55 protein-coding genes (1 of these 55 running past the window's edge) are annotated in these 55928 nt (G+C 67.4%); 23 read left to right on the top strand and 32 right to left on the bottom strand.

What is annotated here, in order from left to right; all coding sequences use genetic code 11:
* From KBC94_RS08330 to KBC94_RS08300, 7 genes are all read left to right on the top strand, one after another.
* Positions 1-772 carry the 3' portion of a substrate-binding domain-containing protein gene (locus tag KBC94_RS08330; protein ID WP_234192487.1) on the top strand. It extends 413 nt beyond the left edge of the window, so the window shows 772 of its 1185 coding nt (coding positions 414-1185); the start codon falls outside the window, past its left edge; it ends in the stop codon at positions 770-772.
* Positions 773-971: 199 nt separating this feature from the next.
* Positions 972-2366 carry a PHB depolymerase family esterase gene (locus KBC94_RS08325; RefSeq protein ID WP_294369196.1) on the top strand — a complete coding sequence of 465 codons (1395 nt, stop codon included), beginning with the start codon at positions 972-974 and terminating at the stop codon, positions 2364-2366.
* Positions 2367-2386: 20 nt separating this feature from the next.
* A complete protein-coding gene (locus KBC94_RS08320; protein WP_294368565.1) occupies positions 2387-3151 on the top strand; it encodes an ABC transporter ATP-binding protein in 765 nt (254 codons plus the stop codon).
* A gap of 154 nt (positions 3152-3305) precedes the next feature.
* Positions 3306-4031, top strand: a complete 726-nt coding sequence (locus tag KBC94_RS08315) for an ABC transporter ATP-binding protein (RefSeq protein WP_294368562.1) — start codon at positions 3306-3308, stop codon at positions 4029-4031.
* The gene (locus KBC94_RS08310; RefSeq protein ID WP_294368559.1) at positions 4028-5020 is read left to right on the top strand and encodes a branched-chain amino acid ABC transporter permease; all 993 of its coding nucleotides are present in this window, start codon (positions 4028-4030) and stop codon (positions 5018-5020) included. The genes KBC94_RS08315 and KBC94_RS08310 overlap by 4 nt, the downstream gene beginning before the upstream one ends.
* An 18-nt stretch (positions 5021-5038) precedes the next feature.
* Positions 5039-6103, top strand: a complete 1065-nt coding sequence (locus KBC94_RS08305) for a branched-chain amino acid ABC transporter permease (RefSeq protein WP_294368556.1) — start codon at positions 5039-5041, stop codon at positions 6101-6103.
* Entirely contained in the window at positions 6100-6975 is an 876-nt protein-coding gene (locus tag KBC94_RS08300; protein ID WP_294368554.1) for an alpha/beta fold hydrolase, read from the top strand. The genes KBC94_RS08305 and KBC94_RS08300 overlap by 4 nt, the downstream gene beginning before the upstream one ends.
* Before the next feature lie 229 nt (positions 6976-7204).
* On the opposite strand, the gene KBC94_RS08295 is transcribed toward KBC94_RS08300, so the two are convergent.
* Complete coding sequence (locus KBC94_RS08295; protein WP_294369194.1) at positions 7205-7960, bottom strand: IS30 family transposase; 756 nt, start codon at positions 7958-7960, stop codon at positions 7205-7207.
* A gap of 9 nt (positions 7961-7969) precedes the next feature.
* Here KBC94_RS08295 and KBC94_RS08290 point away from each other — a divergent pair, with 9 nt between their 5' ends.
* Positions 7970-8245, top strand: a complete 276-nt coding sequence (locus tag KBC94_RS08290) for a hypothetical protein (RefSeq protein ID WP_294368550.1) — start codon at positions 7970-7972, stop codon at positions 8243-8245.
* Between the two features lie 845 nt (positions 8246-9090).
* On the opposite strand, the gene KBC94_RS08285 is transcribed toward KBC94_RS08290, so the two are convergent.
* From KBC94_RS08285 to KBC94_RS08245, 9 genes are all read right to left on the bottom strand, one after another.
* Positions 9091-9945 (bottom strand): restriction endonuclease, encoded by an 855-nt coding sequence (locus tag KBC94_RS08285; protein WP_294368546.1) that lies wholly within the window; start codon positions 9943-9945, stop codon positions 9091-9093.
* A 5-nt stretch (positions 9946-9950) separates the two neighbouring features.
* Positions 9951-11090, bottom strand: a complete 1140-nt coding sequence (locus KBC94_RS08280) for a ParB/Srx family N-terminal domain-containing protein (protein ID WP_294368543.1) — start codon at positions 11088-11090, stop codon at positions 9951-9953.
* Positions 11091-11985: 895 nt separating this feature from the next.
* Positions 11986-12444: a PA2169 family four-helix-bundle protein gene (locus KBC94_RS08275; RefSeq protein WP_244917779.1), complete on the bottom strand. Its 459-nt coding sequence runs from the start codon at positions 12442-12444 to the stop codon at positions 11986-11988.
* A 277-nt stretch (positions 12445-12721) separates the two neighbouring features.
* Positions 12722-12961 (bottom strand): hypothetical protein, encoded by a 240-nt coding sequence (locus KBC94_RS08270; protein ID WP_294368539.1) that lies wholly within the window; start codon positions 12959-12961, stop codon positions 12722-12724.
* Between the two features lie 56 nt (positions 12962-13017).
* Positions 13018-13329 carry a GNAT family N-acetyltransferase gene (locus KBC94_RS08265; RefSeq protein ID WP_294368536.1) on the bottom strand — a complete coding sequence of 104 codons (312 nt, stop codon included), beginning with the start codon at positions 13327-13329 and terminating at the stop codon, positions 13018-13020.
* A 67-nt stretch (positions 13330-13396) separates the two neighbouring features.
* Positions 13397-16105: a response regulator gene (locus KBC94_RS08260; protein WP_294368534.1), complete on the bottom strand. Its 2709-nt coding sequence runs from the start codon at positions 16103-16105 to the stop codon at positions 13397-13399.
* Between the two features lie 287 nt (positions 16106-16392).
* On the bottom strand, positions 16393-16584 hold the full coding sequence (locus tag KBC94_RS08255; RefSeq protein ID WP_294368532.1) for a hypothetical protein: 192 nt from the start codon (positions 16582-16584) through the stop codon (positions 16393-16395).
* 365 nt (positions 16585-16949) lie between these two features.
* Complete coding sequence (locus KBC94_RS08250; RefSeq protein WP_294368529.1) at positions 16950-17636, bottom strand: substrate-binding domain-containing protein; 687 nt, start codon at positions 17634-17636, stop codon at positions 16950-16952.
* Between the two features lie 43 nt (positions 17637-17679).
* Positions 17680-18585 carry a LysR family transcriptional regulator gene (locus tag KBC94_RS08245; protein WP_294368526.1) on the bottom strand — a complete coding sequence of 302 codons (906 nt, stop codon included), beginning with the start codon at positions 18583-18585 and terminating at the stop codon, positions 17680-17682.
* 108 nt (positions 18586-18693) lie between these two features.
* On the opposite strand from KBC94_RS08245, the gene KBC94_RS08240 reads away from it, so the two are divergent.
* From KBC94_RS08240 to KBC94_RS08225, 4 genes are read left to right on the top strand one after another with little or no spacing between them, the layout of a single operon-like run.
* Entirely contained in the window at positions 18694-20142 is a 1449-nt protein-coding gene (locus KBC94_RS08240) for an aromatic ring-hydroxylating dioxygenase subunit alpha (RefSeq protein WP_294368524.1), read from the top strand.
* Entirely contained in the window at positions 20139-20621 is a 483-nt protein-coding gene (locus KBC94_RS08235; protein WP_294368520.1) for an aromatic-ring-hydroxylating dioxygenase subunit beta, read from the top strand. The genes KBC94_RS08240 and KBC94_RS08235 overlap by 4 nt, the downstream gene beginning before the upstream one ends.
* A gap of 10 nt (positions 20622-20631) precedes the next feature.
* Complete coding sequence (locus KBC94_RS08230; protein WP_294368518.1) at positions 20632-21021, top strand: chorismate mutase; 390 nt, start codon at positions 20632-20634, stop codon at positions 21019-21021.
* On the top strand, positions 21018-22016 hold the full coding sequence (locus KBC94_RS08225; RefSeq protein WP_294368515.1) for a tripartite tricarboxylate transporter substrate binding protein: 999 nt from the start codon (positions 21018-21020) through the stop codon (positions 22014-22016). Before KBC94_RS08230 ends, KBC94_RS08225 begins: the two co-directional genes overlap by 4 nt.
* 38 nt (positions 22017-22054) lie before the next feature.
* Here the strand turns inward: KBC94_RS08225 and KBC94_RS08220 are convergent, their stop codons facing one another.
* The 13 genes from KBC94_RS08220 to KBC94_RS08160 all read right to left on the bottom strand — a co-directional run bounded on the left by KBC94_RS08220 (position 22055) and on the right by KBC94_RS08160 (position 33010).
* Positions 22055-22354: a hypothetical protein gene (locus tag KBC94_RS08220; protein WP_294368513.1), complete on the bottom strand. Its 300-nt coding sequence runs from the start codon at positions 22352-22354 to the stop codon at positions 22055-22057.
* A gap of 54 nt (positions 22355-22408) precedes the next feature.
* Positions 22409-23458, bottom strand: a complete 1050-nt coding sequence (locus KBC94_RS08215; protein ID WP_294368509.1) for a glycerophosphodiester phosphodiesterase — start codon at positions 23456-23458, stop codon at positions 22409-22411.
* A gap of 155 nt (positions 23459-23613) precedes the next feature.
* Positions 23614-24195 (bottom strand): DUF1439 domain-containing protein, encoded by a 582-nt coding sequence (locus KBC94_RS08210; RefSeq protein ID WP_294368508.1) that lies wholly within the window; start codon positions 24193-24195, stop codon positions 23614-23616.
* 132 nt (positions 24196-24327) lie between these two features.
* Positions 24328-25317, bottom strand: a complete 990-nt coding sequence (locus KBC94_RS08205) for a tripartite tricarboxylate transporter substrate binding protein (protein ID WP_294368506.1) — start codon at positions 25315-25317, stop codon at positions 24328-24330.
* A gap of 65 nt (positions 25318-25382) precedes the next feature.
* Entirely contained in the window at positions 25383-26159 is a 777-nt protein-coding gene (locus tag KBC94_RS08200; protein ID WP_294368504.1) for an amino acid ABC transporter ATP-binding protein, read from the bottom strand.
* Positions 26143-26796, bottom strand: coding sequence for an amino acid ABC transporter permease (locus KBC94_RS08195; protein WP_294368503.1), 654 nt, complete (start codon positions 26794-26796; stop codon positions 26143-26145). Before KBC94_RS08195 ends, KBC94_RS08200 begins: the two co-directional genes overlap by 17 nt.
* Before the next feature lie 12 nt (positions 26797-26808).
* The gene (locus KBC94_RS08190) at positions 26809-27462 is read right to left on the bottom strand and encodes an amino acid ABC transporter permease (protein WP_294368501.1); all 654 of its coding nucleotides are present in this window, start codon (positions 27460-27462) and stop codon (positions 26809-26811) included.
* Between the two features lie 53 nt (positions 27463-27515).
* A complete protein-coding gene (locus tag KBC94_RS08185) occupies positions 27516-28304 on the bottom strand; it encodes a transporter substrate-binding domain-containing protein (RefSeq protein WP_294368498.1) in 789 nt (262 codons plus the stop codon).
* Positions 28301-29116, bottom strand: a complete 816-nt coding sequence (locus tag KBC94_RS08180; RefSeq protein WP_294368496.1) for a GntR family transcriptional regulator — start codon at positions 29114-29116, stop codon at positions 28301-28303. Before KBC94_RS08180 ends, KBC94_RS08185 begins: the two co-directional genes overlap by 4 nt.
* 136 nt (positions 29117-29252) lie before the next feature.
* Positions 29253-30203: a dihydroorotate dehydrogenase gene (locus KBC94_RS08175; RefSeq protein ID WP_294368494.1), complete on the bottom strand. Its 951-nt coding sequence runs from the start codon at positions 30201-30203 to the stop codon at positions 29253-29255.
* On the bottom strand, positions 30196-31059 hold the full coding sequence (locus KBC94_RS08170; RefSeq protein ID WP_294368492.1) for a dihydroorotate dehydrogenase electron transfer subunit: 864 nt from the start codon (positions 31057-31059) through the stop codon (positions 30196-30198). The genes KBC94_RS08175 and KBC94_RS08170 overlap by 8 nt, the downstream gene beginning before the upstream one ends.
* Positions 31056-32342 (bottom strand): hydantoinase/carbamoylase family amidase, encoded by a 1287-nt coding sequence (locus KBC94_RS08165; protein ID WP_294368490.1) that lies wholly within the window; start codon positions 32340-32342, stop codon positions 31056-31058. Before KBC94_RS08165 ends, KBC94_RS08170 begins: the two co-directional genes overlap by 4 nt.
* Positions 32339-33010, bottom strand: a complete 672-nt coding sequence (locus tag KBC94_RS08160) for a phosphoribosyltransferase (RefSeq protein WP_294368488.1) — start codon at positions 33008-33010, stop codon at positions 32339-32341. The genes KBC94_RS08165 and KBC94_RS08160 overlap by 4 nt, the downstream gene beginning before the upstream one ends.
* Before the next feature lie 135 nt (positions 33011-33145).
* On the opposite strand from KBC94_RS08160, the gene KBC94_RS08155 reads away from it, so the two are divergent.
* From KBC94_RS08155 to KBC94_RS08145, 3 genes are all read left to right on the top strand, one after another.
* A complete protein-coding gene (locus KBC94_RS08155) occupies positions 33146-34063 on the top strand; it encodes a LysR family transcriptional regulator (RefSeq protein WP_294368485.1) in 918 nt (305 codons plus the stop codon).
* Between the two features lie 239 nt (positions 34064-34302).
* The gene (locus KBC94_RS08150) at positions 34303-36081 is read left to right on the top strand and encodes a PAS-domain containing protein (protein WP_294368483.1); all 1779 of its coding nucleotides are present in this window, start codon (positions 34303-34305) and stop codon (positions 36079-36081) included.
* Positions 36082-36166: 85 nt separating this feature from the next.
* Positions 36167-37867, top strand: a complete 1701-nt coding sequence (locus tag KBC94_RS08145) for a long-chain fatty acid--CoA ligase (RefSeq protein ID WP_294368480.1) — start codon at positions 36167-36169, stop codon at positions 37865-37867.
* Positions 37868-38002: 135 nt separating this feature from the next.
* On the opposite strand, the gene KBC94_RS08140 is transcribed toward KBC94_RS08145, so the two are convergent.
* The 3 genes from KBC94_RS08140 to KBC94_RS08130 all read right to left on the bottom strand — a co-directional run bounded on the left by KBC94_RS08140 (position 38003) and on the right by KBC94_RS08130 (position 38933).
* Entirely contained in the window at positions 38003-38344 is a 342-nt protein-coding gene (locus tag KBC94_RS08140; protein WP_294368477.1) for an RNA-binding protein, read from the bottom strand.
* Positions 38345-38407: 63 nt separating this feature from the next.
* Positions 38408-38680, bottom strand: a complete 273-nt coding sequence (gene infA, locus KBC94_RS08135) for a translation initiation factor IF-1 (protein ID WP_017760753.1) — start codon at positions 38678-38680, stop codon at positions 38408-38410.
* A gap of 37 nt (positions 38681-38717) precedes the next feature.
* Complete coding sequence (locus KBC94_RS08130; protein ID WP_294368473.1) at positions 38718-38933, bottom strand: hypothetical protein; 216 nt, start codon at positions 38931-38933, stop codon at positions 38718-38720.
* Positions 38934-39279: 346 nt separating this feature from the next.
* Here KBC94_RS08130 and KBC94_RS08125 point away from each other — a divergent pair, with 346 nt between their 5' ends.
* Positions 39280-39498 (top strand): hypothetical protein, encoded by a 219-nt coding sequence (locus KBC94_RS08125; protein ID WP_052383800.1) that lies wholly within the window; start codon positions 39280-39282, stop codon positions 39496-39498.
* 273 nt (positions 39499-39771) lie between these two features.
* Here the strand turns inward: KBC94_RS08125 and KBC94_RS08120 are convergent, their stop codons facing one another.
* Positions 39772-41106 carry an NAD(P)/FAD-dependent oxidoreductase gene (locus KBC94_RS08120; RefSeq protein ID WP_294368468.1) on the bottom strand — a complete coding sequence of 445 codons (1335 nt, stop codon included), beginning with the start codon at positions 41104-41106 and terminating at the stop codon, positions 39772-39774.
* Between the two features lie 151 nt (positions 41107-41257).
* On the opposite strand from KBC94_RS08120, the gene egtB reads away from it, so the two are divergent.
* The 5 genes from egtB (at position 41258) to KBC94_RS08095 (ending at position 45253) form a co-directional block, all read left to right on the top strand.
* Complete coding sequence (gene egtB, locus KBC94_RS08115) at positions 41258-42517, top strand: ergothioneine biosynthesis protein EgtB (RefSeq protein WP_294368465.1); 1260 nt, start codon at positions 41258-41260, stop codon at positions 42515-42517.
* Positions 42517-43491: an L-histidine N(alpha)-methyltransferase gene (gene egtD / locus KBC94_RS08110; RefSeq protein ID WP_294368463.1), complete on the top strand. Its 975-nt coding sequence runs from the start codon at positions 42517-42519 to the stop codon at positions 43489-43491. Before egtB ends, egtD begins: the two co-directional genes overlap by 1 nt.
* Before the next feature lie 156 nt (positions 43492-43647).
* Entirely contained in the window at positions 43648-43929 is a 282-nt protein-coding gene (locus KBC94_RS08105; RefSeq protein ID WP_076503862.1) for a DUF427 domain-containing protein, read from the top strand.
* On the top strand, positions 43926-44666 hold the full coding sequence (locus tag KBC94_RS08100) for a 2OG-Fe dioxygenase family protein (RefSeq protein ID WP_114803592.1): 741 nt from the start codon (positions 43926-43928) through the stop codon (positions 44664-44666). Before KBC94_RS08105 ends, KBC94_RS08100 begins: the two co-directional genes overlap by 4 nt.
* A gap of 140 nt (positions 44667-44806) precedes the next feature.
* Entirely contained in the window at positions 44807-45253 is a 447-nt protein-coding gene (locus KBC94_RS08095; protein ID WP_017759115.1) for a universal stress protein, read from the top strand.
* Here KBC94_RS08095 and KBC94_RS08090 read toward each other — a convergent pair.
* Positions 45234-45929, bottom strand: coding sequence for an RluA family pseudouridine synthase (locus KBC94_RS08090; protein WP_294368441.1), 696 nt, complete (start codon positions 45927-45929; stop codon positions 45234-45236). The genes KBC94_RS08095 and KBC94_RS08090 overlap by 20 nt on opposite strands.
* Before the next feature lie 240 nt (positions 45930-46169).
* On the opposite strand from KBC94_RS08090, the gene KBC94_RS08085 reads away from it, so the two are divergent.
* The gene (locus KBC94_RS08085) at positions 46170-47357 is read left to right on the top strand and encodes an MFS transporter (protein WP_294369192.1); all 1188 of its coding nucleotides are present in this window, start codon (positions 46170-46172) and stop codon (positions 47355-47357) included.
* Positions 47358-47385: 28 nt separating this feature from the next.
* Positions 47386-48117 (top strand): RNA methyltransferase, encoded by a 732-nt coding sequence (locus KBC94_RS08080; protein ID WP_294368438.1) that lies wholly within the window; start codon positions 47386-47388, stop codon positions 48115-48117.
* A gap of 845 nt (positions 48118-48962) precedes the next feature.
* Here the strand turns inward: KBC94_RS08080 and KBC94_RS08075 are convergent.
* The 4 genes from KBC94_RS08075 to tssI form a co-directional block, all read right to left on the bottom strand.
* Entirely contained in the window at positions 48963-50144 is a 1182-nt protein-coding gene (locus tag KBC94_RS08075; RefSeq protein ID WP_294368435.1) for a hypothetical protein, read from the bottom strand.
* Between the two features lie 80 nt (positions 50145-50224).
* Positions 50225-51910, bottom strand: coding sequence for a hypothetical protein (locus KBC94_RS08070; RefSeq protein WP_294368432.1), 1686 nt, complete (start codon positions 51908-51910; stop codon positions 50225-50227).
* Positions 51911-53005: 1095 nt separating this feature from the next.
* Positions 53006-54100, bottom strand: coding sequence for a DUF4123 domain-containing protein (locus KBC94_RS08065; RefSeq protein WP_294368430.1), 1095 nt, complete (start codon positions 54098-54100; stop codon positions 53006-53008).
* A 14-nt stretch (positions 54101-54114) separates the two neighbouring features.
* A partial coding sequence (gene tssI / locus KBC94_RS08060; RefSeq protein WP_294368428.1) for a type VI secretion system Vgr family protein occupies positions 54115-55928 on the bottom strand: 1814 nt, incomplete at its 5' end.

Genomic DNA, 55928 nt, shown 5'->3' with positions numbered 1-55928 from the left:
CAAGTACATCTTCCGCACCGGCCGCAATTCGAGCCAGGACGCCATCTCCAATGCCGTGGCCCTCGACAAGCCGGGCACCACCATCGCCACGCTGGCCCAGGACTACGCCTTCGGCCGCGACGGCGTGAAGGCCTTCAAGGACGCGGTGAAGAAGGCCAAGATCGTCCACGAGGAATACCTGCCGCAGAACACCACCGACTTCACCGCCGGTGCGCAGCGCCTGATCGACAAGCTCAAGGACCAGCCTGGCCGCAAGGTGATCTGGATCGTCTGGGCCGGCGCCGGCAACCCCTTCAAGATCGCCGACCTGGACCTGAAGCGCTACGGCATCGAGATCGCCACCGGCGGCAACATCCTGCCGGCGATGGCCAGTTACAAGAACTTCCCCGGCATGGAAGGCGCCACCTACTACTACTTCGGCATTCCGAAGAACCCGGTGAACGAGGCGCTGGTGTCCATGCACTACAAGGAATTCAAGAGCCCGCCGGACTTCTTCACCGCCGGCGGCTTCTCGGCCGCCATGGCCGTCGTCACCGCGCTCAAGAAGACCGGCGGCGACACCGGCACCAACAAGCTCATCAGCACCATGGAAGGCATGAGCTTCGACACGCCCAAGGGCACCATGACCTTCCGCAAGGAAGACCACCAGGCGCTGCAGAGCATGTACCACTTCAAGATCAAGGTGGACCCGGCCTTCGCCTGGGGTGTGCCGGAGCTGGTGCACGAGATCAAGCCGTCCGAGATGGACATCCCGATCCGCAACAAGAGATAAGGGACTGACATCCCCCATGCCGCTTCGCGGCTCCCCCTTCTGATCCTCGAAGGCGGCACACCCGACGGCCCGGCAGAGCCAGTTCCGTGGGTGTCCCCGCCTGGCTTCATCACCGCTCACCTGTTTCAGGAGACGCACCATGCAGAAGTTCACCGTGCCTATCAGGCGCGCCGCCGGTGTGCTCGTGTCGGCTTGGCTGATGGCTGGCGCGGCGGCGGCGGCCGTGCCGCTGCCGGAGCTGAACATCGACCCGGCGCAGGTCAGCGTGTCGGGCGTGTCCTCGGGCGGCTACATGGCCGTGCAGCTGCACGTGGCCTATTCGGCCACCTTCAAGAAGGGGGCGGGGGTTGTGGCGGGCGGGCCGTACTACTGTGCGGAAGGCTCGGTGGTCTATGCCACCGGCCGCTGCATGGCGCACGACACCAGCATCCCGGTGAGCAGCCTGGTGGCCACCACCAACAACTGGGCCGCTAGCGGCGTCATCGACCCGGTGTCCAACCTCGCGGCCAGCCGGCTCTACCTGTTCTCGGGCACGCTCGACAGCGTGGTCAAGACGGCCGTGATGGACGACCTGCGCAGCTACTACGGCGCCTTCGTGCCCGCGGCCAACATCGCCTACAAGAAGGACCTGGCGGCCGAGCATTCCTTCGTCACCGACGACTACGGCAGCGCGTGCTCGGTCAAGGGCGACCCCTACATCGACGACTGCAACTTCGACCTGGCCGGCGCGCTGCTGCAGCAGATCTACGGCACGCTCAACCCACGCAACGTGGGCACGCTGGGTGGCAGCTTCGTCGAGTTCGACCAGCGCGGCTTCGTCGGCGGCCATGCGCTGGCGCAGACCGGCTGGGCCTATGTGCCCGCGGCCTGCGCCAGCGGCAGCGCCACGTGCCGACTGCACGTGGCGCTGCATGGCTGCAAGCAGAACACGTCGCAGATCGGCCAGCAGTACGTGCGCAACACCGGCTACAACCGCTGGGCCGACACCAACAACATCGTGGTGCTCTATCCGCAGACCGGCGTGACGGCCACCAACGGTTGCTGGGACTGGTGGGGCTATGACAGCCCCGACTATGCGAAGAAGGCCGGCCCGCAGATGGCCGCCATCCAGGCCATGGTCACGCACCTGTCGGGCGGCACGGCGGCGCCCGCGCTCGCGGCGCCCAGCGGGCTGACGGCCTCGGCGGCCACCGCCAGCAGCATGAAGCTCAGCTGGTCCGCCGTGCCCGGCGCCTCGGGTTATGTGGTCTATCGCAATGGTGGCCGGCGCAACCCAACGCCCATCACCGGCACGAGCTATACCGACACCGGCCTCGTCGCGGGCAGCAGCTACGACTGGACGGTGCGTGCGGTGAATGCCGCCGGCGCCCGCGGCGCCGCCTCGGCCACGGCCACCGCCAGCACCACCGGCATGACGCCCGTGTGCACCACCACCGACAACTACAGCCACACGATGGCCGCGCGGGCCTATGCGCTCTACGGCTTCACCTATGCCTATGGCTCCAACCAGGGCATGGGGCTGTGGAACATCTACATCGAGACGACCCTGAAGAAGACCGCCGCCGGCTACTACGAGGTCGGCACCTGCTACTGAACGCGCCAGGACTTCCGCAATTGCTTGAAACCCAGAACCTCACCATCCGCTTCGGCGGGCATGTGGCGGTGAATGCCGTCAGCTGCCGCTTCGCGCCGGGCACGCTGACGGCCATCGTCGGCCCCAACGGGGCGGGCAAGACCACCTACTTCAACCTGGTCTCGGGCCAGCTCAAGGCCACCGAGGGCAAGGTGCTGCTGAACGGCCGCGACCTGTCGGGGCTGCCGGCCTCGGCGCGCACGCGCGCCGGCCTCGGCCGCGCCTTCCAGCTGACCAACCTGTTCCCCAACCTCACGGTGCTGGAGAACGTGCGCCTGGCCGTGCAGGCCGCGCACGAAGGCGGGCACCGGCGCGGCCTCAACCTCTGGAGCATCTGGAGCGACCACCGTGCGCTGACCGAGCGCGCCGACGCGCTGCTGGCCGAGACCAACCTCAAGGCCCGGGAGCACGACGTGGTCGCCAGCCTGCCGCATGGCGACCAGCGCAAGCTGGAGGTGGCGCTGCTGATGGCGCTGGAGCCGCAGGTCTTCATGTTCGACGAGCCCACGGCCGGCATGAACGCGGCCGAGGCGCCGGTCATCCTCGACCTGATCCGCCGGCTCAAGCAGGACAAGACCAAGACCATCCTGCTGGTCGAGCACAAGATGGACGTGGTGCGCGAGCTGGCCGACCGCATCATCGTGCTGCACAACGGCACGCTGGTGGCCGATGGCGAACCGGCCGAGGTGATCGCCTCGCCCGTGGTGCAGGAAGCCTACCTGGGCGTGGCGAAGGAGGCGGCATGAGGCGCTCCCAGATTGGCTCCCTCCCCCTCTGGGGGAGGGCGGGGGTGGGGGCCAGCACGGCCACGCACGCCCACCTCGTCGCGAACGCCGCACGCCTTGCAAACGCTGCAGCCCCCATCCCCCCCTTCCCCCAGCGGGGGAAGGAGCAACAGCCATGAATCAAGCACTTCTCACGCTGGAAGGCGTGCACACCCACATCGGCGCGTACCACATCCTCCACGGCGTGGACCTGGTGGTGCCCAAGGGGCAGCTCACCATGCTGCTGGGCCGCAACGGTGCCGGCAAGACGACCACGCTGCGCACGATCATGGGCCTGTGGAAGGTGGCGCAGGGCCGCGTGCAGTTCGGCGGCAAGAGCATCGCCAACCTGCCCACGCCGCAGATCGCCGACCTGGGCATCGCCTACGTGCCCGAGACCATGGGCATCTTCGCGGACCTGACGGTGAAGGAAAACATGCTCCTGGCCGCGCGCAGCGCCCGCCGCGCGCAGGACATGGACGAGGCGCGGCTGAAGTGGATCTTCCGGCTCTTCCCCGCGGTGGAGAAGTTCTGGAACCACCCCGCCGGCAAACTCTCCGGCGGGCAGAAGCAGATGCTGGCCGTGTCGCGCGCCATCGTCGAGCCGCGCGAGCTGCTCATCATCGACGAGCCCAGCAAGGGCCTGGCGCCGGCCATCATCAACAACATGATCGACGCCTTCGCCGAGCTCAAGGCCAGCGGCGTGACCATCCTGCTGGTGGAGCAGAACATCCACTTCGCCCAACGCCTGGGCGACACCGTGGCCGTGATGGACAACGGCCGCGTGGTGCACGCCGGCGCCATGGCCGAGTTCTCGGCCGACACGCAACTGCAGCAGCGCCTGCTGGGACTGGCCCTATGACGACCCTCGCCAAAGACATCGACTGGAAGCCCCTGCTGCTGGTGCCCGCGCTCGCGCTGGTGGCCCTGCCGCTGGTGGGCTCGCCCTCCACCTGGCTCACGCTGACCATCGCGGGCCTGGCCATGGGCATGATCGTGTTCATCATTGCCTCGGGCCTGACGCTGGTCTTCGGTCTGATGGATGTGCTGAACTTCGGCCACGGCGTGTTCATCGCGCTGGGTGCCTTCGTGGCCACCAGTGTGCTGGGCGCCATGGGCGACTGGACGCAGTCCTCGTCCATCCTCACCAATCTGGTGGCGGTGCTGCCGGCCATGGTGGTCGCCATGCTGGTGGCGGGCGCGGTGGGCCTGGCCTTCGAGCGCTTCATCGTGCGGCCGGTGTACGGCCAGCACCTGAAGCAGATCCTCATCACCATGGGCGGCATGATCATCGGCGAGGAGCTGATCAAGGTGATCTGGGGCCCGGCGCAGATTCCGCTGCCGCTGCCCGAGGGCCTGCGCGGCTCCTGGCTGTGGGGCGATGCCGCGGTGGAGAAGTACCGCGTGCTGGCCGTGATCGTCGGCGCGCTGGTCTTCGGCCTGCTGGCCTGGACGCTGGCCCGCACCAAGATCGGCCTGCTGATCCGCGCCGGCGTGCAGGACCGCGAGATGGTCGAGTCCCTCGGCTACCGCATCCGCGTGCTCTTCGTCGGCATCTTCGTGGCCGGCAGTGCGCTGGCCGGCCTGGGCGGCGTGATGTGGGGCCTGTATCAGCAGAACGTGATCCCGCAGATGGGGGCGCAGGTCAACGTGCTGATCTTCATCGTCATCATCATCGGCGGCCTGGGCTCGACCACCGGCGCGCTGATCGGCGCACTGCTGGTGGGGCTGATGGCCAACTACACCGGCTTCGTCGCGCCCAAGGTGGCGCTGTTCTCCAACATCGCGCTGATGGTGGCGATCCTGCTGTGGCGGCCACAGGGCGTGTACCCCGTGGCGGGCAGCCGCTGAAAGGGAAGGGGACCGATCATGCTTCGACGCCTTCTTTCCAACGACCTGCCGCGCAGCAAGGTGCTGGCCGTGCTGCTGCTGGCGGTACTGCTGGGCCTGGCCTTCGCGCCCTTCCTGTTCCCGGGCGTCAAGGCGCTCAATGTGGCGGCCAAGATCCTGGTCTTCATCGTGCTGGTGGCCAGCTTCGACCTGCTGCTGGGCTACACCGGCATCGTGAGCTTCGCGCACACCATGTTCTTCGGCATCGGCGCCTATGGCGTGGCCATCGCCGCCACGCGCATGGGCGCGGGCTGGGACGCCGTGCTCGTCGGCGTGCTGTGCGCGCTGGCCGTCTCGCTGGTGCTGGCGCTGGCGGTGGGCCTGTTCTCGCTGCGGGTGCGGGCCATCTTCTTCGCCATGATCACGCTGGCGGTGGCCTCGGCCTTCCAGACGCTGGCCTCGCAGCTGTCGGATTTCACCGGCGGCGAGGACGGGCTGACCTTCAAGCTGCCGGAACTCATCTCGCCCAGCTTCGAGTTCAGCGAGGAGCCCTTCCTCGGCGTCTCGCTCGACGGCCGGCTGCTGTGTTACTACCTGCTCTTCGTTCTGGCCGTGGTGCTGGTGCTGGCGCTGCTGCGCATCGTCAACTCGCCCTTCGGCCGCGTGCTGCAGGCGATCCGCGAGAACGAGTTCCGTGCCGAGGCCATCGGCTATCGGGTGGTGGTGTTCCGCACGCTGTCGGCCGTGCTGTCGGCCCTGTTCGCCACGCTGGCCGGTGCCATGCTGGCCATCTGGCTGCGCTACAACGGGCCGGACACCTCGCTCAGCTTCGAGATCATGGTCGACGTGCTGCTGATCGTGGTGATCGGCGGCATGGGCACCATCTACGGCGCAGCCATCGGCGCGGTGCTCTTCGTGGTGGCGCAGAGCTACCTGCAGGATCTGCTGCGCCTGGGCAGCGAAGCAGCGAGCGGCCTGCCCTGGCTCTCGGCGGTGCTGTCGCCCGACCGCTGGCTGCTGTGGCTGGGCGTGCTCTTCGTGCTCTCGGTCTATTACTTTCCCACCGGCATCGTCGGCAAGCTGCGCAGTAGGAGCGCGAAATGAGCGTCACCCCCACTTCCCATTACGCGCAGCTGGTCGGCCGCGAGATCCACTGGATGGACTGGGGCGCCCCGGCCGCGCCCGCGGTGATCGCGTGGCACGGCCTGGCCCGTACGGGCCGCGACATGGACGAGCTGGCAGCACACCTGGTGGCCGAAGGCTGGCGGGTGATCTGTCCCGACACCCTGGGCCGCGGCCTCAGCCAGTGGAGCCCGGCCCCTGACGAGGAATACCAGCTCGCCTTCTATGCGCGCCTGGCCGACGCACTGTGCGAGCACCTGGGGCTCGCCCGCGTCCACTGGGTAGGCACCTCCATGGGCGGCGCCATCGGCACGGTCTGCGCATCCGGCCTCGTGGTGCCAGCGATGAAGAAACGCATCGCCGCGCTGGTGCTCAACGACAACGCGCCGCAATTGGCCGCCGCGGCCATCGAGCGCATCAAGGCCTATGCGGGCAATCCGCCGGCTTTCGACACCGTGAGCGAGCTGGAAGTCTTTCTGCGCACCGTCTACAAGCCGTACGGCTGGCTCAGCGATGCGCAATGGCGGCGCATGACGGAGACCTCGACCCGCCGCCTGCCGGACGGACGCGTCACGCCGCACTACGACCCGGCCATGGTGCGCCAGTTCACCGTGCACGACGACGACTACCTCATCTGGTCGCACTACGACGCCATTGAGGTGCCGGTGATGATCCTGCGCGGCGGCGAGTCGGACCTGGTGCTGCCGGAGACTGTCGATGCGATGCGCCATCGAGGTCCGGGCGCGGCGGGGCGGCTGACGGTGCTGGAGGTGCCGGGTTGTGGGCATGCGCCGGCGTTGAACGTGCCTGGGCAGTTGGAGCCCATCGCGGCCTTCCTGCGTGCGGTGCCTTAGTTCGACGCGACGGTTATGAAGAAGGCACGCTGTCGCGGGGCTGCTGCATGGCAAGGGACAGGGTGCGGGTGCGGCCGTAAGCGCGGCCTCACCAGCCTTGCGGCGCAACGTTTGACGTACGGGACCGCCATGGCGGCGAAGTCGTGAAGGGGAACCTGCGAGCGCAATCTTGCAGGCAATGCCTCTTGAGGGATGGCGGATTCAAACCAGAAGTGCAACACCCAGGCCTTCAGTGAATGGTGTTGGATTGTGGCGCGGAGTGGGTGATGAGGAGTTGACGGTAGACGGCCAACGATATTCTCACCCCCAGACCCTTGCGGGGGCCCGTTGTTGATTCCGTGGCAATGGCGTCGAGCCGTTCCTGGCTGTAGCCGCTCAAGTCCATGCCCTTGGGCAGGTACTGACGCACCAGCTCAATGATGTTTTCGTTGGAGCCACGCTGCCAGGGGCTGCGCGGATCGCAGAAGCACATCGCCACGCCCGTGTGGGCCGTCAGCTCCTTGTAGCGTGCCAACTCGCGACCCTGGTCGTAGGTCGGCGTGTTGCGCTTCGGCTGCGTGATGCTGCGCAGCTTGTCCGTGAAGGCCTGCATCACGCTGGCCGCACTGGCAGGTTTGGGATGGGGCAGCTTCACCAGCATCAGCAGCCGGCTGGTGCGCTCGACTAGTGAGCCCACCACGCTGGCGTTGCCTCGCCCTTGATCAGGTCGCCCTCCCAATGCCCGGGGAACTTCCGGTCTTTGACCTCGGGCGGGCGCACGTGGATGCTGAAGCATTTCCGGGATCTGCCCGCGGCGGTCCTGCCCCTTGCTGCGGGGCGTGCGCTTGTTGTGCGCCTGGCGAAGGCAGGCCACCGGTTCGCGCTTGAGCTCGTCCACAGTCTGGGCGTAGATGCAGTTGTGAATCGTCTCGTGTGACCCGCGGTGGTGGCCCTTGGGCCAGAGGCTCGCCAGTGTCAGGTCAATTTGCTCGGACGACCAGCACAGGCCCAGGCGATGACGTACGAAGCCGAACGGGACGCCTTCGGGATCCAGCTTGCGGGCAAGGCGCGCCGCAAGCCTGCGTTGTCAGCAGCAAATGGGAGCCGTGACGCTGGCGTAGCCGGTCGAATCGGCGTTGCGTTCCATTTTGCGGCTGACGGTGGACGCCGAGCCCCCAGCCCACGGACCATGGCGCACGCCCAGGCCCTGCTGGCGCAGGCTTGCCAGCGTCACGCGATCATCAGGTGGATTTGGTGGTATTTCTTCGTCGAAGTGCTGGGCATCTGCTGACCTTATCGGACGGCGGGTGATGCACTTCAGGTGTGAATCCTCCCACTCCGAACTTGGTGATTGTGTGCCTCATATCCAAAGGGGCGATACAACTCCTAGCTCTCTATGTCAGCATTAGGCCGACAACTCAGTTTCTTGCGCTGCTTGAGTCACCGCTGTTACATATCAAGTCACTTCTTAACGCTGCGCGCCAGTCAAGAAAACTACTCGAAAGGAATTTCAGTGGATGCAATTGCGATCCCTAGAGGCGTTTTAACGCTCAAGTCAAGGGTTAGAAAACTCTATCTGAGTTGGTGGGCGACACACTACGCTATTGGACTTATTGGCGTCTTAGGTGGAACACTGCTTACGGCGCTCACGTCAGCAAATGGGGAATCATCTGCCACATCTGATACCCTGATAACGTTTGGACATTTAAAAAACTATTCCTGGCTTATTGGCATTATCGCCGCGGTATGCACTAGCTTGGTAACGTTCTTGGGTCCAATAGGTAAGGCGGAGCGTTATTGGTCTGCCTATCATGTACTTGACCAAGCATGCCTTGAATACGAACAAGGTCTGCTGTCTGTCAAGAAATTTGTGACTCGTGTTCGTTATGCTAGAACAATTTTGCAAGCAGGCGGAAACGGCGATGATCAGTTAAATGATGTCATTGCAGACGCTGAACGCGACATCCGAATTCGAAGTGCGCAGAGCTCCGAGAAGAGAGAGCAATAGAGCAATTACTGAACAGCTCACCATTTGCGGAAAGCGTGGGCGCTGTATTTCAGATTTGAACTGCCCTCCTAAATCTGAGTTAAGCTGCCTGCCGTAGCTCTTCAATTCGCGCGAGGCGTGGGCGTCGCTTAGAGCCAGTTTCTGCACTCGTCCACTAACTTTGTTGCCCGATCTGCCGGCGGTAGTGCTGCATGAAAGCCAGTAGAGAGGCAGATCAGTTCTGCAAGATCAAGAGTGTCGGAAAGGATGATACCGTGGTTCTTCGCTTCGTCGGCCGCTCCAGTTTGAAATCCTGAGTGAGCCATGACCCAGCCGATAATTGGTCCCCTCGACTGTTCAAACCATGCTGGAATGTGGCGACGTACTCGATCACTTCGATGTCTGACGTTCTGCATTGTCGTTATGAATTGCTCTAATTTGTCTACGGCTACTGGTGAGCCATACTTCTTGCACTGACCGACAATCCGGACTTCCGCACCGACTGCAGAGAAGACATGTGTCTTCGTATGCATTGATAGAGTTGCAAAGAAGTCAATTCCTCCTTCGTTGCCGGGCGGAGTGAGCAACGTTTGAGTGCTACCAATCGCCGTGCATGAGACGCAGGCCAATGCCTCATACTCTCTATCTGTCAGCGCATCAATTTGACGAAGAACTTGTGGACGAGACATCGCTAAGGTCCCGCGCGATCTATCCTGAGCATTACCAGATGCGGCCAGCGTGTGACACGCGGAGGAAATCGCAAAGACACCGCCTGTAGCCTGAAGGAAGAATGGCGTTAAACCCCTTGCAATGTGCTCATCTATCTCGCGTGCCAACCAGTTCCAATATTTGCGCAAGTTGACGTCGGCGAACGCATCTGCGTCTGACCGAGCCTTTCGGAGTGTCGTTTGCGCTAGTTGGCTGAGCAACGCGCGAAAGTCCGTATTTCCCGGCGCAAGTTGCGTTCGATGCAAGGCGGCCAGTAGTTCTTTCTTCTCGCTCACAAAAATTAGGGCTTGATATCAGAGATCACGTTCTCCAGTTTTATAAGTGCTTCGATAATCTTTGCTTTTGTCTCGGGGTCCTTCATCGCCTTGTAAGGGACATTGCCTACGACCTTCGTGCAGATTTCGACTGCCGCGAACAGTTCGGAGACCGGATCTGACTTTCTTTTCGCTTCCTCTTCAAAGCGGCGGGTCAGCAGCAGTGAATAACAAGCCTCAAGGTCGGTTCCCCCTCTAAACTGTTCAAACAGATCCTTCTCATTAATCATCAGAACGGCAAGCTGGCGAATGTCATCACGCCTGGCAATACGCCTCCGCCCGAAGTCGCCCTTTTTCGACGTCCCGTCCTCTACTCCCGTATCGGGTCTTGGATAAAGCCAAGATATGAATTCGTCGAGATTCAATTTGCTTGTGAACTCATACTTATCATCATTCCACTCCAGCCACTCGCGCACTGGTGCTGAGCTTCGTCCGAAGAGTTCCTGAAAATACGGGTAGGAGCGTTCGTCAACTTCATTTATGTAGTCGGAAGCTTCGCGAGCTTGCTTGAAAGCATAATATCCGCGAACCCACTGACCTGCTCCATGAGGAGTCAGCCCGAATCGCTTTCCGACTTGTGTAAGCGATAGTGAGTCCTTCTCCATTTGTTCGACAAGCAACTTTGCCTTGTTAAATGCAGACCATTCGGCAACGCCGGAAATGTGCCGCAATCCCTGAAAGACCCAAGCTGCGTCCCCATCCGTTCCGGTGTACAGAAGGCAGGGGATGCTGGCGAGTGACTCAATAACGGTTGGAGAAACAGCGGAGCCGTCAAGCGCGTACTGGCCTATCAGTTTCGCTGCGCCGATACGACGATTGCCCTCAAGCACGACATATTTGTCGTGTGCAAACTGCTTGACGATTACCCGATCAATTGGAAGAAATCCGTTGACTTCCATGCTCATGCGAAGCTTCTCCACATCGAAGTCGGCTATCAGCCTCCGATGGGCAGCTTCCTGTACATCAGGTTTATCCCAGTGCTCAGTCGCGATGTATGCCCAGTCTGAGTCGGTGAATCGAGGATTGTTTGGATCGAGATAGATCTGAGCCAGTGGCAAGTCGACTGGCTGGAGATGTTGGTGCAGCGGCGCCATTGCTTGCGTCATGTTTGATCCGTTGTTGTGCAACAGAAGTGATTGTCGCTTGAAGTGCTGTGGAGGTTGTTGCGACGCCCTGATGCCAGTTGTGCAGGCCGTTGTGGCTCTCTGACATACCTGTCCCCCGCTGCCCAATCTGGATGTGCCCCACTGCGCGCCAAGAGGGTTCCGCAGAGGTTGCGCGAAGGCCTGCGATTAATTGTGCCTGCGTAGTAAGGACATTGCGTTTGTCGGGTGAAGACATTCATCCGCTTCCATCCGCTGCGGCACCGTGCCGAGAGGGGTACGCTGGAAGTGTGTGGCCGCCCCCGCAGCACCGTCGGCGCCTACCCGGCTGTTCTCAGCGTTGAAGTTGCACGGGTTGTGTCTTCCGGCCGCAACCACAGCATTGTGCTAGCCAAGCGGCTACACGGCACGGAAATTCGGATCAGCGAGACATCGAACTGCTGCTCACGCATCTGGACTTGGCGCAGCTGCCGTGGGTGATGCGTAAGAAGGAGATAGCAAAGCGTTACAGCTTGACATTGCCGCGGTCGCTCCTGCCTGACCGCTCACCAGCCTCAGTAACATTCGACTGGCTTGGGCGGCCAATGTCGAATAGCGAAGCCAGACCCCGGGCGGTCCGCCGATGCTTGGGCGGCCGGTTGTTCGTCTGGGCGATCAAGAAGCAGGGTTGCCACGCTCATGGCTGCAACTATTGCGAGCCATCGCGCGCTGGGGGCCTAAACTTTGGGTGCGCCTGCTGCGGGCACGGGCCGGCTTCGGTCTGCACTGACGTGCTTTAGTTGTGCGTGATGATTACTCTCGCGGGTGCGCAGGATCAGCCAACCCTGGCCCTCAATCCGCTGCCACGCAAGACGCCCGTCAGGCCAACGCTCACACGGGGCACGAGCCCCGCGGGCAATCAGCTGGCAGCGCGCGCCTCGTCGCGCAGGCGCTTGATCTGATCGTGGTTCTTCTGCGCGCCCTGCGCCTGACGCTCGATCAGCGCGCGCACATCGGCCGGCAGATCCTGCTGCAGTGCCTTGCGGTAGCGCGCCACGGCGGCATCTTCGCCGCGCTCGCATTCTTCGAGCATGGACTCTTCGCTGTTGGCACCGACGGCGCCCTTCACATGCACCCAGCCGCGGTGCAGCGCGCCGGACGCGGTGCCGCCGTCTGCGGGCTTGCCGCCCAGGCGGATCACGACTTCCTCCAATTCGCGAGCGGCTTGGGCGCATTCCGCAGCGCGGGTGCTGAAGGTGGTGCGCAGGCTGCTGTTCTCGACCTCTTCGGCGCAGAGTCGGAAGCCGTACTCGCCGTCGCGCGAGTTCTCCAGCAGGTCGTTGAGGGTGTCGATGACGTCGTTGGTGGTCTGGGCCATGGTGGGCTCCTTCTTCAATGGGTGGTTCGGTGACCGAGGGGAGGGGAGAGAAGCCTTCCCTCTCGGCTGCGGAACCGCCATGGTTGAAGGGACCGATCTTTCGGCCCGTCGTCGGGCCACGCGCCCCGCTGTAGGTGCAGGGGCCTTCGCGCTGCCCGTCAGGCGCAGAGCGGTTGTCGGATGCACCGGCTCAGAGCCGAAGGGTGTGCGGTCCGGCTCCAGCGGTGGCGCTGGGCGTGACGAGTTGACGGGGACAAGAGACTTTCCGGCGCTCGGATCAGGAGAGCTGCAGCAGCTCGGTCGGGCTGATCATGTGTAGCCGCATGAGCTCGTCGGCCACCCGCGCGCCGCTCAGCGGGGTCACGCCCTCCCGCTGCGCATAGGCCAGCAGCCCGTTGCGCAAGGTGATGCGTGAAACGAAGAAGCTGCGTTCCCGCAAGTGCGCCAGGATCTCATCCACCACCACCTCGAATAGAGCGGCTTCATCAGGCGGTGTGGGCGGGGTGGTGTCGGTCATGGCGCGGCCGGGAGGAGTGGTGCACGGCGCGAAGCAAGCTTCGTGCGAGCCCAGGCTCAGATGCCGAAGGCGCGGCGGCTTTCCGGTGCGATGAGGTCGTGGAACTCGGGATGCTTGCGCAGGAAGGCCGCCACGAAGGGGCAGACCGGAATCACGCGCGTGCCCATCGCCCGCACATCCTTCAGCGCGTGGCGCACCAGCGTGGAACTCAGACCGCGGCCCTCGAATTCGGGAAGGATCTCGGTGTGGGTGAACACCAGCCCGTTGGCGAGCACGTTGTATTCGCTGAAGCCGGCCAGTGCGTCGCCCAGCAGGATCTCGTAGCGGTGGGCGGCTTCGTTCTTTCGAAGGGTGGGGGTCTGCGTCATGCGGCTCCTTGCGGTCAAAAGGTGGCCGGCCATCATCGCCGAGCGCCGTGGCCGGCGCCCAGGCTCGTCAGTGGCGTCCGTCTGTCGCAGCGGCCGTCGAGGCGGCCTGCATCGGTGCCGCGGGTTCGAGCGCCGCCTTCACGGCCGAGACCAGCGCCGCGGAGGTGTAGGGCTTGGCCAGGATCAGGCTGCCGCTGAGTTCGCCGCGCAGCAGGGGCGAGGCATCGCCGCTGGCGAAGATCGTGACCAGTTCGGGCACCTGCGTGCGCAGGGCCGCGGCCAGTTCGGTGCCCGAGGCACCGGGCAGGTTGATGTCGGTCACCATGACCTGCGGACGATGGCGCTGCGCCAGGGCCTCGGCTTCCTCGGCGCTGCCGGCCTCGACCACGGTGAAGCCCGTGTCGGTCAGCATCGCGGCTGAGGTCACGCGGATCAGTGGATCGTCTTCGACCAGCAGCACGACGCCGGCGCTGGGGCGGGCCGGGGCGGCTGTGGCGCTCGCCGCGGCCGGCCGGTCTGGCGTCGATGCGGAGGCCGGAGCGGCACTGGAGGGCGCAGGGGCCGCGGGCGCGGCGGCCTGCCGCTGCGCCCGGTTGCCCAGCAGGTGGCGCACCTTGCGCGCCAGGGCCTCGCGCGAATAGGGCTTGGACAGCAGCTCCACGCCGGCATCCAGCCGGCCGCCGTGGACGATGGAGTTCTCGGTGTAGCCCGAGGTGAAGAGCACCGCCAGGTCCGGAATGCGCTGGCGGGCCTGACGCGCCATCTCGGGGCTCTTGAGCGGGCCGGGCATCACCACGTCGGTGAAGAGCAGATCGACCGGAATGCCGCTTTCGATCACGGCCAGGCCCTTGGATGCATCCGAGGCCTGCAGAACCCGGTAGCCGAGGTCGGCCAGCATGGCCACGACCACCTCGCGCACTTCGGCATCGTCCTCTACCACCAGCACGACCTCGGTGCCGCCCTCGACGGCGCCGGCGTCCAGTCGCACCGCGACATCCTCCGCCTGCATGGCGCGCGGCAGAAACACCTTCACGGTGGTGCCATGCCCGACTTCCGAATAGATCTTGATGTGGCCGTTGGACTGTTTGACGAAGCCGTACACCATCGACAGGCCCAGGCCCGATCCCTTGCCTTCCGGCTTGGTGGAGAAGAAGGGCTCGAAGGCCCGGGCGATCACCTCCGGCGGCATGCCGGCGCCTGTGTCCGATACAGCCAGCATCACGTACTGGCCCGGCGCGACCTCGTCGTGCTGCCGCGCGTAGGACTCATCCAGGTGCACGTTGGCCAGCTCGATCGTCAGCCGGCCCGAGCCGTTCATGGCGTCGCGCGCGTTGATGGCGAGGTTGAGCACCGCGTTCTCGATCTGGTTCGGATCGACGAAGGTGTTCCACAGGCCGCCCCCGAGCACCGTCTCGATCTCGATCGCGCCACCCAGGGCGCGGCGCAGCATCTCGTCCATGCCCTGCACCATGCGGGTGGCGTTGACCACGCGCGGCTCCAGCGGCTGGCGCCGGCCGAAGGCCAGCAGCTGGGCCGCCAGCTTGGCCCCGCGCGAGACGCCGGCCATGGCATTGGCCACCAGCCGCTGTGCGCGCTCGTTGCCGGCGATGTCCTTGGACAGCAGGTGCAGGCTGCCCGAGATGACCTGCAGCAGGTTGTTGAAGTCGTGGGCCACGCCGCCGGTGAGCTTGCCGATGGACTCCAGCTTCTGCGCCTGCGCGAGCTTGGCCTCGGCCTGCCGGCGCTCGTCGATCTCGGCGATGACGCGCGCTTCGAGGTTCTCGTTGAGCAGCCGCAGTTGCTCCTCGGCCCGTTCACGGTGGCGCACCTGGGCGGCCAGCGCCGTGGCCTGGGCCACCAGGCTGCGTTCCGCGGCGCGCTGTTCGGTGATGTCGGTGTGCACGCCCACCCATTCGTCGATGCTGCCATCCGCGCGCAGGATGGGCAGGCCGCGCACGGCGAAGTTGCGCCAGACGCCGTCGCTGCGGCGCACCCGGTGCTCGTGGATGAACATGGTGCGGCCTTCGACGGCCGCATTCCAGGTGGCGATGGCGCCCTGCGCATCGTCCGGATGCAGGGCGTCGGCCCAGCCGTAGCCTTCGTATTCCTGCTGGGTTTGCCCGGTGAGCGCGGCCCAGCCCGGCTGTTCGCCGGTCATCCGGCCGTCGGCGCTGTTGGTCCAGAGCACGCCATGGACGGCGTCCATGGCGGTGCGAAAGCGCCGGTTGCCAACGCGCAGCCCGGCTTCCTGCCGCGCCCGGTCGGTCACGTCGAGGACGGTGCACATGACGCCGGCCGCCGCGCCCGCGGCTTCGTACACCGGCGTGTAGAAAAGGTCGAAGACATGCTGCCGCGGCCCGTCCTCGCGCATCAGCGTCATCGCGTGTTCGCGGAAGCAGACGATCTCGCCGCCAAGGCAGCGTTGCAGCACCTCCCGGTTCCATTCGGCGATCTCCGGCCACACCTCCATCGTCGTCCGGCCCAGTGCATCGGGATGCTGCGTGCCCAGCACGGCCCGGTAGGCGTCGTTGTAGAGCATCACATGGTCGGTGCCCCACATCAGCACCTTGGGCACGGGCGAGTTGACGATGTTGGAGACCGTGGTCCGCAGCGCTGGTGACCAAGTTTCCACCACGCCCAGCGGGGTGGTCGACCAGTCCCGCTGGCGGATCAGTGCCCCGCATTCGCCGCCTGCGGGCGGCCAGCCCGTGCCGTCGGACGGCGTTGGGCCCGAGTCTTCTGAAAGGGACGGCTGGACGGTGGAGACGTTCGGCATATCGGCTGTCGGTGGGGGAAAGCGCAGGAAAGACAGCCGGCGTGGGTCCTCACCCGTCCGTCAGCGTCGTGGCGCGCAGAGCGCCGCGGGATTCTCGTCAGCCGAAAGCGGTCGTCTTGACGGACAAGGCCGCGACACGCGGGGTGTTCGGGCCCATGGCCGCTGCGTGTGGCGGGGCCTCGGGCGCCAGGGCCTCGCGCCGTTGCGGGCAGCCGCGGCAGGGGAGGTGGGCCGGATGCACAGCGGCCTGTCGCGTGTGTCGTGCGTGCGCGGCGAGGCGCGCATCTTCAAGGCCGGTGCAGCGACGTCCAGCAATAGATCACCAGCGAAAAGCACAGGCTGATCAATAACGCGACCACCTTCTGCGCCGTATTTCTTTCTTCGGCACTGATGAAGAAAAGAACGACCGCCAAGACAAAACTGATGGTCAGGATCATGAATTGTTCGGCCGGCATTTTCTGGAAGCCCAGCAGGGTCATCGATGGCGGTTCAAGGGAAGCAGGCGTCTGCGGCCATCGATTTGCGCCGGGCCGCCCCCCAGTATGAAGCGCGGCCCACGTGCATTCAGTCAATCAATGAAATCTTTTGTCAATGTAATGAAAAGGCTGGTGAATTAATTCCTCTTCTGCGCGTTTGGCTGGATTGCCGCCAGACACCGCCCCCAGGTCGTGGCTGGCCTCGCCGCGAACGGCGGCGACCCATATCGGAAAAAGGAATTGGAAAAGTGGGGAGGGCCGTCGGCTCAATTCGGCCGGCGGCCTCGTCGGTCAAGGCCTGGCGGAAACGGGGATCGACGGTCCCGAAATACCGCCCGGCGTGGGCGTGCCACCGATGCGGCTGGCCCTCAGGCCGGCGCCATCCCTTGGCGACGAATGGCGCCGGCGGCCTCGGGGCCGGCCATGAAGTCGAGCACCGCCTGGGCCTCAGCCGCCCGCGTGCTGGTGGCCGCCACGGCACCCGAGAAGGTGGTGACGATCTGGATCGCGTCGGGCAGCGGGCCCAGGATGTCGATGCCTTCCAGATTCAGCATCTCGCTGAGCTGCTGGAAGCCCAGCGCCACCTCGCCCTTGGCCACCAGGCTGCCCACCGGCACGCCGGGCGGCGCGGTGACGATGCGCGGCTGGATCTCGGCGGCGATGCCCCAGCGCTCGAAGAGCTTGGCCAGTTGCACGCCGCTGGGGCCGGTGGAATAGGCCAGGCTCTGCGCGCCCAGCACGGCCTGCTTGACGGCCTCTTCGCTGTCGATGGCGGGCCGCGCCGCGCCGGCCTTCACGGCCACGGCCACGCCCGAGGTCACCAGGTCCTTGCGCGGGCCGGCCGTCTTGCCGGCGGTGGCCAGCTGGTCGATGGCGTTGGCCGCCAGCACCACCAGGTCGAAGGCCTCGCCGGCCTGCACGCGCTTGGCGGCATCGACGCCGCCCACCGATTCCACCCTCACCGCCTGGCCGGTGCGGCGTTCGTAATCGGCCGCCAGGTCGTTCAGGATCTGCCGGGTGGCCATGGAAGAGATGAGCGTCAGGGGGGCGGTCATGCTGCGGGTCGATGAGGGGTTGTCGAATGAACGGCGGATTGTGTCAGCCGTCGCCGAAGCGCGTCGCGATCAGCTGGCGCAGCCACTGGTTGGCCGGCTCCCGGTGCAGGCGCGCGTGCCACAGCAGGTGGATGCCGATCTCCGGCAGCGGGGCGGGGTGCGCCAGCCAGCGCAGGCCGAAGGGCCCGGCCATGCGCTGGGCCAGCCGCTCGGGCACGGTGGCGATCATGTCGGTGCCAGCCAGGATGTGGCCCAGGGCCACGAAGTGCGGCACCGTCAGCCGTACCCGGCGTTCGATGCCCTGGCGGGCCAGCTCGTCCTCGACCACGCCGTGGCCGGTGCCCGCGGAGACCACGGCCAGGTGCTCGGCCGCGCTGAACTCGCGCAGGCCGATGCGGCGCTTGTCCAGCGGATGGCCCTGGCGCATCAGGCACACATAGCGCTGGGTGAACAGGCGCCGCTGGAAGAAGCCGGTGCGCAGCTGCGGCAGCAGGCCCAGGGCCAGGTCCACATGGCCGGACTCCATCTCGTCCTTGAGCTGCACCGCGGTGTTGCGTACCGTGCTCACGGTCACGCTGGGGGCGGCCTCGGCCAGGGCTTCCATGAGGCCGGGCAGGAAGTAGATCTCGCCGATGTCGGTCATGCCGATGGTGAAGGCGCGGCTGCTGGTGGCGGGGTCGAAGCCCTGGTCCTGCCGCAGCGCGCGCTGCAGCAGCTGCAGCGCGGCGGCCACCGGCTCGGCCAGTTGCACGGCGCGGGGCGTGGGCTCCATGCCGCGCGAGGTGCGCAGGAAGAGTTCGTCGCCCACCGCCTTGCGCAGCCGCGCCAGCGCGTTGCTCACGGCCGGCTGGCTCAGCCCCAGCGCCCGCGCCGCGCCCGAGACGCTGCGCTCGGCCAGCAACTGGTTGAACACCAGCAGCAGGTTCAGGTCGAGCTGCTTGAGGTCCATGACGTGTTATTGACAATGGTGATGGGGCCTATTCACCGGATTCTATTGGTGGATAGTGGGCCCGGCTGGATGATGCGGCCCATTACGACAACGACGGAGACACACACGATGAACAGCGCGCCCCACGAGGCCCCGCTGCGCTGGGAAGCCGGCGGCACCAGCCGCATTCCCTTTGCCGCCTACACCCGCGACGACCTGCACCGCCAGGAACTGGAGCGCTTCTTCTACCGCGGCCACTGGTGCTACGTCGGCCTGGAGGCGGAGATTCCCAACCCCGGCGACTTCAAGCGCACGGCCGTCGGCGAGCGCTCGGTGATCCTGGTGCGCGCACAGGACGGCAGCATCCATGTGGTGGAGAACGTCTGCGCCCATCGAGGCATGGCCTTCTGCCGCGAGCGCCACGGCAACCGCAAGAGCTTCACCTGCCCCTACCACCAATGGAACTACAACCTCACCGGCAAGCTGATGGGCGTGCCCTTCCGCCGCGGTGTGCGCGACGAGTCCGGGGAGATGCACGGCGGCATGCCCGAGGACTTCAAGCCCGAGGACCATGGCCTGACCAAGCTCAAGGTGGCCACGCGCGGCGGCGTGGTGTTCGCCAGCTTCGACCATGAGGTCGAGTCGCTGGAGGACTTCATGGGCCCGGTCATCCTGCGCTGGTTCGACCGGCTCTTCAACGGCCGCAAGCTCAAGATCCTGGGCTACAACCGCCAGCGCATTCCCGGCAACTGGAAGCTGATGCAGGAGAACATCAAGGACCCGTACCACCCCGGCCTGCTGCACACCTGGTTCGTCACCTTCGGCCTCTGGCGGGCCGACAACAAGTCGCAGCTGGTGATGGACGAGCGCCACCGCCACGCGGCCATGATCTCCACCCGCGGCCAGCAGGGCGCCGCCGCGCAGGTGACGCAGGTGTCGAGCTTCAAGGAGAAGATGTCGCTGGAGGACGCGCGCTTCCTGGACATCGTGCCGGAGCCGTGGTGGGGCGCTCCGCCGCTGCCGGGCCGCCCCAAAGCGGCGGACGCCCCCTCGGGGGGCAGCGACGCACACGTAGTGGCGAGCGTGGGGGCACCTGTTCCGACCGCCGTCATGACGACCTTATTTCCGAGTGTCATCCTGCAGCAGCAGGTCAACAGCGTCTCGACGCGCCACATCCAGCCCGACGGCCACGGCGCCTTCTTCTTCGAATGGACACACTTCGGCTTCGAGGACGACACCGAGGAGATGCAGCAGCGCCGCCTGCGCCAGGCCAACCTGTTCGGTCCGGCCGGCTTCGTGTCGGCCGACGACGGCGAGGTGATCGAGCTGTCGCAGATGGCCTTCGAGAGCAAGCCCGGCCACCGCGCCCTGGCCGAACTGGGCGGCCGCGACGTGGGCGATGCCGACCACATGGTCACCGAGACGCTGATCCGCGGCATGTACGACTACTGGCGCGGCGTGATGGAGGCACCCGGGGCCGATGGACCACCGGCCGCAGCGGCGGCGGCCCGACCGTCGCCGTGTGCGTCCGAAGGCGACTCGCCCCAAGTCCATGGGGAAGGGAGCGCCGCCCGATGAGCCCGCTCAACTTCGAGGACTGGTTCGCGCTGAGCCAGCTGTACGCCCGCTACGCCAGCGCGCTCGACGCCGCCGACTGGGACGCCTGGCCGGAGTTCTTCACCGAGGACTGCCGCTACCGGCTGCAGCCACGCGAGAACCATGAACGGGGCTTTCCGCTGGCCACGCTGGCGTTCGAGAGCAAGGCCATGCTGCGCGACCGCGTCTACGGCATCCGCGAGACGCTCTACCACGACCCCTACTACCAGCGCCACGTGGTCGGCACGCCGCTGGTGCGCGAGCTGGTGGACGGCCGCATCCACTGCGAGGCCAACTACGCCGTCTTCCGCACCAAGCTGTCGCAGCTGACCACCGTGTTCAACGTGGGCCGCACCATCGACGAGGTGGTGCGGATGCCCGACGGCTCGCTCAAGTTTGCGTCGCGGCTGGTGGTGTACGACAGCGAGATGATCCCGAACTCGATCATCTACCCCATTTGAGGCCGGCTTCATGAACATTCCCACTGCCCACCTCTCAGGCACGGAGCCCGATCCGCACGGCCCGCCGCTGCGGCGGTTCCTCGATCCCGGCTACACGCCGCTTTGCAACTCGCTGGCCGAGATCCGCGCCGGCATCGATGCGCTGGACGAGCAGATCGTCGCGCTGTTGGCCGAACGGGGGCGCTATGTGCGCGATGCCGCGCGCTTCAAGCGTGACGCCTTCCAGGTCTCGGCGCCTGCCCGGCAGGAGCAGGTGTTCGCCAAGGTGCGAGCGCTGGCCGAGGCCAAGGGCGCCTATCCCGAAGTGGTGGACGCCTGCTATCGCGCGATGGTGGCCGGTTTCATCGCGCGCGAGCAGCAGGACCATGCGGCCATGGCCCCGGTGGAGGATGGCCAATGACCCTGTTGCGTCGACATACCCTCCAATGGGCCGCGCTGGCGGCCATCGTGTCGGCAGCCTTGCCCGCTCAAGCCCAGAACGCTGCCGTGTCGCAGGACTGGCCCAGGCGCCCGATTCGCATCGTCGTGCCCTTTGGCGCCGGCTCGTCGCCGGACATCCTCGCGCGCATCGTCAATGACCGCCTGGCGCCGAGGCTGGGCCAGCCGGTGATCGTCGAGAACCGCGCCGGGGCTGGCGGCAACGCCGGCACCGACGTGGTGGCCAAGGCCAGTCCGGATGGCTACACCTTCCTTCTGTCGGTCAATGCCCCGCTGGTCTACAACACGGTGCTCTACCGCAACCTGCCCTACGACCCCTTCCGTGACCTGGCTCCGGTATCGCTGGCAGCCACCACACCCAACGTCTGTGCCGTCAATGCGCAGACGGGCATCGATTCGGTCAAGGGATGGCTGGATGCGCTGCGGCGCAACCCCGGCAAGTACAACTTCGCCTCCACGGGCAATGGGTCCATCGCGCACCTCGGCGTGGAGCTCGTCAAGGCGAAGACCCAGTCATTCGCCGTGCACATTCCCTACGCCTCGTCGGCGCAGGCGGTGACGGCGCTGGTGCAGGGGGATGTGCAGTTTGCCTGCCTGCCACCTGTGACGGTGATGCCGCAGGTCAAGGCGGGCAAGCTCAAGGCCTTGGCCGTGACGTCCGCGCAGCGCTCCGCGCTGTTGCCCGATCTGCCGACGCTGCGCGAGTCCGGTCTGCCGGACATCCAGGCCGTGCCCTGGTTCGCCTACATGGCGCCACGCGACACACCGCGGCCGGTGGTCGAGCGCATGAGCCGGGAAATCGCCGCTGTGCTCGCCGAGCCTGAAGTCCGACAGCGTCTGCTCGGCGCCTACTTCGATCCGGTCGGCGGGACCCCGGAGCAACTCGCGGCCTTCATGCGTGACGAACTGCAGCGATGGAAGCCGGTGATCGAGCGCGCCGGCCTCAAGCCGGACTGAGTCCCCCATCGCCGTGCATAGAGGTGCACGAGGAAGACTCAGCCGCCCAGCAGCACACCCCGCGCCTTGTCCGTCCACAGCTGCAGGCTGTCCAGCAGGTCCTTCTGGCTGAAGGAGCAGCTTTCCTCGCTGAACAAGGCGCTGGATTCCAGGCGGTCCACCACGTCGAGCAGGACGGGCGCGTAGCGCGGTGGGAGCGCGGCCTGCAGCGCAGAGGCCTGGCGGGCGTGGTCGCACAGGCGGCCAAGTTGCAGCGGATCGCGGCGGGTGGCGGCGAGCAGGTCGGCGAGTCGGGCGAGCTGGTCCTGGGCGGTGGCGGCGTCGGTGGTCGTGTTCATGGCGCGAGCGGGGTGTTCGAGGTCGGTACGGTGCAGGGGCGCGGCCTGCAAAGGTCAGGCTGAGGCGGACCGTGCCGGCAGCGCAGGCGGCAGCGGCAGGTCGCGTTCCTGCATCAGCGCGCGCAGCCGGTCGGGATAGTCGGTGATCAGGCCGTCCACGCCCATGTCGATCAGGCGGGCCATGTCGGCGGGGTTGTTGACCGTCCAGGGCAGCACCTTCAGGTCCACGTCGTGGGCCTCCTTCACCTGCTGGGGCTGCAGGTCGCCGAAGGCCGGCGACCAGATGGACAGGCCCTTGCCGCGCCGCGATGCGGCATCGATCAGCCGCGGCACGCTGCCGCCATGGTCGGCCAGGCGCAGGCCCGCGGTCCAGCGGCTGTCCTGCACGGTGCGCGGACTGGTGAGCCAGGCGCGCCAGAGACGGGGTTCGCGCGTCTCGGCATACACCAGGCTACGCCAGTCGAAGCTCTGCAGCGTCACGTGAGAGATTCGTCCGGCGCGCCGCGCCTCGGCCAGGATGGCGTCGGTGATGGCTTCGGGCGACGCGGTCTCCGCGGGCTTGGTGGGGTCGACCTTGGTCTCGATGTTGAAGCTGATCTGGCCCGCGCCGCGCCGGTCGGCCAGCGCGAACAGCTCTGCCAGGGTGGGAATGCGTTCGCCGTCGCGCGGCACCTGCGTGGCGAACTGCTGGCCGTATTGGGTGTTCGGGTTCAGCCGGCCGACGTCGTAGGTCTTGAGCTGGGCCAGGGTCAGTTGATGGATGGCGGGGCCGGTGGCACTCAGCCAGCGGCCCTGGGCGTCGCGCGTGTGGTCGGGGTTGAGGGCGGTGTCGTGGGAGATCACGGCCACGCCGTCGGCCGTGAGACCGATGTCGAGCTCCAGCGTGGTGACGCCGAGGCTGATTGCGTGGTCGAAGGCGGCGAGCGTGTTCTCGGGTGCGAGGCCGCGGCCACCGCGATGCGCCTGCAGGTCGAGCAAGCGCTGCGTTGGCGCCTCGGGCACGGCCCGGCAGGCGGCCAGGCTGGCGAAGGCGGGAAGCAGGACGAGGGTGCCGCGGCCGAGCAGGGCGCGGCGGGACAGGGGCTGGGGAGGCGACGTGGACATGCCCTGATTCTGGACGCCGCCGATGACGGTGGCGTCAGCGCCAGCGCCGGGGTTTGCCCGGGGACACGGGACGTGTGGCAAGCAGCCGGGACGCGCCCTGCAGTGCCCGTGCGACGCGGCCACGGCGAAGCGTGCGTGGCCGCGTCCTTCGCACGCTATCGGAGCTGCACCTTGATGCCGTCCGCCAGCATGGTGATGTCGCCGATCTCGTAGGTCTTGCGGCCGACGGTCAGGTCTTCCTTGCGGAAGGTGTGCAGGGCCTGGCCCTGCAGCAGCTCCTGCGCGACGGCGGCGCCCGCGCGCTGCAGGCGCACGGCGTCCTGGCCAGCCACGCCGTCGAACACCACGCGCTCCGCGCGCGGCTGGTCCAGGCGCAGGCTCAGCGTCTCGGGGTCGTAGCGCAGCATGCTGCTCACAGCCACCTGGCCGCCCACTTGCGAGGGGTTGAGGAAGGGGCTGGCGATGGTGACGGCGGTGGTCAGCATCGCGCGATTGGCGCCCGGGTCCAGGTCCAGCCGCGGGTCGCGCAGCGTGACGTCCAGTAGGCCGCCGGCGCTCTGGCGCAAGGGGAATTTCTTCGCCACCTGGGCCTGCAGTTCCTCGCGCGAGGCGGTGTACTCGCTGGTGAAGAAGTTGAAACCGGCCCATGCGCTGCGCAGTGGGACGGCACCCAGCAGGAGAAGGGCGCCGCCGCTGGCGAGAAGGCGGCGGCGGGCGGCGAGGTCGGGGTGCGTCATGCGAGCTTTGAAGGTGGGGTGGGGGATGGGTTCCTCGACCATCGAAGAGGTGGTGTCCGCATGTTTCGTCGGCCTTCGATCAATGCGCGTGGCATCGAGCGGCCGGTGGGGCCGAGGGCGCCGCCCGCATGTTCAGTCCAGCCGCGCGCCGGAGGCCTTCACCGCCGCCGCCCAGCGCGGCGTTTCCGCCTGCAGGAAACGGCCGAAGTCCGCGCTGCCGAGGAAGGCCGGATCCGCGCCCTGGCTCACCATGCGGCTCTTCAGGTCGGGCTGGGCCAGAACCTGCTGGAAGGCGCCGCTCAGCCTGTCGACTACCTCCCGGGGCGTGCCGTCCGGCACGAAGAAGCCGTAGAAGCCCACCACCTCGAAGCCCTTGAGCCCGGCCTCGATGGCGGTCGGGATGTCCGGCAGCGCTGGGTTGCGCTCGCGGCTGGTCACGGCCAGGGCGCGCACCTTGCCCTGCTTGTGGTAGCTCGCGGCCTGGGGAATGGACTCGGCCATGAACTGCACCTGTCCGCCCATCAGGTCGGTGAAGGCCGGCGCGCTGCCGCGGTAGGGAATGTGGACCATGAAGACACCGGCCGCGCTCTTGAACATCTCGGGCACCAGGTGGCTGATGCCGCCGTTGCCGGCCGAGCCGTAGTTGATCTGGCCCGGCCGCGCCTTGGCGTACTGGATGAACTCGCCCAGCGTCCTGGCGGGCACGTTGTTGTTGACCAGCAGTGCCAGCGGCTGCATGGCGGTGCGCGCCACGGGCGTGAAGTCGCGCAGGGTGTTGTAGGGCAGGCTGCGGTAGAGCGCGCCGTTGATCACCGCCACGCCGGTGTTGGCGAGCATGAGCGTATAGCCGTCGGCCGGGCTCTTGGCGACGAAGTCGGCGCCCACCGAGCCGCCTGCGCCGGGCTTGTAGTCCACCAGCACCGGCTGGCCGAGCACGGCCTGCAGCCGGTCGGTGAGCAGGCGGGCATGCTGGTCCAGCGGGCCGCCGGCGGGAAAGCCGATGACGATCTTCAGCGGCTTGTCGGGAAAGGCGGCCTGCGCGGCCAGGCCCGTGCAAAGGGCCAGCGTGCCCAGCAGGGTGGCCAGGCCGCGCCGGCGGCGGATGCGGTGTTCTTGCTTCATCGGCGTCTCCGTTCTTGTGAGGGCGCCGATGATAGTGAGCGGCCTCTGCCGCGCGTGACGATCGCTCAGTCGTGCAGCGACGACAGGAACTGCTTCAGCTCCGCCGTCTGCGGATTGCCGAAGAGCTCGGCCGGCGGGCCCATCTCGTGCACGCGGCCCTGGTGCATGAAGATCACGCGGTCGCTCACCTTGCGGGCGAAGCTCATCTCGTGCGTGACCATCAGCAGCGTCATGCCTTCGTCGGCCAGTGACTCCACCACGCGCAGCACCTCGCCCACCAGCTCGGGATCGAGCGCGGAGGTGATCTCGTCGCACAGCAGCACGGCCGGCTCCATGGCCAGGGCACGGGCGATGGCCACGCGCTGCTGCTGGCCGCCCGACAGCTGGTCGGGCATGGCGTCGAACTTCTCGGCCAGGCCCACGCGGGCGAGCAGCTTGCGCGCCTGTGCCTCGGTCTCGGCCTTGTTCTTCTTCTTCACCAGCGTGGGCGCCAGCATCACGTTGCGGCCCACCGACAGGTGCGGGAACAGGTTGAAGCTCTGGAAGATCATGCCCACGCGCTGGCGCAGCTCGCGCATGGCCATGGCGCTGTCGTGCAGCAGCGGCTTGGCGTCGACGGTGAGCGCGCCTTCCTGGAACTCCTCCAGGCCGTTGATGCAGCGCAGCAGGGTGCTCTTGCCCGAGCCGCTCTTGCCGATGATGGCGATCACCTCACCACGTGCTACTTCCAGGTCGATGCCCTTGAGCACCTGGTTGCTGCCGTAGGACTTCTTGAGCGCCGTGATGCGCACGATGGGCGCGCCGGGCTCGACATGGGCGTGGGTTTCAGGAACGGCGGCCATGGGTCTTTCTTTCGAGATGCTTGGCGTAGAGGCTGACGGGGAAGCACAGCGCGAAGTACATGAGCGCCACGCAGGCGAACACGGTGAAGGGGCGGAAGGTGGCGTTGGAGATCATCCCGCCCGCCTTGGTCAGCTCCACGAAGCCGATGACCGAGGCCAGCGCCGTGCCCTTGATGACCTGCACCAGGAAGCCGACCGTCGGCGCGATGGCGATCTTGACGGCCTGCGGCAGGATCACATGCCGCATCTGCTCGCCGAAGTTCAGCGCCAGGCTGGAGGACGCCTCCCACTGGCCGCGCGGGATGGCGGCCACGCAGCCGCGCCAGATCTCGGTGAGGAAGGCACTGGTGTAGAGCGTGAGGGCGAAGGCCGCCGAGGTCCACGGCGACACGTCGATGCCGAAGAGCGCGATGCCGAAGTAGGCCAGGAAGAGCTGCATCAGCAGCGGCGTGCCCTGGAAGAGCTGCACATAGCCGCCGATGAGCCGCTGCACGGCCTTGCCGCCGCGCAGCCGCGCCGCGAGCAGCAGGCCGCCGACCACGCCGCCGCCCACGAAGGCGATCAGCGACAGCACCACCGTCCAGCGGGCGGCGAGCAGCAGGTTGCGGAGGATGTCCCAGAGGGTGAATTCGACCATCGTGGTGCTCCTTCAGCGGCCGAAGAACCGGGGGCCGGCCCAGTTGAACAGGCGCCGTGCGCCGATGGCCAGCAGCAGGTAGATGACCGTGGCGACGATGAATGCCTCGAAGGCGCGGAAGTTGCGGCTCTGGATGAGGTTGGCGGCGTAGCTCAGCTCCTCGACCGAGATCTGGCCGCACACCGCCGAGCCCAGCATCACGATGATGATCTGGCTGACCATGGCCGGCCACACCTTCTTCATGGCGGGCGGCAGCACCACGCGCACGAAGGTCTGGGCCCGCGTCAGCGCCAGGCTGGCGGCGGCCTCGATCTGGCCCTTGGGCGTGGCCTCCACGCCGGCGCGGATGATCTCGGTGGCATAGGCGCCGAGGTTGAGCACCATGGCGATGATCGACGCCACCTCGGGCGTGAGCTTCACCCCTGCGGCCGGCAGTCCGAAGAAGATGAAGAACAGCTGCACGATGAAGGGCGTGTTGCGGATCAGCTCCACATAGGTGCCCACCACCCAGCGCAGCCAGCCCGGCCCCCAGGCCCGCGCCCAGGCGCAGCCGATGCCCAGCGCCATGCCGATCACGGTGGCGATGGCCGTGAGCCCGAGGGTCCACGCCACCCCCTTGAGGAGCAGCGGCCATTCCGAAAGGATGGCCCAGAAGTCGAAGGTCATGGGAGGTCTCGGGCAATACGGCTACAGGACGCGATCAAGCAATGGGGGTGCTATCAGACCGGCAGGTCGCCAGCGGCTTTGCCCAGCCACTGCTTCGACATCTTGTCCAGCGTGCCGTCCTTCTTCGCGTTGGCGATGATCTCGTTGACCTTGGCCTTCAGCGCGTCCTCGCCCTTGGCGATGCCCACGAAGCAGGGGCTGTCCTTGAGCAGCAGCTTGAACTCGGTGTTGATCTGCGGGTTCTTGCGGATCATCTCGGCGGCCACGGCGCCGCTCATGGCGATCACCTGCGTCTGGCCGGCCACGTAGGCGGCGACGGTGGCGTTGTTGTCCTCGAAGCGGCGGTAGTCCACGCCGCTCGGGGCGACCTTGTTCAGCTCCTGGTCTTCCATGGCGCCGCGGGTCACGGCCACGGTCTTGCCGGTGAGGTCCTTGAAGTCCTTGACGGCCATCGTCTTCTTGGCGAACACGCCCTGGAAGAAGGGCGCATAGGCCGAGCTGAAGTCGATGACCTTCTCGCGCTCGGCGTTCTTGCCCAGCGTGCTGATGACCAGGTCGGCCTTCTTGGTCTGCAGGTAGGGGATGCGGTTGGCGCTGGTCACCGGCACCAGTTCCAGCTTGACGCCCATCTTCGAGGCGATCAGCTTGGCCATGTCGATGTCCAGGCCCTGGGGCGCCATGTCGGTGCCGACGAAGCCGTAGGGCGGGTAGTCGGTGGGAATGGCCACCTTCAGCGTCTTGGACTTGAGCACGTTGTCCAGCGCGCTTTGGGCATGCGCGGCACCGGCGAACAGTGCGGCAGCGGCCAGGCCGAGGGTGAAGAGGCGTTTGGAGGGCGTCATAGAAGCTTTCCCAGGTAGGTGGAGGAGTCGTCGGAGGAATCGGGGCCGCCGGCGGCGCCGCGCTTGCGCGCAGCAGCCTTGGACGGGGTGGTTCGCAAAAGCTGTGCCGAGGGGGCGGCGTCGGGGTTGGCGCCGCCCGCCCGCACGGGCGCCAGGGCTTCGCGCAGTCGCGCCAGCGGGTCGGGCGCGGTGGAGACGCTCAGCGCCGCCTGCACCGTGCCGATGTGTTCGGCCATCAGCGCCTCGGCCTCGGCGATGGCGCCGCGCTCCAGGGCCTCGACGATGCGCACGTGGTCCTCGCAGGACTGCTCGGCATCGTGGGTGGACTGGTAGCGCATCGCGATCAGCGTGGTGCGGGCGGTGTAGTCGCGCAGGGTGTCGGCCAGCAGCGAGTTGCCCAGGCAGTCGGCCAGGCAGACGTGGAAGTCGCCCAGCAGGTAGCTGCGCTTGCCGATGTCGTCCTGCCGCAGGGCGGCCTTTTCCTGCTGCAGGTGCAGCTTGAGTCGCTTGAGGGCCTCCTTGCGCACGCCGCTGGCGCTCTGGCGGATCAGGCCGGTCTCGATCACGCGGCGGGCCTCGAAGGCCTCGCGCGCCTCGTCCTGCGAGGGCTCGATCAGGTACCAGCCGCGGCGGGCGCTCACCGTGACGATGCCGCGCGCCGCCAGGCGGGTGAGCGCCTCGCGCACGATGGTGCGGCTGCAGTCGAAGAGCAGCGCCAGCTCCTGCTCGCCCAGGCGGGAGCCGGGCGCCAGCTTCTGGGCCAGGACCGCTTCGACGATGCGGTTGCTGATGTCGGTGGACGAGATCGCCATGCGCGGATGGCGAGCACGAAGCATGCCAATCTGGTATGCAAGCCTGGCGCACGAATGTGGTTCATTCCTGGGATGAACCGCCCTGGCGTGCACCACGGCCACGCGAGGGCCGCACGCTTGGAGTGCGGCGGCGGCGTTAGGCCCAGGCGGCGGCCTGCGCCCGCCAACTGCGTTGTTCCTCGCCTTCCATCTGGACGGCCCCGGTCAGCTCGGCCGCCCGCGCCACGCCGTGTGCGGCGCAGTAATCGTGGAGCCCGGCCACGATGCGCTGCATCGCGGCGGGATCGATGAAGGAGGCCGTGCCCACCTGGATGGCGGTGGCGCCGGCCAGCAGGTATTCGACGGCGTCCTCGGCCGTGGCGATGCCGCCGCAGCCGATGACCGGGATGCGCACCGCCCGCGCGCATTGGTAGGTCATGCGCAGCGTGACCGGCTTGAGCGCCGGCCCCGACAGTCCGCCCATGCCATTGCCCAGCCGCGGGCGGCGGGTGTGCACGTCGATGGCCATGCCCAGCGCCGTGTTGCCCATCACCACCGCGTCGGCGCCGGCCGCTTCGGCGGCGCGGGCGATGGCGGACACGTCGCCTGCGTTGGGCGTCAGCTTGGCCCACAGCGGCAGGCCGGTGGCGCGCCGCATGGCGGCGATGGCGTCGTGCGTGCTGCGCGCACTCATGGCGAAGGCCAGGCCGTCGGCCTCCAGGTTGGGGCAGGAGATGTTGGCCTCGATGGCGGCCACGCCGGGCCTCGACAACACCTGCACGGCCGCCGCGAACTCGGCCACCGTATCGGCCGACAGCGAGACCACCACCGGCGTGCCGAAGCCCTGGTAGGCCGGCAGCACGTCGCGCACGAAGGCGTCCAGCCCCTTGCTGGGGATGCCGATGGAGTTGAGCAGGCCGCTCTGCACCTCGGCCACGCGGGGCGTCGGGTTGCCCACGCGCGTCCTGGGCGTGACGCTCTTGATCACCAGGGCACCGAGGGCGCCCAGGTCCAGCGCTTCCTGGTACTCGACGGCGAAGCAGCCGGAAGCCGGCATCACCGGGTTGCGCAGCGCCAGGCTGCCGATGCGCACCGAGAGATCAGCCATGCCAGCCTCCCACCATCTCGCGCAACGGAAACACCGGGCCCTCGCGGCAGACGCGCTGCAGGGCGACGCGGCCGTCCTGCTCGAAGGGCCGCACGCAGGACAGGCACACGCCCATGCCGCAGGCCATGCGCTGCTCCAGCGCCACCTCGGCCCGGACCTGCGGATGCGGCTGCAGCAGCCGGCGCAGGAGCAGCGCCAGTCGCTCGGAGCCGCAGGTGTAGACGGCGTCGCAGCCCGCGGTCAGCAGGCCGGCCAGCAGCGGTTCGACGCGGTCCACGGCGGAGCTGCCATCGCTGTCGAAGACGGCATGCACCGTGGCCGGTGCGCCGCGCAGCAGTTCGTCGGCCATCGCGTCGGCCGGACTGCGGGCGGAAAGCAGCACGTCGATGGCGATGCCGGCCTGCGCCGCTCGGCGCACCAGCGGCGCCATGGTGGCCAAACCCACGCCGCGGGCCACCAGCAGCACGCGCCGGGCCCCCGCGTCGAGTGTGAATCCCTGGCCCAGCGGACCGACGATCTCCATCGACTGGCCTTCGGCCAGCGTGGCCAGCGCCTGCGTGCCGGTGCCCGCGACGGCATAGAGGAATTCGACCGTGCCGGCTTCCGGCCCCGTGCCGTAGACGCTCATGGGCCGCAGCAGGAAGGGCTGCAGCGCGCTCGTCTGCGGGCAGCGCAGTTGATAGAACTGCCCGGGCCGCGTGCTGCCGGCCAGGTCGGCCTCCGCCTGCAGCCGCAGGTAGCGGTAGCGCGCATTGACCGCCTGGTGGGCAGTCACGCGGCAGTGGTGGCTGGCCACCCGGGCCGGGGCGGCCGTGGCGCAGGTGGCGGGCAGATCGTCGACAACGGTGCAGTTCATGGCGCGGCCTCTGCGGTAAGGGGGGCAGGGGCGAGCGCGCCGACCGGCAGGTCGGCCCGCAGCGAGGCCACGGCTTCGCGCAGCACGGCGATGCCGGCATCCAGGTCTTCGCGCGCAAGGGCCTCGTGCGGGTTGTGCGAGCCGTGCGCGTTGCGCACGAAGAGCATGGCCGAAGGAATGCCGGCGGCGGCGAACACGGCGGCGTCGTGGCCGGCGCCGCTGGGCAGGCGCTCCAGCGGCTGGCCGAGCGCGGCGCCGGCCGATTCGAAGCGGCGGATCCAGCCCTCGTCCATCGTGGCGGGCGCGCTGGCGACAGGCTCGTCGAATTCGAAGCGCACGCCGCGCTCCGCGGCCACCGTCTCGCATTCCTGCTTCAACAGCGCATGGAAGCGGCGCAGCGTCTCGGCATCCTGGCTGCGCACCTCGAAGCTGAATTGCACCTCGCCCGGGATCACCGACACCGCATGCGAGGCGGCAGGGGTGGTGAAGATGCCGGCGGTCATCACCAGGTCCATGCCCATCTGCAGCAGCACGCGCCAGTGCTCGTCCATGCGGGCCAGCAGCTGGGCCACGGCCAGCACCGCGTCGTGGCGAAGCCAGCGCGGCACGGCGCCCGAGTGGCCGGTCTCGCCCAGGCAGCGCACGCGGTTGTGGCGCAGGTTGCCGCGGATGCCGGTGACGGCCGCCACCGGCCAGCCGCGGGCCACCATCACCGGGCCCTGCTCGATGTGCAGTTCCAGGTAGGCGGCGACGGGCGCCGGCAGCAGCAGCTCGCCGCGTGCGATGGCCGCCACGTCGGCGCCGCAGCGGGCCAGGGCCTCGCCCAGCGTGCCGGTGCCCGTGCGATGGCGCAGCGCCAGCGCCGAGGCGGGCAGGCGGCCCAGCAGCGCCAGGGAGCCGACATAGGCGCGGCCGTACCAGGCGCTTTCCTCGCCGCGCAGCGCCAGCACGCGCAGCGGCGGAAGGCTTTGCCAGTCGGCCGCCAGCGCCTGCAGCACCGCGATGCCGGCCACCACGCCGGCCAGGCCGTCGTAGTTGCCGCCCTGCGGCACCGAGTCGACGTGCGAGCCGATGACCACGGCCGGTTCGTCCCGACGGTCGGCCGCGATGCGCAGCCACAGGTTGCCGGCGCGGTCGGTCTCGGCGGCCAAGCCCATTGCTTCGGCCTCCTGCGTCAGCAGCGTCAGCGCGGCGCTTTCGCCGTCGCCATAGCTTTCGCGGGTGATGCCGAGGCCGTCATGGGTGGCCTGGCCGATTCGGTCCAGAAGATCGAAGGGCGTCATGCCGCCACCCCCGTGCCGCCGTGGGCCACCGACCATTCGATGGGGGCGGCGCTGAATTCGGCCAGCATCTTCAGCGCGGCGTCGTCGAGGCAGCCCGCCTGCTGGAGGGCCGCGTGCAGATGGCGCCACGAGGCCAGGGCGTGCAGCGCCACCGGCGCCGAGGCGGGCGGCACCTGCGGATAGATGGCGTAGTCGAACAGCACCAGCACGTCGTCCACCTGCGCGCCGGTCTGGCGCAGCGCGGCCGCGGCGGCGTTCTTGGAGCGGCCGTCGGTGCTCACGTCGTCCACCAGCAGCGTGCGGCAGCCCGGAGCCAGCCGCCCCTGCAACTGCGCCTGCACGCCCCAGCCGATGGGCCGCTTGCGCAGCGTGAGCAGGGGCAACGACAGGCGCTCGGCCAGCCAGGCGGCCAGCGCGATGCCCGAGCTTTCGGTGCCCACCACGGCGCCGATGCCCTGTTCGCGCACCCGCGGCGCCACCGCCTCGGCCATGCGGTCCAGCAACTGGCGTCGACGCGCGGGTTCGGCCAGCAGGGCATGCACATCGACGTAGACCGGGCTGGCCCAGCCCGAGGTGTAGAAGAAGGGGGTGCCTTCGGCCAGGCGCACGGCGTCGGCCTCGACCAGGGCGCGGGCCACGGAGGCGGCGTCGGATTCGGAAAAGATCATGGGCTTGCAGAAAGGAGCAAGCGGCGCATCCTAGGCAGCCGTCTCGGCGCGGCGAAGTGCAAAAATCTCCGCGAGCCGTTCCGATCCGCGATGGCTCGGCCCCGGGCGGCCCGCGCCCGACGCCCGAACGCCCGCATGCCCCGTCCTCCTTCTCCCCGCAGCTTTGCCCGGCAGCTCGATGTCGGCACGCTCGACCTCTTCGTGCTGGTGTGCGAGACGGGCAGCATCGCCCGCGCGGCCGAGCGCGCGCAACTGGTCGCCTCGGCCGCCAGCAAGCGCATCGCCGAGCTGGAGTCGCTGGCCCAGGCGCCGCTGCTGGTGCGCCATGCCCGGGGCGTGCGGCCCACGCCGCTGGGCCTTGTGCTGTTGTCGCATGCGCAGGCCATCCTGCTGGCGGTCGAACACCTGCGCGAGGATCTTGCCGAAGCCGCCCAGGGCATCCGCGGCCGCGTGCGCGTGTGCGCCAGTGCCTCGGCGGTGGAGCAGTTCCTGCCGGCGGACCTGGCCGACTTCATGCGTCGCCATCCCGACATCCGCATCGACCTGCGCCAGGCCGCCAGCCGCGCGGTGGCGCAGGCGGTGCGCGAGGGGACGGCCGACGTGGGCGTGTGCGGGCCCAGCGACGACGTGCTGGGCCTGGAAAGCCGGCCCTACCGGCAGGAGCAGCTGGTGCTGGTCGTGCCGCGCGGCCATGCACTGGCGCGGCTGCGGCGGGTGGCCTATGCGCGCACGCTGGACTGGCCGCAGGTGGGCCTGCGCGACAGCAGCACGGTGCAGGCGGCGCTGTCGCAGGAAGCCAGCAGCACCCGCCGTGTGTTGCGCCGTCACATCGAAGTGGACAGCCTGAGCGCCCTTTGCCGCATGGTGGAGGCGGGACTGGGCGTCGGCGTGATGCCCGAAGGCGCCTTCCGCGCGCTGGCCGAAGGCACGCCCCTGCGCGCCGTGCCGCTCACCGATGTCTGGGCTCGGCGGGAGTTGCGCCTGTACGCGCAGCGTTTCGACGGCTTGCCCGCCGTGGCCCAGCGCTTCGCCGATCACGTCGCCCCCGTCTGAGGCAGCCGCAGCGGTCGACGGCCGCGCGCTGTTGCGGGTTCCGCACTTGGGCTGCCACGGCACGACAGTTATTCAAATACCGCAAACGTATGTTTTACATTGTCAGGAACGAGGCAAAATGTATTCAGGACGGCGCGGAAATGCCGATAAGAGAAGAAAACTCCGGATGACCGTCTGCCGGCCGCAGGCATGTCCCCCTGAAAGCCCTTGCCCTGACCGCCAGCGCCACGCCTCTTTCGATGGATCTCGACGACCCGCTGAAGCCTGACCTGGTCCATGACCTGACCGGGCCTGTGCGCGTGATGGCCGATGCGCTGGACGGATTGGCGGTGGGCTTGTGCCTGTTCGACGACCAGGACCGCTGCCTGCTCTGGAACCGCACCTTCCTGCGTTTCTTTCCGGAACACGAGGGCCATGTGCATGTCGGCGAGTCGTACCGCGACAACCTGCGCCGCTTCTACGGCGTAAGGCTGGCGTCCGACGAGCGCGGCCAGCTCGACCGCTTCGTTGCCGAGGGCCTTCAGCGCCACCGTGCGCAGCACCGGCCCTTCGCCTTCGAGCACCGGGGGCGGTGCCTGTGGGTGTCGTCCCTGCCCATGCCCGGCATCGGCCGGGTGCGCATGTGGCGCGAGGAGGGCGGCGTGCAGCTGTCGGGCTCCGCCGGCACCTCGGGCATCGCCGGCCTGGACAGCCAGGCGCTGCTGGACCACATGCCGGACGGCGTGATGATCACGTCGCCCGACCAGCGCATCGTCTGGGTCAACGAGCCCTTCCTGGCGATGTACGGCCTGCGCGAGCGCCAGGCGGCCATCGGCAGCACCTTCGAGCAGGTCTTTCGCGCCGCCTGGTCCGCCACGGCGCGCGAGGGGGAGCGGGCAATGTTCGACGAGGGCGTGGCCATCCTGGGCGAGAACCTGCACTTCACCGGCGCGCCCTTCGAGCTGCCGCTGCCCGATGCGCGCTGGAGCCGGGTGATCGGCGAGCGCAGCGCCGGCGGCACCTGCTTCTTCGCCCATGTGGACATCACGCTGCTCAAGCGCCAGCAGCAGCAGCTGTTGATGGCCAACTGGCGCACCTGGGAAAGCGACACGCTGCTGCGCCAGAAGTCCACCATGCTGGAGGCCGCGCTCGAGCGGATGGAGCAGGGCATCATCATGGTCAACCCCCAGGGCGTGGTGGAGGTCTGCAACAAGCGGGTGGTGGAACTGCTGGACCTGCCGCCCGAGCTGATGGCGTCGCGGCCGGCCTTTCGCGAGGTGCAGGCGATCCAGCTCGCCCAGCGTGTGGCCCGCGGCATGCCGCCCGGACTGGCGGCGCAGCCGCAGGCGATCCCCTTCGACCAGCCCTACCGCTACGAACGCCAGCAGCCCGATGGCCGCGTGATCGAGGTCTACAGCGTGCCCATGGATGGCGGCGGCGCCGTGCTCACCTACACCGACATCACCGACCGCCGCCGCAGCGAGGAGCGCATCCGCTACCTGGCGCGCCACGACGGCCTGACCTCCCTGGTCAATCGCGAGGTCTTCCTGGAGCACATGGCCGGCGCCGCGCTGGCCGCCAGCCACGGCGGCGAGGGCTTCGCCGTGCACTACATCGACATCGACAACTTCAAGCCCATCAACGACCGCTACGGCCATGCGGCCGGGGACAAGGTGCTGGTGACCGCCGCCCGGCGCATGCGCGAGGTGATCGGGCCGGGCGACGTGCTGGCGCGCATCGGCGGCGACGAATTCGCGCTGCTGCAGCACGGCACCAACGCGCCTTCGGCCGCGCGTTCGCTGGCCGAGCGCATGCTGCTCGCGCTGGGGCAGCCGATGGAGGTCGACACGCAGACCCTGTCGGTGAAGGCGTCCGTGGGCATCGCGCTGTCCACCGGCGTGGGCGACGACCCGGACGAGCTGATCCGCCGGGCCGACAGCGCCATGTACCTGGCCAAGGCGCGGGGCGCTGGCGGCGTGTGCCTGTTCGGGGCGTTGGGCGGCTGGACCGGCGAGGGCGCGGACTCGTCGCCTATGTGACGCGGAAGGGGCTTTCCCGGTGTCGTGTGCCCGGGGGCGGGGCGTAGGCTGGCGGCTTTTGTCGCGACACCGCATTCCCTCACCCATGTCTGCCGACCGCCCGCACTACCGCTTCTGGCCCAAACGCCTGCCGCACGCCATCACGCTGCCCGCCACCTCGCTGTGGCACAACCTGGCCACCAGCGCGCAGCGCTATCCCGACAAGGCGGCGCTGGTCTACTTCGACCGCGTGACCTCGTACCGCGAACTGGCGGCGCAGGTCGAGGCACTGGCCGGCGCGCTGCATGCGCTGGGCGTGCGCCGCGGCGACCGCGTGGTGCTGGACATGCAGAACACGCCGCAACTGGTGGTGGCGCATTTCGCCATCCTGCGGGCCAACGCCGTGGTGGTGCCCGTCAACCCGATGAACCGGGCCGAGGAGCTCAAGCACTACATCAGCGATCCGGACGCCAAGGTCGCCATCACCACGGCCGATCTGGCGCCAGAGCTGGCCAAGGCGAGCGATGCACTGCCCGAGGGGGAACGGCTCGCGCACCTGGTCGTCACCCAGTTCACCGATGCCTTCGATGCGGCAGCGGCGGACGGCCCGTCCATGGCGCCGGCCTGGAAGAACTGGCTGCTCACCCGCCACGAACTTCCGCGGCTCGATGGCGGCGAGGTGCATGCCTGGACCGACTTGATGGCCCGCAACGCGCCCGCGCCGGCGCACGAGGTGGGCGCCGACGACATGGCCCTGCTGCCCTACACCAGCGGCACCACCGGCCTGCCCAAGGGCTGCGTCCACCTGCACCGCAGCCTGATGCACAACGCCGTCTCGGGCCAGATGTGGGGCTGCGCCCATGCCGACACCGTGGTGCTGGCGGTGGTGCCCATGTTCCACATCACCGGCATCGTCAGCATGATGCACACGGCCATCCTGGCGGCGGCGGCGCTGGTCATCATGCCGCGCTGGGACCGCGACGTGGCCGGGCACCTCATCTCCACCCGCAAGGTCACGAGCTGGACCAACATCCCGACGATGGTGATCGACCTGCTGGCCAGCCCGCACTTCAAGAACTACGACCTGTCCAGCCTGATCTACATCGGCGGTGGCGGGGCTGCCATGCCGCAGGCCGTGGCGCAGCGGCTGCTGGACGAGTTCGGCCTGGCCTACCAGGAAGGCTATGGGCTCACCGAAACGGCCGCGCCCTCGCACAGCAACCCGCCCGACCATCCCAAGCAGCAATGCCTGGGCATGCCCTTCATGGGCGTGGACGCGCGCGTGGTCGACCCCGACACGCTGCAGGAACTGCCACCCGGGGAGTCCGGCGAGATCATCATCCATGGCCCGCAGGTCTTCGAGGGCTACTGGAAGCGACCCGATGCGACCGCATCGGCCTTCATCGAGTTCGAGGGCAAGCGCTTCTTCCGCTCGGGCGACATGGGTCGCATGGACGAGGAGGGCTACTTCTTCATCACCGACCGCCTCAAGCGCATGATCAATGCGAGCGGCTTCAAGGTCTGGCCGGCGGAGGTGGAGCTGCTGATGTTCCGCCACCCAGCCATTCAGGAGGCCTGCGTCATCGCCACCCGCGACACCTACCGCGGCGAGTCGGTCAAGGCGATGGTGGTGCTGCGGCCTACGCACAAGGGCACCACCGCCGAGGACATCATCGGCTGGTGCCGTGAGAACATGGCCGCCTACAAGGTGCCGCGGCAGGTGCAGTTCCTCGATGCGCTGCCCAAGAGCGGCAGCGGCAAGGTCATGTGGCGCCTGCTGCAGGAGGCGGAGGACGGGGCGAAGTAGACATCCCGCCCCTCGACGCGGACGCCCCGTGGCGGCCGCTGCGGCACAAAAGAAAACGGCCCGCGCGAAGCGGGCCGTTCTCATTCAGGCCATGCACCTGCCGGTGGGATGCACCAGCAGGGCAAAGGGCTGATTTCAGTACGAGTTGCGATAGCCACCGCCACCGCCGCCGTAGCCGCCGCCGCTGCCACGACGATCACCGCCGCCGCCGTTGCCACCGGTGCGCGGCGTCATCGGACGGGCCACGTTCACGGTCACGGCGCGGCCGTCGATGCTCTGGCCGTTGAGGCCGTTGATGGCAGCCTGGGCTTCTTCGGCCGAGCCCATCTCCACGAAGCCGAAGCCCTTGGAGCGGTCGCTGTCGCGGTCGATCATGACCTTGGCCGAGTTGACGTGGCCGAATTCGGAGAAGTGACGCTGGAGGCTTTCGTCACGGGTGCTGTAGGCCAGATTGCCAACGTAGAGTCTGTTTTCCATGGGTTTCTTTCGTTCTGCCGCGTTTGAAGTTCGATGCGGCAAGGTGGGTTGAAGGGGAAGCGATCAGCGCTGCGGCGGACGCTTGCGCGGCGCGGCAGAGGCTCCACCCGAGCGTTGCTCGAGATGGCGGAAGGTGAGGCGACCCTTGTTCAGGTCGTAGGGCGACATCTCGATGGAGACCTTGTCGCCGGCCAGCACGCGGATGCGGTGCTTGCGCATCTTTCCGCCCGTGTAGCAGATGAGGGTGTGCCCGTTGTCGAGCGTGACGCGAAAGCGGGAGTCCGGCAGGACTTCTTCCACCTTGCCTTGCATTTCGATCAGTTCTTCCTTGGCCACGAAGCTCCTTGTCAGTGATGGGGTCGGTCGGCCTGTATCAGGCCAGCTGGTTGTTCAGCACGAAGTGCTGGCCCTGGGCGAGGGCATAGCGCTCGGCGTTGGCGGCGCTGTCGAATCGCGGGATGAACCGGAAGATCCGGTCGTGCATGCCGCGGCGGATGGAGACGGACGCGGCGTACTGGCCGGTGTCGGTCAGCCGCGTCAGCGGTGTGATGAGGTAGCGGCCCAACGATTGGGCGGGAATGTTCTGCATGAAATCGAAGTTCGTGATCCGCGTCCGGCGCGGACCTGCGCTGGGTGGCAAGCCGAAGGCTGCCATGCGCAGAAAAGTGAAACCCTGAGGGGTGGATCCAGCCCGCAAGAAAGGGTGATGCGGACGGGCGATGAACTCGCCGAAGAAGATGGGCGTCCGGCCAGAATTTTGGGACCGAAGCCTGGGCAGCCCGGGAAGCTGCGCGGTGCCAATCAAGGGCGGGGGCGGCGAGTACGCCCCGGCCAATCGACGGAGTATAGCCGATCACGGCTGACTCTGCTCAAAAATCCCCTCCGGCGGCCACGGCGGGTGTTACGCTGTGTCATCGACGCTTGGAAGGGCACGAATGAACACTGCCTCGCTTTCTAGACCTCGGCAGGATGCACTGCGCATCGAGCTTCCGCGGGTGGCCAACCTTCTGCAACGCCGGCGTGCCGGCGAGATCGATGAAGCGACGATCGACGATCTGGTGGCCTTGTCCTGGCTGGAATGGATGGGTGGATCCCTCCAACTGACGACCACGGGCTCCAACATCTGCAGGCAGCAGAAGCTGAGAGAGGACTAGCGTCTTCGGCGCAGCGCGCCCCCCGCGTCGGTACTGCCTTTCACGGCTGTTTGTCGCCTTCGCCCCGGGAGCAGAAAGGCCGCGCAGGGCGGTGCGCAGCAATGCGCGCCAGTGACACAGGGGTGTCAGAAATGATGGTTATGGCGGCTATCCAGTTTTTCTGTGGAAAACGTTGGGGATAAGGTGGTGGCGGCGTCGCCAAACCCCATTGTTGCGGTGTGTTTCCTTGGATTGCTGCTTATCTGAGCAGTCGGACGGGGCGCATCGGGCCTCTCAGTCCCGGCCGGCCCGTACCTCGGGCACCACTCGGGCATTGCGGCGGAACGTCCAGTAGGCGCTGGCCCAATCCATCAGCACGATCAGCCGGTTGCGAAAGCCGATCAGGAAATAGACGTGCACGAACAACCAGAACAGCCAGGCCGGATAGCCCGAAAAGCGCAGCGCGCCGAAGGGCGTGGGCACATCGGCCACTGCCGCGTTGCGGCCGATGGTGGCCAGGCTGCCCCAGTCCTTGTAGCGGAAGGCCTGCGGGGGACGTCCGGCCTGGCGGGCAAGGATGTTGCGGGCAGCGGTGCGTCCCATCTGCTTGGCGGCCGGTGAGACGCCCGGCACGGGGCGGGGCGCCTGTCCCGGCACATGGCTCATCGCCGCCGCCAGATCGCCCACCACGCTGATCTCCGGGTGGCCCGGCAGGCTCAGGTCGGCCTGCACGCGGATCCGCCCTGCGCGGTCGCATTCGGCGCCGGTGGCCTCGCCCAGCAGACGCCCCAGGGGCGATGCGGCCACGCCGGCGGCCCAGATCACGCAGCGGCTGTCGATGCGGACGACCTCGCCTTCGCTGCCGCCTTCGCGCACCTCCAGCCCGTGGGCATCGATGCGCGTGACCATCGCATTGAGCCGCACCTTCACGCCCAGCTTCTCGAGTTGCTGCCGGGCCCGTTCGCTCAGGCCCTCGGGCATGGCCTGGAGCACGCGGCTGCTGCCTTCGACCAGCAGCACCTCCGCGGTCGAAGGCACGATGCGGCGGAACTCGCCCGCCAGCGTGTGACGTGCGATCTCGGCCAGGGTGCCGGCCATCTCGACACCGGTGGGGCCGCCGCCGATCACCACGAAGGTGAGCAGCGCGCGTCGACGCTCGGGGTCTTCCTCCAGTTCGGCTAGCTCGAAGGCCGTCAGCACCCGACGCCGGATCTCGAAGGCATCGGCCAGGGTCTTGAGTCCCGGCGCGTCGGCGGCCCATTCGTCATGGCCGAAGTAACTGTGGGTGGCCCCTGCCGCCACGATGAGATGGTCGTAGGGAACGGCATGGCCATTGGTGAGGTGCACGCACTTCGCCGCTGCATCGATGCCGCCGACCTCGCCGAGCAGGGTGGTCACATTCGGCTGCTTGCGGAACAGCCAGCGCGATGGGGCCGCGATGGACGGGGCGGCAAGCCCCGCCGTGGCCACCTGGTAGAGCAAGGGCTGGAAAAGGTGATGGTTGGTCTTCTCGATCACCACGATGTCCATTGGCTTGCCGCGCAGGGTGCGCGCAGCCTCGAGTCCGCCGAAGCCGCAGCCGACGATCACCACGCGTGGAAGGGCAGGGGTGCTTTGTGCAGAGGGCATCGGCCCATTATGGAAGTGCGGGTCGGCGCGCCAGCGGCGTAGCGGGCCTGCGCGCTTTCGTCCTACGTTTCGTGGGCATGCGGCCGGCTACAAACACCGATCCCGCGACGACTGGCCCGCTTTCCGGGAGCCGGAACATCCACGGAGACTCATGACTTCCCACCATTCGAGAACCGCGCTCGCGAGCCCCGATCTGCTGCACGCCTACCGGCAGGTCCGGTCGCACAGCATGGCCCTCGCGGCGCCGCTGTCCGCCGAGGACCAGTGCATCCAGTCGATGCCCGATGCGAGCCCGACCAAATGGCATCTGGCGCACACCACCTGGTTCTTCGAGGCCGTGCTGCTCGATCACCATGCCGCCGGCTACCAGGCGCTGGATCGGCGCTTCCATTACCTCTTCAACTCCTACTACGAAGCGCTGGGGCCGCGGCATCCACGGCCACAGCGCGGACTGCTGACCCGTCCCTCGCTGGAGGAGGTGCTGGCCTACCGCCGCCATGTGGACGTGGCGGTGGAGGCGCTGCTCTCGTCGGCCGACGCACCGACGCTGGCGCGGATCGAGCCAGTGCTCACGTTGGGCCTGCACCATGAGCAGCAGCATCAGGAGCTGTTGCTCACCGACATCCTGCATGCCTTCTCGTGCAACCCGCTGCTGCCTGCGTATCGCGCGCCTTCCGCCCCTGCACTGCGGCTGGCTGCGGCCACGCCGTCGCTGGCCTGGCTGGAGCATCCCGGGGGCATGGCCGCCATCGGGCATGAAGGCGACGCGTTCGCCTTCGACAACGAGGGGCCGCGCCACGCGGTGCTGCTGCAACCCTTTGCCATCGCCGATCGCCTCGTGACCTGTGGCGAGTTCGCGCAGTTCATCGCCGACGGGGGCTACGAGCAGGCGCGCTGGTGGCTGTCCGACGGCTGGGCTGCGGTGCAGTCGCATGGCTGGCGGCACCCGGCCTACTGGCTGCCGCCGGATGACCCCCGCCTTGCCCTGTCGGGCCACCATGGCACGGCGGGCTGGCATGTCTTCGGCCTCGACGGTGTGCGTCCCCTGCAGGCCGATGCGCCTGTCGCCCAGCTGAGCTTCTACGAAGCGGCCGCCTATGCCGAATGGGCCGGCGCGCGCCTGCCGACCGAGGCCGAGTGGGAGGTGGCCGCCGCCACGCTGCCGGGTTTCACCCAGGCGGAGGGCGCCGTGTGGCAATGGACCCGCTCCTCCTACGATCCGTATCCCGGCTTCCGGCCGCTTCCCGGCGTGGCCGCGGAATACAACGGCAAGTTCATGGTGGGCCAACTGGTGCTGCGTGGCGGCAGCGTGGCCACGCCGGCCGGGCATGCGCGGCCGACCTACCGCAACTTCTTTCCGCCGGCCGCCCGCTGGCAATTCAGCGGGCTGCGCCTCGCCAAGGACCTGTGATGTCTCCACCCGTCTCCCTCGCCATCCAGTCCCGCGTTGCCGACGACGGCCGCCGTGCCTTTGCGGACGACCTGGCCAGCGCGCTGGCCCACCGGCCGCGGCGCATTTCGCCCAAGTGGTTCTACGATGCGGAGGGCTCGCGCCTGTTCGACCGCATCTGCGATCTGCCCGAGTACTACCCCACCCGCACCGAACTCTCGATCCTGCGAAGCCGCGCGCCGGAAATCGCCCAGCAGATCGGTCCCGATGCCGAGATCGTCGAATTCGGTGCCGGCTCGCTGGTGAAGATCCGCCTGCTGCTCGACGCCTTGCAGTCGCCGCGCCGATTCCTGCCCATCGACATCTCGGGAGAACATCTGCAGGGTGCGGCACGCCAGTTGCGTACCGACTACCCGGGGCTGGAGGTCACGCCGGTGGTGGCCGACTACACGCAGCACTTCGAGCTGCCCGAGCGGCTGGCCGGTGCCGGCCGGCGTGTCGGCTTCTTCCCCGGCTCCACGCTGGGCAACTTCGAGCCCGACGAGGCGCTCGCCTTCCTGCGCCAGGCCGCCCGCCTGCTGCGGGGTGGCGGCCTGCTGCTGGGCGTCGATCTGGTGAAGGACCCGCAACTGCTGCATGCGGCTTACAACGATGCGCAGGGCGTGACGGCCGCCTTCAATCTCAATCTGCTGGCCCGTGCCAATGCCGAACTGGGTGCGGACTTCGACGTGAATGCCTTCTCCCACGCGGCGTTCTACAACGCGCCCATGCGCCGCATCGAGATGCACCTGGTCAGTCGCCGCGAGCAGGTAGTCACGCTCGAGGGCCAGCGCCATGCCTTCGAGGAGGGCGAGACGCTGCACACCGAGTATTCGCACAAGTTCACCATCGACGGCCTGCGTGCGATGGCGGCGCGGGCGGGCTTCGGCATCGGCCCGGTGTGGACCGATCCGCAGCGACTCTTCAGCGTGCACTGGCTGCCTGCCGTGCAGTGACGGCATAAGCCGGGCGGGCGCCGACCGGGTTGGCGCCCGTTTCCATGTTCAGGCCGCCGCCGGTGGCCCTGGCTTCGGCAGGAGTCGCCACCGAAGCGCGCCGGCAGCGACAATCGCAGCCCGCGCCCGGCGACGGCGCGACGAACTCCTGCCGACATGAAAGCTACCTGGAACGGCGTGACCATCGCCGAAAGCGACGACACCGTGCTCGTCGAAGGCAACCACTACTTTCCCGCCGATTCGCTGCGGCGCGAGTACGTGACCTTCAGCAACAACCACACCGTGTGTCCCTGGAAGGGCACGGCCAGCTACTACTCGTTGCTGGTCAACGGCGAACTCAACCCCGAGGCGGTGTGGTACTACCCCGACCCCAAGCCCGAAGCCGAGATGGTGAAAGACCGCGTCGCCTTCTGGAAGGGCGTGAAGGTCGAGCCTTGAACAGCGCTTTCTCCCCCCTCTACACCCCGCCCGACGAACTGGCCGCCACGTTGCGGCAGGAGGGCTATGCCGTGCTCAACCCGCGCGGCGTGGCCGAGTGGCTGGATCTGCCGCTGACCGACCTGGAAGCCTTGCAGCCCGACTGGGCGCAACTGCCGCCCGATGAATACCTGAAGGACGGCGGGCGCTACCGCCGTCGTCGCCACGCCTGCTTCACCACCGAAGGCGGGGCGCTGGTGCAGGCGCCGCATCGCGCGCATTGGCAGCCGGTCGAATACAACGCGCTGCACGGCGGCATGCAGCGCTGGTTCGCGCCCATGGAGCCCGACACCGTGGCGCGACCTGCCTGGCGCCGACTGCTGCTGAAGACGGCCGAGGCCGCAGCGGCCCTGCGCGGCGACCAGCGCTGGTACATCGAGGCGCACCAGTTCCGCATCGACACCGAAGGCGGCATCGGCCGGCCCACCCCGGAGGGCGCGCATCGCGATGGCGTGGACCTGGTGGCGGTCGCACTCGTGGGACGGCAGGGCATCAAGGGCGGCGAGACCCGCGTCTTCGAGGCGGGTGGCCGGCGCGGCGAGCGCTTCACGCTGACGGAGCCCTGGACACTGATGCTGCTGGACGATCAGCGCGTGATCCATGAATCCACGCCGATCCAGCCGGTCGCCCCCGGGACGCAGGGCTGGCGCGACACGCTGGTCATCACCTGCCGGGCCGGCGGCTTCCAGGGCGATTGATCCAGCGCAGGCTCATGGCCTGCCACCGGCCGCTGCCCCGGCGTCCTACATGGTCCCGTCAGGGTCGCGGGTTACAGTGCACCAAGGCGCCGGCGGCAAGGCCGACCGGCAGGACCAACCCACAGCGAGAGGACACCTTCATGTTCAACCACATCCTGGTTCCCATCGACGGCTCCGAGACGTCGATGCTGGCGGTGAGCAAGGCGAGCGGCCTGGCCCTGGCCTTCGGCAGCCGCATCACGCTGATCCACGTCATCGACAACTATCCCTTCATCGGCGTGGGCGCAGACTATGCCCTGGGCCAGAACGAATACCTGGCCGCTGCCACGGCCAGCGCCAACACGGCCCTCGCCCGTGGCGTGGCGGCCCTGGCCGCCGAAGGCCTGCACAGCGACCAGCGCGTGATCGACGGCCACGTGGTGCACGAAGGCATCGTGGACACGGCCAAAGCGCTGGGCTGCGACCTGATCGTGATGGGCTCGCACGGCCGCACCGGCATCGAAAAGCTGCTGCTGGGCAGCGTCACCCAGCGCGTGCTGCAGGAAGCACCCATGCCGGTGCTGGTGGTCAAGGAGCTGGAGGTCTGAGGTCTTCTCCGGCCACATCCTGAGGGTTTGGCGCGAACGGCGCCGGGCTCTCGACGCGCAAGGCCTCGCCGGTCACCGGATGGCGCAGCTGCAGCACCGTGGCATGCAGCAGCAGGCGTGGTGCGGCGGCGGCCACCCGCCCATCGCCGTACAGCGCATCGCCCAGGATCGGATGGCCCAGCGCGGCCATGTGCACCCGCAACTGGTGCGAGCGGCCGGTCTGCGGCTCCAGCAGCACATGGGTGCTGGCGCGTTCTGGCAACCACTGCAGCGTCCGCCAGCGGGTGAGGCTGGGCTTGCCGGCGGCGTCGACCTTCTGCAAGGGGCGATTGGGCCAGTCCGCCATGAGCGGCAGGTCGATGGTCTGCCAGTGCTTGGATTCCAGCGCGCCGTCGACGATGGCTTCGTAGCGCTTCCACACCTGCCGGCTTGCAAAGGCCTCGCCGAGCATCCGTTGGACGGCGAGGCTGCGCGCCATCAGGATCAGGCCGCTGGTGGCCATGTCCAGCCGATGCACCACCAGGGCGTCGGGCCAGCGCCGCTGGGCGCGGGCGGACAGACAGTCCTGCTTATCCTCGCCCCGGCCGGGCACGCTCAGCAGTCCTGCCGGCTTGTCGAAGACCAGCAGGTGCTCGTCTTCGTAGAGAGTGTCGATGGCGGCAGGGGCGTGGTTCACGGGGCGGCAGTCTAGGCGGGGAGGGCGGCAGCGTGCGCTGGCGGGGTGTCAATGCACCTCGCCAGTCCCAGCCGGGCGTGGTGGGCGCGATGCCGGCGCGCCCTGGTCAGTGAAGGGCGGGGATGCTGGGCTATGCTCGGCTGAATGCCTCCCGCTCCTGCCGACACCGCCGTCGCGCCCGACCCCGCCTCTCCCGCCGAACCCCCCCGTTTCTCCGATCTCACCCGCGTCCGCCCCTTCATGCAGCTGTGGCTGGCACGCTTGCTGGGTACCGCTGCCCAGCAGATGCTGATGGTGGCCATCGGCTGGCACATGTACGACCTGACCGGCAGCGCCTGGGACCTGGGGCTGGTGGGCCTCTACCAGTTCGCGCCCGCGCTGCTGCTGGCGCTGTACGCCGGCCATGTGGTGGACCGGCTGCACCGCGGCCGCATCCTGGCGGCCTGCCTGGGCATGCAGGCCCTCGTGGCGCTGTCGCTGTTGGGAACGCATCTGGGCGGGGGCGACTCGCGCAACCTGCTGCTGGGTCTGTCGCTGGTGCTGGGGGCGGTGCGTGCCTTCCAGATGCCGGCCCAGCAGGCGCTCACGCCACTGCTGGTGCCGCCGCTGATGCTGCCCCGGGCCATGGCCTTCAGCTCGGCGGGGCAGCAGTCGGCCATCATCGGCGGGCCGGCTCTGGGCGGGCTGCTCTTCGTGGCGGGCATGGGTGCCGTGTATGCGACCTGCATCGGCTTCTTCATCGCGGCCGTGCTGCTGGCCGCCACCTTGCGCTACGCCCATGCGGCGCGGCCGCGCGAGCCGGTGACCACCGAAGTGCTGCTGGCCGGTGTGCGCTTCATCTGGCAGCGCAAGCCGGTGCTGGGTGCCGTCTCGCTCGACCTGTTCGCCGTGCTGCTGGGCGGCGCGGTGGCGCTGCTGCCCATCTTCGCCAAGGACATCCTGCATGTCGGCGCCTGGGGCCTCGGCCTGCTGCGCGGCGCGCCGGCGGTGGGGGCGCTGACGGCGTCCATCTGGCTCACCCGGCGACCGGTGGAGCGCCATGTTGGGCGCACGCTGCTGCTGGCGGTGGGCGTGTTCGGGCTGTGCATGGTGGTGTTCGGGCTGTCGCGCAGCTTCTGGCTGTCGCTGGTGGTGCTGGCCATCTCGGGCGCCGCGGACATGGTCAACGTGGTGATTCGCCAGACCCTTGTGCAACTGGAAACGCCCGATGCCATGCGCGGCCGGGTGAGTGCCGTCAATTCCATCTTCATCGGGGCCAGCAACCAACTGGGCGAGTTCGAGTCCGGCGCCACCGCCGCGCTGCTCGGGCCGGTGGGCTCGGTGGTGGCGGGGGGCGTGGGCACGTTGCTGGTCACGCTGGCCTGGTTCCGGCTCTTTCCGACGCTGGCCGGGCGCGACCGCATGGGCACGGGGCAGGCGCGAGAATGACGGGCTTTCCCGTCTGCGACTGTCTTCGATGCGCACCCGTTTCATCCTGATCCACACCAGCCACGCCGGCAATGTCGGCGCCACGGCGCGCGCCATGCGGACCATGGGCTTCGACGACCTGGTGCTGGTGGCGCCGCGCTGGGACAACGTGCTGCGCCGGGAGGAAACAATCCAGCGTGCCAGCGGCGCCCTCGATGTGCTGGAGAAGGCCCGCATCGTGGCCACCCTGGACGAGGCGCTGGACGGCCTGACCCATCTGTGCGCCACGGCCATGGTCTCGCGCGACTTCGGCCCGCCCACGCGGGCGCCGCGCGAGCACTTCGCGGGGCTGGTGCAGGAGGGTGGGCCGCAGCATGTGGGCCTGCTTTTCGGCTCGGAGCGCTTCGGCATGCGCAACGAGGACGTCTACCGCTGCCATGTGGCGCTGTCGATCCCCACGGCGCCCGACTTCGGCTCACTCAACCTGGCGGCCGCTGTCCAGCTGGTGGCCTACGAATGGCGGCAGGCGCTGGGCGGCTTCGAGGTGCGCTCGGCGGCACCGGTGACGCCACCGGCCGACGCCCAGGCCGTGGCCGGCATGCTGGCGCACTGGGAGCGCTCGCTGGTCGAGGTCGGTTTCCTGGACCCGGTCGCCCCCAAGAAGCTGATGCCGCGCCTGGCCCAACTGTTCAACCGCGCGCAGCCGACGATGGAGGAAATCCACATCCTGCGGGGCATCGCGAAGGCGATGGCGGAGAAGCAGCCGCTTCGGCGTTCGTGAGGGTCCTATTGCTTCGGACCTTTTGTGGCTGAACCTAGGCTGGCGGCAGCGCGCTGCATATGGGTGGCCCCTGAAGGAGTGATGGGGTCGGCGCTGCCAAAGGCGCATGGACTCTTGACCGGCTTAGTTGCGTCCATGGCGCGGCTGGCATAATCACCGGCCCCAATCGGATCCGCTTCACGCGGGCCAACAAAGCTGTGATAGAGCTGAGGATCCCGTTGAAGCGGTTGATCAACGCTGCGCGGAAACGCACTTCCGCACGCTCGCCTTGAACCACTGCTGAAACTTAGGCAACAGCGCGGCCGGTGTGGCCAGATTCAACGCCCTGGCCGGCTGCCCTTTTTGTCTGGACCAGAATGGTTTTTCAGAATGGAGAGCCAGGGCCCCATCATGGATCGTAAAAGATCAGGACTTTAGAAAAAACGCTGCTTTATTGAAACAAAAATTACTGGAAAAGCCCACAGGGCGACAGATGCAAACGTCCATATCCCGGACTCTCTCCGTAGCAAGGCAATAAATGATAGCAGGGCGCTCATAAACGTTACAGCTGCCATTGCGTAAAAAACAAGGGCTCCAGCAGCGGGGACTAAATAGATCCTCGGTGTGGATAACATGTCATTCGTCCAGAGTGCAACCGCGATAGCTCCAAGAACTAGCGTCAATATCGAGGCCAAGGAAAATCCGTATTTTTTTGTCGAAGTCATTTCGGATGGGGGATGCGTTGATAGTTTTTGATTGAAGAATGGCACCACTGCCTCTGGCGAGGTGTGGCCCATAATGGGCCGGAAGCATGTCAGGAACTTGGCCGCATTTTCAACGGTATTGCTTCACGCCATAGAAACCGCTCAATTCAAACGAATGTTGGCTCCATCGAGCTTGAGTTGCGCCTTGGCCAGAGGTTGAATCTTGCTCTCCTTGACCTTGGTGCCCTGAAGGTTCACCTCACGACTGATGGTATTGCCGGAAATTTCGAGTTTGCCGATGCGGGAGTTGGAAATATCTACGCTGCCAATCGTGTTGTTCTCCAGTCGCAGATGACGTGATTCGAGCCAGGAGGCATCCATCACGGGCAGGGTGCTGTTGCGGATCAATGCGTATTTGTTTTTTGGCGTAGTGGTCCATTCGTTGGGTTCCAATGGTCGACCTGCTCCCAAGCCTACGGAGAGCGTGGGGTCGGTGCCGAAATTACAATGCTCGATGAGCACTTCCTCGGCGCTGTCCATGCCTACCTCGAAGGAGAAATTTTTCCTTCTTCCGAGAATTTGACATTGGGAGATGGTGAGCTTGCCCATGCTGTGGGCACTTGCGTTGAGATAGCCTCCTCTGACTCGCTCAATGAGTACGTCGTTTTTTATTTCAGCGCCGCTGAGATCCAAGAAGTCTAGGTAGGTATCTTTGATAGTCACGCTTTGTAGATCGCACGCTGCCATATCAAACTTACCCCGTAGTTTGGATGATTCGATTTTTACTGATGAAGAAAAATAGTCTTCTCCGCTGTTGGCTCTGCTATCGGTCCATATTTTTACGTCAGCCGTTTCACAGCTTTCCAGATTGATTTGCTTGTAGCCCGCGAGCGAAAACCACTTCATTCTGCATCTTACGAAAGTCGCATCGCCTCTGCTTCCTATCCCGCCCCAGTGATTTGGGTCTGGATCTGATCCCAAAAAATCACAATCTTCAAGGAGCACATTCGAACTTCCACTGTAATCGAGAACAATGCTTCGTCCCCCTGTTCTGCATCGGATATAGCGAAGGTTGTTGGCTTTTCCCCAGCTTACGACTCCTGCGAAGCGGCAATCCTCAAATGTAGTATTTCTAAGCGATTTCAGTTTTATCTGATAAATTCCAAAAAAATCACAATTAATGAAGTGCAGGTTGCTCCAACTAAGATCGATAAAATTAATCCCGCTAATTTCAGCATCCCGAATTACCAGAACATCGTCGCCTAGTTCTCGCTTCCGCCAATCTGGATTATCAAGATAATTAAATGACTTTTCAATATTTCTGATATTGGTTTTTTTACTCATGGCATATCCCTTGTGATTCGTTACCCACAGGAGCAGCGCATTTTTTCTGATAAAAGATCGGCGCTTCATTGGGTGATATTTTATTTTTCGTCAGTATGTATTATTTCAGATGCGCTGACATAACCGCCATTCTTGTGGTATTTTTCCAAAAATTTCCAATCCGGCACTTCCCCGCGCTCCCCGTGCCATCGCTGAAATGACCAGGTCCGTAGACCCCAATCAGAATTTCCAGCCCAGATATCGAGCGGGAAGACCCAAGGATCCGTGCAATCCATGTCCGTACTCCAGTCCTCATTGCGTACCTTGGGCGCTCTGAGTTGCACTTCAAAGAATGCCTGTTCCACGCCCTGTCCATGATTGCTGCGGGTGGCGGGATTGGAATAGGCCTCAACTGCGCGACTCAGCTTTTCCATGTCCGCCTTGCTGAGTTTCATGGCGCATCCCTTATCGCTACTGTCGAAACTGGGCGTCACGAGGTGCCAGATCTTCAGTGCTTTGCCGCCCCGTCCTTCCCCGCCCTCGAAGACCCAGATCCTCACGCTGGCAATGCAGTCCAGCCTGGCCACCGTAGGACTGAGCTTGATGGGCACGCGCCCGCCGCTGGCCGGCAATTGCACCGACTCGAAGCGCAGCGGCGGCACGATCTTCTTCTCGGGGTCGGCGCTCATCACCGCCAGGTAATCCAGCGCCACGCACAGGCGCGGCTTCTCGTTGAGCGGGCGTCCCGCGCTGCGGCTGCTGCGCAGGGTCTTGATCTGGCGGATCAGCCGCTCGGCCGGGTCCAGCAGCGTGCCCGAGGGCGGGCGCAGCGTCCAGCTGTCGAGTTCGTGGTCGAGGTTCTGCTTGCCGATGGGGCCGCCGCAGCTGGAGACGACGAAGCGGGTGTGCTCGCGTGGGGCCGCAGGCTGGGGACCCTGGATGCCGGGGTCGCGGGCGCTTTGCACTTCGATGCTGCGCACGGGTTGCGTGGGTCGGCTGCTCGTGGGTGTGCTCACCTGGCGCCACGCCACCTCGTACACGCCGCTGCGATGGCTGTGGCCACTGAAGTGCCAGTCCACGCAGGCGTCGGCGGGCACATGCGGGCTGGTGGGGCTGTCTGTGGCGCTCCGGGCGCGCACGGCGGTGTCGAAGTAGCGCGCCTGGTTGATCTCGCAGGTGCCGGTGTTGACGCGGTTGAAGCCGGCCGAGACGACAGGATTGCCGGGCCCGCGCGGCGGCACGAAGCGCATGTTCTGCGGCTTGGCGGAATAGGCGATGGGCTCGTCGTAGTTGATGAGGGTGAAGTGGCTGGCCACGGCCAGGCTGGCGCCTGGGCTGCGGCGCTTGTGCTGCTGGGCCTGGGCCAGCAGGGCCAGTTGGGCTTCGCTGAAGGACCGGGTGGCCCGCGGCAGGACGCCGGTGCCTTGCCGGTCCACACCGCCGACATATTTGCCCGTCAGGCCACTGACCAGGTTCTTGTAGTTCTCGCCCTGACCCCAGCCCAGCAGGGCGAGCACCTGCGTGGCGGGGGAGGGCTGGTGCGGCTCGGCGCCCAGGGGGATCACGGCGTCTTCCAGCGGGGTGAACAGCGCGTAGAACCAGTCGTAGTTGTCCAGGCTGTAGTTGTTGCTGGTCAGCACCTGGGCATAAGTCGGGCCATAGGCGAGGGCGGCCTCGTAGATGGTCATGTTGTGGTCGGCCGCAATGCCCTCGTTGCCCTTGTTGCTGTGCCAAGCACTGGCCTTGTCGAAGTCGTTGTAGGTCGCGGCCAGGTCCTTGATCTGCAACTGCTTGCTTGCATTCGCCGGTGAGCAGCAGGGCGGTGTCGGGGCGGCCGGCGGCGCCGAACTGGTCGAACAGCTGCTTGAGCGCATTGAAGCTGTTGCACACGCGCTGGCCGACGGGCGGCTGGGTGAACTGGGCGTCCTCGATCACCTTGGCGGGCGACTTGGCCAGGGCGCAGTGGCGCACGTTGATGTGCACGTCGCTGAGGTGACCGAGCTTGAGCGGCTTGCGGCTATCCAGGCGGATGACGGGATGCCAGGCGGCCAGGCGCTGGCTGCCCTGGATCAGGTCGCGTGCGCTGGCGGCGGTGGCCTCGACGTCGTACTCCAGCAGCGTCGCTTCCAGGCCGCGGCGCGGGCCGTTGCCGTTGGCCGCCAGGTGGCGGTGGCGTGCGTCGCGCGTCTGGGCGCCGAGGAAGGCCTCGACGATCAGGTCCTGTGCGTGCACGGTGGCGGCCTGGCACAGGGTGGGGTAGTTCTTCTTCTGCTCGGCGGTGGGCTGCACCATCCAGGCGAAGCTCTTGAAGGTGCCCGTCTCGGGCTGCACGGCCAGCGCGTCCAGCGTGAGCTCGACCTCGTAGACGTGAGCACTGCCGAAGCCGGCACTGGCGTAGGCCGCGACGGCCTGGGGGCTGACGGTGGCGAAGGCTTCGCCCATCTGGTTGTGGATGAGGGCGCCGGCGGTGAAGCTGCCCACGCGCCACACGCGGATGGCGCGGCGTGCGGTGGCGCAGTCGCGGCCATCGCCGGTGAGGGCGCCGACGGTGGTGTCGGTGGCGGGCTTGGGGCCTTCCATGGGCACCAGGCGCAGATGGCGGGCGACGGTGGCGGCAGCGCTGTGGGCGCTGTCGCCGTCCATGGGGGTGACGACGGCCTTGCGGTCCTGGCCGAGGCGTCCGGTGGCCGTGTTGGCCACGCCCAGCGGCGCCGCCGTGGCGATGAAGACGCTGCACTTCTTCTGCCCGGGCGCGAGCAGCAGCGGCGTGCCCAGGCTCGGGTACAGGATCACGGCCATCAGCGGCGTGGGCTCGCCGCAGTCGCACAGGGCGCTGGAAGGGGTGGGGTCGGTCATGGCAAAGGGTCGAACGGGCGGCGCGGTCAGGCCCCCTGGAAATGCGAGGGGAGCGCGTCGAGCGCCCGGGCCTGCGCCTCGTACAGACGGCCCAGCATCGGGTCGCGGTCGGCGGCCCAGTCCTGGACGACCTGGGGCGGCAGGCAGGCCAGCAGCGTGTGCAGTTGCGGTGTGGGGCCAGTCTGTTGGGCGGGAGCCTGGTTGGCCAGGGCTGCAGCCACGGCCGGATGTGCATGAAAGCGCGCGTGCACGAGCAGCGCCTGCCGGCAGGCCAGGCTGCGGTCCGTCCAGCCGGAGAGGCCGGTGCTGGCGGCAAAGTCCAGGGCATCGCGGACGATCCGGCGTTGGATCAACGGATGCACCAGCGCCAGCCATTGCGCCGCCACCGGGTCGTCGGCCTCGAGCGCTTCGGCCGTGAGGGCTGCCAGGAGCTGCGGCTCGCCCACGGCGTCGACGGCCTTGCGCCAGGTGAGGGGCAGGGGCAGCCGTCCCGCGGGCGGGTTGGCCGAGAGCCGGGCACGGCCTTTCAGAAAGCGGGGCTGGCCGGACGCGTCCCAGCCCGCCCACCATGTCAGCGGTTGCAGGAAGGCATCGCGCAAGGCCGGCGCCCAGTGCTGGACGGCGTCGAAGCCGATGCGGGGATCGAAGTAGCGCAGCAGCACGGCGATGCCGTGATCGGCCCTGCCGTTATCCAGGGTGCCGTGGAGGAAGCCGCGCAGATGGGCGGCCAGTGCGGGCAGGCGCAGCGGACTGGCCAGCAGCGTCAATGCCTCGTCGGCGGCTTGCCAGGCCAGCGCATCCTGCAAGGCCGCATCCGTGGCCGGTGGCAGCGCGATCAGCCAGGGACCGACATCGACCGATTCGGCCTCCGACGTCTGGAGGAAGAGGCATTCGTGCAGCAGGCCGTGGGTGGCTGCCAGGGACTCGGGCAGGTGATGCAGGCACTGTCCGGCACTCACCAGGGCATAGCGGTGCAGGGGCTGCGAAGCGCCGGGTGATGCGGCGGCGGGCGATTCGAGCAGCCGCTGGATCTGGGCACACAGCCAGCGGTGGAGCGTGGCGTCGAAGGCCTGGCGGACGGCTTGCGCATGTTCGAAGTCGGCGAGAAGGAGGGCGCTCATCCGGCAGGTTCCGCTCAGGCCTGAGGGACGGCCGCCGCGCCGCGACGCAGTGCGCGCTGCATGCATTCCGGGCAGACGCGAGGGGGCAGCTGTGCGAACCGCTGCTCGGCACCCGGTGGCGGGCGCTGGTCGGGCCCGGGCGTGGCATGGCTGGCCGCGTGTTCTAGCCAGACGCCGGGCGTGCCGTGCAGCACGCCGGAGCCGCTCCATTCGCTGAAGCTGGTGCCGCCTTGGATTTCCACCCGCTGGGGTGCCATCAGATAGACGGTGTCCTCGGTGCTGAGCACCTCCACGTCCTGCAGGGCGGTGATCTCGCCCATGTCACTCTGCGCCTCGATCTGGATGTCGCCTTCGCTGGCGAAGGCCTTCAGGCCGTGTTCGAGCGTGAAGAAGCGCAGCCCTTCGGCGACCGCCGCGAGCAGGCGCCTGCCGCTGCTCAGCGACACATGGCCGCCGCTCGTCATCTGGGTGTGCACGGCGCTGTGCAGATGAAGGTCCTGCGTGCTGGTGGCTGCAAGGCCTGCGGGGCTGTCCAGCGCCAGATGGGGTTGCGCCAGTTCTGGGAAGCGACGGGCCGCGGCATCGACCACGCCGCGGCCCTGCAGGGCCTGGTTCTGCTGCTTGACGGCCTGGGCGACGCGGGATTGGTCCTGGTCCTGTTCCTGGGCGGTGGCCTGGACAGCGGCTTCGTGCAGGCCTTCGATCTGGTCGCGTGCACTGGTCAGGCGCCCGACGAGGGAGGCGAGCCCCTTGACGTGGCCTGCGGCGCCGGGCCGCCCCTCGGTGGTGATCAGCATCCCGTCCTTGGCGCGCAGCACGCCGTGCCCATCGGTGCGCAGCTCGAAGCCCTCGCCGCGTGCGTCCTTGCGGCCCTGGTTGTCCTCGATGCGGGTGATCGCCCCCAGGCTCAGGCTGGAGTGCTGGTGGTCGCTCTTCAGCTGGGCCTGGATCTGCCCGGCCGTGTCGTCCATCACCAGGTGGTTGCTGCGTCTGGCCGCGCTATTGCCGCCGCCGTCGGTCAGCTCGCGGCTGCGAAAGCCGCTGAGTGCGGCTTGCTGCGGCAGTTGCCAGGGCGGCAGGTTCAGTTGGTTGTGCACCCGGCCTGTGCAGATGGGCAGGTCCGGATCGCCGCCGAGGAAGTCCACGACCACCTCCTGCCCGATGCGCGGGAGGTGCACGCCGCCCAGCTGGTTGCCCGCCCACGGGCTGCAGACGCGCAGCCAGCAACTGCTGTGCGGGTTCTCCCGGCCCAGCCGGTCCCAGGGGAACTGCACCTTGATGCGTCCGAGTTCGTCGGTCCACAGTTCCTGGCCCTCGGGGCCGACCACGCGGGCGGTCTGCGGGCCGTGGGTGTGGGGCTTGGTGAGGGTGAGCGCCGGGCGCAGGGGCTCGGTGATCGGATGGGCCAGCAGATCCACCTGCACCCGCCAGCGTTGCTGCGACTGGGGCCGCGCTACCGTCGCCCCCGCGGCCAGCGCCGCCTGGCTGTCCTGCCCCACGTCCTCGATGAGGAATTCGGTTTCCAGGACCAGGTATTCCGCATTGGCCGCCTCCCTTGGATGCCCCTGCAGCACGAAGCTGAAGCCCGGCACCATGCCGCGCAGGTTGCCGCTGGCCCGCGCACGCGCCCCCGAGGTGCGCAGCTGCTGCATGCGAAGCCGCGCGATCAAGTCGCCCTCGGCCCACGGGTCATTCGGGCGCGCGGTGCCGGCGCGCGGCTGGGCGTAGTGACTGCCGGCCAGGCTCGCGTGCCAGGCGTAGACCTCCGCCTCCGCAAAGCCGGTCGGCCGCGGATCGCTGCGGCTGACCGACAGGTCGGCCCGGGGGC

This window comes from Pseudacidovorax sp., from assembly GCF_017991995.1.
Lineage (GTDB): Bacteria > Pseudomonadota > Gammaproteobacteria > Burkholderiales > Burkholderiaceae_C > Xenophilus.
The sequence above is the reverse complement of the archived record's forward strand: the minus strand, read 5'-3'. Positions and strand labels throughout refer to the sequence as shown.

Excerpts from the sequence above, each read along its gene's own strand:
- KBC94_RS08325 (WP_294369196.1), top strand. The coding sequence starts at position 972 with ATGGCTGGCGCGGCGGCGGCGGCCGTGCCGCTGCCGGAGCTGAACATC.
- KBC94_RS08315 (WP_294368562.1), top strand. The coding sequence starts at position 3,306 with ATGAATCAAGCACTTCTCACGCTGGAAGGCGTGCACACCCACATCGGC.
- KBC94_RS08310 (WP_294368559.1), top strand. The coding sequence starts at position 4,028 with ATGACGACCCTCGCCAAAGACATCGACTGGAAGCCCCTGCTGCTGGTG.
- KBC94_RS08305 (WP_294368556.1), top strand. The coding sequence starts at position 5,039 with ATGCTTCGACGCCTTCTTTCCAACGACCTGCCGCGCAGCAAGGTGCTG.
- KBC94_RS08300 (WP_294368554.1), top strand. The coding sequence starts at position 6,100 with ATGAGCGTCACCCCCACTTCCCATTACGCGCAGCTGGTCGGCCGCGAG.
- KBC94_RS08290 (WP_294368550.1), top strand. The coding sequence starts at position 7,970 with ATGACGTACGAAGCCGAACGGGACGCCTTCGGGATCCAGCTTGCGGGC.
- KBC94_RS08280 (WP_294368543.1), bottom strand. The coding sequence starts at position 11,090 with ATGACGCAAGCAATGGCGCCGCTGCACCAACATCTCCAGCCAGTCGAC.
- KBC94_RS08275 (WP_244917779.1), bottom strand. The coding sequence starts at position 12,444 with ATGGCCCAGACCACCAACGACGTCATCGACACCCTCAACGACCTGCTG.
- KBC94_RS08270 (WP_294368539.1), bottom strand. The coding sequence starts at position 12,961 with ATGACCGACACCACCCCGCCCACACCGCCTGATGAAGCCGCTCTATTC.
- KBC94_RS08265 (WP_294368536.1), bottom strand. The coding sequence starts at position 13,329 with ATGACGCAGACCCCCACCCTTCGAAAGAACGAAGCCGCCCACCGCTAC.
- KBC94_RS08260 (WP_294368534.1), bottom strand. The coding sequence starts at position 16,105 with ATGCCGAACGTCTCCACCGTCCAGCCGTCCCTTTCAGAAGACTCGGGC.
- KBC94_RS08255 (WP_294368532.1), bottom strand. The coding sequence starts at position 16,584 with ATGACCCTGCTGGGCTTCCAGAAAATGCCGGCCGAACAATTCATGATC.
- KBC94_RS08250 (WP_294368529.1), bottom strand. The coding sequence starts at position 17,636 with ATGACCGCCCCCCTGACGCTCATCTCTTCCATGGCCACCCGGCAGATC.
- KBC94_RS08245 (WP_294368526.1), bottom strand. The coding sequence starts at position 18,585 with ATGGACCTCAAGCAGCTCGACCTGAACCTGCTGCTGGTGTTCAACCAG.
- KBC94_RS08240 (WP_294368524.1), top strand. The coding sequence starts at position 18,694 with ATGAACAGCGCGCCCCACGAGGCCCCGCTGCGCTGGGAAGCCGGCGGC.
- KBC94_RS08235 (WP_294368520.1), top strand. The coding sequence starts at position 20,139 with ATGAGCCCGCTCAACTTCGAGGACTGGTTCGCGCTGAGCCAGCTGTAC.
- KBC94_RS08230 (WP_294368518.1), top strand. The coding sequence starts at position 20,632 with ATGAACATTCCCACTGCCCACCTCTCAGGCACGGAGCCCGATCCGCAC.
- KBC94_RS08225 (WP_294368515.1), top strand. The coding sequence starts at position 21,018 with ATGACCCTGTTGCGTCGACATACCCTCCAATGGGCCGCGCTGGCGGCC.
- KBC94_RS08220 (WP_294368513.1), bottom strand. The coding sequence starts at position 22,354 with ATGAACACGACCACCGACGCCGCCACCGCCCAGGACCAGCTCGCCCGA.
- KBC94_RS08215 (WP_294368509.1), bottom strand. The coding sequence starts at position 23,458 with ATGTCCACGTCGCCTCCCCAGCCCCTGTCCCGCCGCGCCCTGCTCGGC.
- KBC94_RS08210 (WP_294368508.1), bottom strand. The coding sequence starts at position 24,195 with ATGACGCACCCCGACCTCGCCGCCCGCCGCCGCCTTCTCGCCAGCGGC.
- KBC94_RS08205 (WP_294368506.1), bottom strand. The coding sequence starts at position 25,317 with ATGAAGCAAGAACACCGCATCCGCCGCCGGCGCGGCCTGGCCACCCTG.
- KBC94_RS08200 (WP_294368504.1), bottom strand. The coding sequence starts at position 26,159 with ATGGCCGCCGTTCCTGAAACCCACGCCCATGTCGAGCCCGGCGCGCCC.
- KBC94_RS08195 (WP_294368503.1), bottom strand. The coding sequence starts at position 26,796 with ATGGTCGAATTCACCCTCTGGGACATCCTCCGCAACCTGCTGCTCGCC.
- KBC94_RS08190 (WP_294368501.1), bottom strand. The coding sequence starts at position 27,462 with ATGACCTTCGACTTCTGGGCCATCCTTTCGGAATGGCCGCTGCTCCTC.
- KBC94_RS08185 (WP_294368498.1), bottom strand. The coding sequence starts at position 28,304 with ATGACGCCCTCCAAACGCCTCTTCACCCTCGGCCTGGCCGCTGCCGCA.
- KBC94_RS08180 (WP_294368496.1), bottom strand. The coding sequence starts at position 29,116 with ATGGCGATCTCGTCCACCGACATCAGCAACCGCATCGTCGAAGCGGTC.
- KBC94_RS08175 (WP_294368494.1), bottom strand. The coding sequence starts at position 30,203 with ATGGCTGATCTCTCGGTGCGCATCGGCAGCCTGGCGCTGCGCAACCCG.
- KBC94_RS08170 (WP_294368492.1), bottom strand. The coding sequence starts at position 31,059 with ATGAACTGCACCGTTGTCGACGATCTGCCCGCCACCTGCGCCACGGCC.
- KBC94_RS08165 (WP_294368490.1), bottom strand. The coding sequence starts at position 32,342 with ATGACGCCCTTCGATCTTCTGGACCGAATCGGCCAGGCCACCCATGAC.
- KBC94_RS08160 (WP_294368488.1), bottom strand. The coding sequence starts at position 33,010 with ATGATCTTTTCCGAATCCGACGCCGCCTCCGTGGCCCGCGCCCTGGTC.
- KBC94_RS08155 (WP_294368485.1), top strand. The coding sequence starts at position 33,146 with ATGCCCCGTCCTCCTTCTCCCCGCAGCTTTGCCCGGCAGCTCGATGTC.
- KBC94_RS08150 (WP_294368483.1), top strand. The coding sequence starts at position 34,303 with ATGGATCTCGACGACCCGCTGAAGCCTGACCTGGTCCATGACCTGACC.
- KBC94_RS08145 (WP_294368480.1), top strand. The coding sequence starts at position 36,167 with ATGTCTGCCGACCGCCCGCACTACCGCTTCTGGCCCAAACGCCTGCCG.
- KBC94_RS08140 (WP_294368477.1), bottom strand. The coding sequence starts at position 38,344 with ATGGAAAACAGACTCTACGTTGGCAATCTGGCCTACAGCACCCGTGAC.
- KBC94_RS08130 (WP_294368473.1), bottom strand. The coding sequence starts at position 38,933 with ATGCAGAACATTCCCGCCCAATCGTTGGGCCGCTACCTCATCACACCG.
- KBC94_RS08125 (WP_052383800.1), top strand. The coding sequence starts at position 39,280 with ATGAACACTGCCTCGCTTTCTAGACCTCGGCAGGATGCACTGCGCATC.
- KBC94_RS08120 (WP_294368468.1), bottom strand. The coding sequence starts at position 41,106 with ATGCCCTCTGCACAAAGCACCCCTGCCCTTCCACGCGTGGTGATCGTC.
- egtB (WP_294368465.1), top strand. The coding sequence starts at position 41,258 with ATGACTTCCCACCATTCGAGAACCGCGCTCGCGAGCCCCGATCTGCTG.
- egtD (WP_294368463.1), top strand. The coding sequence starts at position 42,517 with ATGTCTCCACCCGTCTCCCTCGCCATCCAGTCCCGCGTTGCCGACGAC.
- KBC94_RS08105 (WP_076503862.1), top strand. The coding sequence starts at position 43,648 with ATGAAAGCTACCTGGAACGGCGTGACCATCGCCGAAAGCGACGACACC.
- KBC94_RS08095 (WP_017759115.1), top strand. The coding sequence starts at position 44,807 with ATGTTCAACCACATCCTGGTTCCCATCGACGGCTCCGAGACGTCGATG.
- KBC94_RS08085 (WP_294369192.1), top strand. The coding sequence starts at position 46,170 with ATGCAGCTGTGGCTGGCACGCTTGCTGGGTACCGCTGCCCAGCAGATG.
- KBC94_RS08080 (WP_294368438.1), top strand. The coding sequence starts at position 47,386 with ATGCGCACCCGTTTCATCCTGATCCACACCAGCCACGCCGGCAATGTC.
- KBC94_RS08075 (WP_294368435.1), bottom strand. The coding sequence starts at position 50,144 with ATGAGTAAAAAAACCAATATCAGAAATATTGAAAAGTCATTTAATTAT.
- KBC94_RS08065 (WP_294368430.1), bottom strand. The coding sequence starts at position 54,100 with ATGAGCGCCCTCCTTCTCGCCGACTTCGAACATGCGCAAGCCGTCCGC.